General features: G+C 37.4%; 53 protein-coding genes, 1 tRNA gene and 1 other RNA gene (2 of these 55 cut by a window edge). 45 read left to right on the forward strand and 10 right to left on the reverse strand.

What is annotated here, in order from left to right:
- Nucleotides 1–135, reverse strand: the 5' portion of a protein-coding gene (gene def / locus NMG63_RS03010; protein ID WP_003773223.1) for a peptide deformylase. Its footprint begins 438 nt before the window's first position; only the first 135 of its 573 coding nucleotides appear in the window; its start codon is at nt 133–135; its stop codon lies off the left edge, out of view.
- A 175-nt stretch (nt 136–310) separates the two neighbouring features.
- Between def and NMG63_RS03015 the strand changes: the two genes are divergently transcribed.
- The 7 genes from NMG63_RS03015 to NMG63_RS03045 all read left to right on the forward strand — a co-directional run bounded on the left by NMG63_RS03015 (nt 311) and on the right by NMG63_RS03045 (nt 9,381).
- Entirely contained in the window at nt 311–1,567 is a 1,257-nt protein-coding gene (locus tag NMG63_RS03015; protein ID WP_013852756.1) for an FtsW/RodA/SpoVE family cell cycle protein, read from the forward strand.
- Nucleotides 1,567–2,112: a 16S rRNA (guanine(966)-N(2))-methyltransferase RsmD gene (rsmD, locus tag NMG63_RS03020; protein ID WP_013852757.1), complete on the forward strand. Its 546-nt coding sequence runs from the start codon at nt 1,567–1,569 to the stop codon at nt 2,110–2,112. Before NMG63_RS03015 ends, rsmD begins: the two co-directional genes overlap by 1 nt.
- A 102-nt stretch (nt 2,113–2,214) precedes the next feature.
- Nucleotides 2,215–3,246 (forward strand): heat-inducible transcriptional repressor HrcA, encoded by a 1,032-nt coding sequence (hrcA, locus tag NMG63_RS03025; RefSeq protein WP_003773226.1) that lies wholly within the window; start codon nt 2,215–2,217, stop codon nt 3,244–3,246.
- Entirely contained in the window at nt 3,230–3,802 is a 573-nt protein-coding gene (grpE, locus tag NMG63_RS03030; RefSeq protein WP_013852759.1) for a nucleotide exchange factor GrpE, read from the forward strand. The genes hrcA and grpE overlap by 17 nt, the downstream gene beginning before the upstream one ends.
- Before the next feature lie 13 nt (nt 3,803–3,815).
- Nucleotides 3,816–5,618 (forward strand): molecular chaperone DnaK, encoded by a 1,803-nt coding sequence (dnaK, locus tag NMG63_RS03035; protein WP_003773230.1) that lies wholly within the window; start codon nt 3,816–3,818, stop codon nt 5,616–5,618.
- Between the two features lie 23 nt (nt 5,619–5,641).
- Nucleotides 5,642–6,754, forward strand: coding sequence for a molecular chaperone DnaJ (gene dnaJ / locus NMG63_RS03040; RefSeq protein WP_003773231.1), 1,113 nt, complete (start codon nt 5,642–5,644; stop codon nt 6,752–6,754).
- Nucleotides 6,755–6,825: 71 nt separating this feature from the next.
- Nucleotides 6,826–9,381: an ATP-dependent Clp protease ATP-binding subunit gene (locus NMG63_RS03045; protein WP_254007436.1), complete on the forward strand. Its 2,556-nt coding sequence runs from the start codon at nt 6,826–6,828 to the stop codon at nt 9,379–9,381.
- A gap of 24 nt (nt 9,382–9,405) precedes the next feature.
- Here NMG63_RS03045 and NMG63_RS03050 read toward each other — a convergent pair whose 3' ends face one another.
- Entirely contained in the window at nt 9,406–10,056 is a 651-nt protein-coding gene (locus NMG63_RS03050) for a YoaK family protein (protein WP_013852763.1), read from the reverse strand.
- A 202-nt stretch (nt 10,057–10,258) separates the two neighbouring features.
- Here NMG63_RS03050 and NMG63_RS03055 point away from each other — a divergent pair, with 202 nt between their 5' ends.
- The 3 genes from NMG63_RS03055 (at nt 10,259) to NMG63_RS03065 (ending at nt 12,053) form a co-directional block, all read left to right on the forward strand.
- Nucleotides 10,259–10,603 carry a GNAT family N-acetyltransferase gene (locus NMG63_RS03055; RefSeq protein WP_034886507.1) on the forward strand — a complete coding sequence of 115 codons (345 nt, stop codon included), beginning with the start codon at nt 10,259–10,261 and terminating at the stop codon, nt 10,601–10,603.
- A gap of 111 nt (nt 10,604–10,714) precedes the next feature.
- Nucleotides 10,715–11,479, forward strand: coding sequence for a CPBP family intramembrane glutamic endopeptidase (locus tag NMG63_RS03060; RefSeq protein WP_003773235.1), 765 nt, complete (start codon nt 10,715–10,717; stop codon nt 11,477–11,479).
- A 4-nt stretch (nt 11,480–11,483) separates the two neighbouring features.
- Nucleotides 11,484–12,053, forward strand: a complete 570-nt coding sequence (locus tag NMG63_RS03065) for a hypothetical protein (RefSeq protein WP_003773236.1) — start codon at nt 11,484–11,486, stop codon at nt 12,051–12,053.
- On the opposite strand, the gene NMG63_RS03070 is transcribed toward NMG63_RS03065, so the two are convergent.
- From NMG63_RS03070 to NMG63_RS03085, 4 genes are all read right to left on the reverse strand, one after another.
- Entirely contained in the window at nt 12,046–12,774 is a 729-nt protein-coding gene (locus tag NMG63_RS03070) for a hypothetical protein (protein WP_013852766.1), read from the reverse strand. The two genes, NMG63_RS03065 and NMG63_RS03070, sit on opposite strands and share 8 nt — an antisense overlap.
- Nucleotides 12,775–12,871: 97 nt before the next feature.
- Nucleotides 12,872–13,069 (reverse strand): hypothetical protein, encoded by a 198-nt coding sequence (locus NMG63_RS03075; RefSeq protein ID WP_003773238.1) that lies wholly within the window; start codon nt 13,067–13,069, stop codon nt 12,872–12,874.
- 382 nt (nt 13,070–13,451) lie between these two features.
- Nucleotides 13,452–14,051: an Ltp family lipoprotein gene (locus NMG63_RS03080; protein ID WP_013852767.1), complete on the reverse strand. Its 600-nt coding sequence runs from the start codon at nt 14,049–14,051 to the stop codon at nt 13,452–13,454.
- Between the two features lie 471 nt (nt 14,052–14,522).
- Nucleotides 14,523–14,596: transfer RNA gene (locus tag NMG63_RS03085), tRNA-Trp, on the reverse strand.
- 106 nt (nt 14,597–14,702) lie between these two features.
- On the opposite strand from NMG63_RS03085, the gene pyrR reads away from it, so the two are divergent.
- From pyrR to trmD, 7 genes are all read left to right on the forward strand, one after another.
- Nucleotides 14,703–15,209 carry a bifunctional pyr operon transcriptional regulator/uracil phosphoribosyltransferase PyrR gene (gene pyrR / locus NMG63_RS03090; protein WP_003773247.1) on the forward strand — a complete coding sequence of 169 codons (507 nt, stop codon included), beginning with the start codon at nt 14,703–14,705 and terminating at the stop codon, nt 15,207–15,209.
- Nucleotides 15,210–15,305: 96 nt separating this feature from the next.
- Nucleotides 15,306–17,282, forward strand: a complete 1,977-nt coding sequence (locus NMG63_RS03095) for a glycosyltransferase (RefSeq protein ID WP_254007437.1) — start codon at nt 15,306–15,308, stop codon at nt 17,280–17,282.
- A complete protein-coding gene (locus NMG63_RS03100; protein WP_051009462.1) occupies nt 17,272–18,210 on the forward strand; it encodes a 3'-5' exoribonuclease YhaM family protein in 939 nt (312 codons plus the stop codon). The genes NMG63_RS03095 and NMG63_RS03100 overlap by 11 nt, the downstream gene beginning before the upstream one ends.
- Before the next feature lie 82 nt (nt 18,211–18,292).
- The gene (gene rpsP / locus NMG63_RS03105) at nt 18,293–18,565 is read left to right on the forward strand and encodes a 30S ribosomal protein S16 (RefSeq protein ID WP_013852818.1); all 273 of its coding nucleotides are present in this window, start codon (nt 18,293–18,295) and stop codon (nt 18,563–18,565) included.
- Between the two features lie 2 nt (nt 18,566–18,567).
- Nucleotides 18,568–18,816, forward strand: a complete 249-nt coding sequence (locus tag NMG63_RS03110; RefSeq protein WP_003773251.1) for a KH domain-containing protein — start codon at nt 18,568–18,570, stop codon at nt 18,814–18,816.
- A gap of 34 nt (nt 18,817–18,850) precedes the next feature.
- Entirely contained in the window at nt 18,851–19,348 is a 498-nt protein-coding gene (rimM, locus tag NMG63_RS03115; RefSeq protein WP_254007438.1) for a ribosome maturation factor RimM, read from the forward strand.
- Nucleotides 19,348–20,070, forward strand: coding sequence for a tRNA (guanosine(37)-N1)-methyltransferase TrmD (trmD, locus tag NMG63_RS03120; RefSeq protein ID WP_003773253.1), 723 nt, complete (start codon nt 19,348–19,350; stop codon nt 20,068–20,070). The genes rimM and trmD overlap by 1 nt, the downstream gene beginning before the upstream one ends.
- Before the next feature lie 30 nt (nt 20,071–20,100).
- Here the strand turns inward: trmD and NMG63_RS03125 are convergent, their stop codons facing one another.
- Nucleotides 20,101–21,405, reverse strand: coding sequence for a serine hydrolase (locus tag NMG63_RS03125; RefSeq protein WP_254007439.1), 1,305 nt, complete (start codon nt 21,403–21,405; stop codon nt 20,101–20,103).
- Between the two features lie 150 nt (nt 21,406–21,555).
- On the opposite strand from NMG63_RS03125, the gene NMG63_RS03130 reads away from it, so the two are divergent.
- The 10 genes from NMG63_RS03130 (at nt 21,556) to NMG63_RS03175 (ending at nt 29,391) form a co-directional block, all read left to right on the forward strand.
- Nucleotides 21,556–21,939: a hypothetical protein gene (locus tag NMG63_RS03130; RefSeq protein ID WP_254007440.1), complete on the forward strand. Its 384-nt coding sequence runs from the start codon at nt 21,556–21,558 to the stop codon at nt 21,937–21,939.
- On the forward strand, nt 21,929–23,071 hold the full coding sequence (locus NMG63_RS03135; RefSeq protein ID WP_013852821.1) for a pyridoxal phosphate-dependent aminotransferase: 1,143 nt from the start codon (nt 21,929–21,931) through the stop codon (nt 23,069–23,071). Before NMG63_RS03130 ends, NMG63_RS03135 begins: the two co-directional genes overlap by 11 nt.
- Nucleotides 23,072–23,226: 155 nt before the next feature.
- Complete coding sequence (gene rpsB / locus NMG63_RS03140) at nt 23,227–24,150, forward strand: 30S ribosomal protein S2 (RefSeq protein WP_003773257.1); 924 nt, start codon at nt 23,227–23,229, stop codon at nt 24,148–24,150.
- Between the two features lie 2 nt (nt 24,151–24,152).
- Entirely contained in the window at nt 24,153–25,037 is an 885-nt protein-coding gene (gene tsf, locus NMG63_RS03145) for a translation elongation factor Ts (protein WP_003773259.1), read from the forward strand.
- Between the two features lie 51 nt (nt 25,038–25,088).
- Nucleotides 25,089–25,802: a UMP kinase gene (gene pyrH, locus NMG63_RS03150; protein ID WP_254006299.1), complete on the forward strand. Its 714-nt coding sequence runs from the start codon at nt 25,089–25,091 to the stop codon at nt 25,800–25,802.
- 2 nt (nt 25,803–25,804) lie between these two features.
- Entirely contained in the window at nt 25,805–26,350 is a 546-nt protein-coding gene (gene frr, locus NMG63_RS03155; RefSeq protein WP_003773261.1) for a ribosome recycling factor, read from the forward strand.
- A 2-nt stretch (nt 26,351–26,352) separates the two neighbouring features.
- Entirely contained in the window at nt 26,353–27,033 is a 681-nt protein-coding gene (gene uppS / locus NMG63_RS03160) for an undecaprenyl pyrophosphate synthase (RefSeq protein ID WP_003773262.1), read from the forward strand.
- Nucleotide 27,034: 1 nt separating this feature from the next.
- The gene (locus NMG63_RS03165) at nt 27,035–27,802 is read left to right on the forward strand and encodes a phosphatidate cytidylyltransferase (protein WP_254007567.1); all 768 of its coding nucleotides are present in this window, start codon (nt 27,035–27,037) and stop codon (nt 27,800–27,802) included.
- Nucleotides 27,803–27,811: 9 nt separating this feature from the next.
- Nucleotides 27,812–28,876, forward strand: coding sequence for a M50 family metallopeptidase (locus tag NMG63_RS03170; RefSeq protein ID WP_238000176.1), 1,065 nt, complete (start codon nt 27,812–27,814; stop codon nt 28,874–28,876).
- Between the two features lie 71 nt (nt 28,877–28,947).
- Nucleotides 28,948–29,391: a hypothetical protein gene (locus NMG63_RS03175; protein WP_003773265.1), complete on the forward strand. Its 444-nt coding sequence runs from the start codon at nt 28,948–28,950 to the stop codon at nt 29,389–29,391.
- 12 nt (nt 29,392–29,403) lie between these two features.
- Here NMG63_RS03175 and trhA read toward each other — a convergent pair whose 3' ends face one another.
- A complete protein-coding gene (trhA, locus tag NMG63_RS03180) occupies nt 29,404–30,063 on the reverse strand; it encodes a PAQR family membrane homeostasis protein TrhA (RefSeq protein WP_013852825.1) in 660 nt (219 codons plus the stop codon).
- 152 nt (nt 30,064–30,215) lie between these two features.
- Here trhA and NMG63_RS03185 point away from each other — a divergent pair, with 152 nt between their 5' ends.
- The 8 genes from NMG63_RS03185 to alr all read left to right on the forward strand — a co-directional run bounded on the left by NMG63_RS03185 (nt 30,216) and on the right by alr (nt 38,693).
- On the forward strand, nt 30,216–32,012 hold the full coding sequence (locus NMG63_RS03185) for a dockerin type I domain-containing protein (protein WP_013852826.1): 1,797 nt from the start codon (nt 30,216–30,218) through the stop codon (nt 32,010–32,012).
- A 9-nt stretch (nt 32,013–32,021) separates the two neighbouring features.
- Nucleotides 32,022–33,506 (forward strand): hypothetical protein, encoded by a 1,485-nt coding sequence (locus tag NMG63_RS03190; RefSeq protein WP_238000178.1) that lies wholly within the window; start codon nt 32,022–32,024, stop codon nt 33,504–33,506.
- Nucleotides 33,507–33,645: 139 nt separating this feature from the next.
- Nucleotides 33,646–34,107, forward strand: a complete 462-nt coding sequence (locus NMG63_RS03195) for a hypothetical protein (protein ID WP_003773269.1) — start codon at nt 33,646–33,648, stop codon at nt 34,105–34,107.
- 2 nt (nt 34,108–34,109) lie between these two features.
- Nucleotides 34,110–34,616, forward strand: coding sequence for a DnaD domain-containing protein (locus NMG63_RS03200; RefSeq protein WP_003773270.1), 507 nt, complete (start codon nt 34,110–34,112; stop codon nt 34,614–34,616).
- Nucleotides 34,613–35,233 (forward strand): endonuclease III, encoded by a 621-nt coding sequence (gene nth, locus NMG63_RS03205; RefSeq protein WP_013852828.1) that lies wholly within the window; start codon nt 34,613–34,615, stop codon nt 35,231–35,233. The genes NMG63_RS03200 and nth overlap by 4 nt, the downstream gene beginning before the upstream one ends.
- On the forward strand, nt 35,230–36,552 hold the full coding sequence (locus NMG63_RS03210) for a UDP-N-acetylmuramoyl-tripeptide--D-alanyl-D-alanine ligase (protein ID WP_254006301.1): 1,323 nt from the start codon (nt 35,230–35,232) through the stop codon (nt 36,550–36,552). Before nth ends, NMG63_RS03210 begins: the two co-directional genes overlap by 4 nt.
- Entirely contained in the window at nt 36,553–37,569 is a 1,017-nt protein-coding gene (locus tag NMG63_RS03215; protein ID WP_013852830.1) for a D-alanine--D-alanine ligase family protein, read from the forward strand.
- A complete protein-coding gene (gene alr / locus NMG63_RS03220) occupies nt 37,566–38,693 on the forward strand; it encodes an alanine racemase (protein ID WP_013852831.1) in 1,128 nt (375 codons plus the stop codon). Before NMG63_RS03215 ends, alr begins: the two co-directional genes overlap by 4 nt.
- Before the next feature lie 62 nt (nt 38,694–38,755).
- On the opposite strand, the gene NMG63_RS03225 is transcribed toward alr, so the two are convergent.
- Nucleotides 38,756–41,812: a transglycosylase domain-containing protein gene (locus NMG63_RS03225; RefSeq protein WP_254006302.1), complete on the reverse strand. Its 3,057-nt coding sequence runs from the start codon at nt 41,810–41,812 to the stop codon at nt 38,756–38,758.
- Nucleotides 41,809–42,390, reverse strand: coding sequence for a Holliday junction resolvase RecU (recU, locus tag NMG63_RS03230; protein WP_123171619.1), 582 nt, complete (start codon nt 42,388–42,390; stop codon nt 41,809–41,811). The genes NMG63_RS03225 and recU overlap by 4 nt, the downstream gene beginning before the upstream one ends.
- 126 nt (nt 42,391–42,516) lie before the next feature.
- Between recU and NMG63_RS03235 the strand changes: the two genes are divergently transcribed.
- The 10 genes from NMG63_RS03235 to rspA all read left to right on the forward strand — a co-directional run.
- Nucleotides 42,517–42,831, forward strand: coding sequence for a DivIVA domain-containing protein (locus NMG63_RS03235; RefSeq protein WP_013852834.1), 315 nt, complete (start codon nt 42,517–42,519; stop codon nt 42,829–42,831).
- Nucleotides 42,832–42,846: 15 nt separating this feature from the next.
- Nucleotides 42,847–43,169, forward strand: an RNA gene (rnpB, locus tag NMG63_RS03240) — RNase P RNA component class B.
- 129 nt (nt 43,170–43,298) lie between these two features.
- The gene (locus NMG63_RS03245) at nt 43,299–44,228 is read left to right on the forward strand and encodes a helix-turn-helix domain-containing protein (RefSeq protein ID WP_254006303.1); all 930 of its coding nucleotides are present in this window, start codon (nt 43,299–43,301) and stop codon (nt 44,226–44,228) included.
- Entirely contained in the window at nt 44,228–44,821 is a 594-nt protein-coding gene (pgsA, locus tag NMG63_RS03250) for a CDP-diacylglycerol--glycerol-3-phosphate 3-phosphatidyltransferase (protein ID WP_003773281.1), read from the forward strand. The genes NMG63_RS03245 and pgsA overlap by 1 nt, the downstream gene beginning before the upstream one ends.
- 31 nt (nt 44,822–44,852) lie before the next feature.
- Nucleotides 44,853–45,878 (forward strand): recombinase RecA, encoded by a 1,026-nt coding sequence (gene recA / locus NMG63_RS03255; RefSeq protein WP_013852836.1) that lies wholly within the window; start codon nt 44,853–44,855, stop codon nt 45,876–45,878.
- Nucleotides 45,879–45,989: 111 nt separating this feature from the next.
- Entirely contained in the window at nt 45,990–47,546 is a 1,557-nt protein-coding gene (gene rny, locus NMG63_RS03260) for a ribonuclease Y (RefSeq protein WP_003773285.1), read from the forward strand.
- Nucleotides 47,546–48,310, forward strand: a complete 765-nt coding sequence (locus NMG63_RS03265; RefSeq protein WP_123171616.1) for a TIGR00282 family metallophosphoesterase — start codon at nt 47,546–47,548, stop codon at nt 48,308–48,310. The genes rny and NMG63_RS03265 overlap by 1 nt, the downstream gene beginning before the upstream one ends.
- A 143-nt stretch (nt 48,311–48,453) precedes the next feature.
- The gene (locus tag NMG63_RS03270; protein ID WP_003773289.1) at nt 48,454–50,112 is read left to right on the forward strand and encodes a ribonuclease J; all 1,659 of its coding nucleotides are present in this window, start codon (nt 48,454–48,456) and stop codon (nt 50,110–50,112) included.
- A gap of 13 nt (nt 50,113–50,125) precedes the next feature.
- Nucleotides 50,126–52,474, forward strand: coding sequence for a DNA translocase FtsK (locus tag NMG63_RS03275; RefSeq protein ID WP_254006304.1), 2,349 nt, complete (start codon nt 50,126–50,128; stop codon nt 52,472–52,474).
- Nucleotides 52,475–52,656: 182 nt separating this feature from the next.
- A protein-coding gene (gene rspA / locus NMG63_RS03280) for a sortase-dependent adhesin RspA (RefSeq protein ID WP_254006305.1) crosses the window boundary here: on the forward strand, nt 52,657–57,671 show its 5' portion. Its footprint extends 964 nt past the window's final position; the window shows 5,015 of its 5,979 coding nt (coding positions 1–5,015); it begins with the start codon at nt 52,657–52,659; the stop codon falls past the right edge of the window.

Consider the following 57,671-nt stretch of genomic DNA (forward strand, 5'->3'; position numbering starts at 1 on the left):
ATCGCGAACATATTGCAACATATTTTCAAGTGTATTACGGTCTTCTTCCGACAAAGGAAAAGACACCGGTTCGCATTTTTCACGCAGAACTGGGTTTGGATCTAGGACAATTGTGTCCATATTTATATCGTGCATTTAAAATTCCTCTATTCCATGATAAAAATAAATAATATATATGCCATATATTATAATATTTAAGTATGAATTATATGTGGGTCTATTCAAACTCTTTATGCATAGTTTATCGTATTTTTACTCTTTTTGAAAGGCTTTCGCTTATTTTTCATTATATCTATGATAGAATAAAGCCATGAAGAAAAGAAAAATATCACTTAAAATGCCCATGGGCTATAACCGCCCAATCCATGCAGCAGCATTAATATTAAATATCTTTGGGGTCCTTATGGTTATCTCAGGAAGCATGACATCCGGAAGTACGCCGAAGTCATTAGTCTTGGTTGGGGTTAAGGAGCTCGTTTTTGTGATTGTATCCTATATTATGATGGTTATGGTCGCTCGAAGATTTTCACTTAATTATTTTAGAAAAAATTATGCGAAAATATTACTTTTAATGGTTGGTATGTTGGGAATTACGCTTGTTTTTCCTGCAGTTAATGGAGCGAAAGCTTGGATTAATCTTAAAGTAATGACCATCCAACCTAGTGAGTTTGCTAAGATTTTTGGAATCCTTACGATCGCAACATTTCTTGCAGATCGTAATAAACGAACAAGTGCTAGCACATTTGATATGGTTAAAAAACCATTCTTTATTATTCTTGCGATTTTCGTATTTGTTGTGAAAGCGCAGCATGACCTTGGGTCAGCGGTTGTTATTATTGGTGTTGCATATATCTGTGTTTTAATACCATCACATGACAAACTAACACGATTACAAAAAGTAATGTTTATTCTTGCAGGTGTAGGAATCATAGGACTGATCTTTCTGGATTCTTCGTTCGGAATTAGTCTCATTGAAAAATTAAACATTCCGCCTTATATGATTGGACGATTTAAAACATCCTCGAACCCATTCTTGGATCGTTATGGAAGTGGATATCAAATCTTTAATGGAATGGTTGCGATGTTTAAAGGTGGCCTTTTTGGAATGGGTTATGGGAATAGTTTAATCAAATATGGTTATCTTCCAGAAGCTCATACGGATTTTATTCTTGCTGTAACAATTGAAGAATTGGGGATGATTGGGTTCTCGGTGATTCTAATTGGATATGGAACGATGCTATTCCAACTGGTTAAATATTCATTTAAAGTTAAAAAAGAATCCGATAAAGTTATTTTAATGGGGACTGTTGCTTATATTATGATTCACTTTATCTTTAATATAGGAGGTATTACGGCACTGATTCCTCTAACGGGAGTACCGCTTCTCTTTATTTCTAAAGGGGGATCCAGTCGTATGGCAATCATGATTGCCATTGGTCTAACACAAAATGTAATTTCCCGATATGAAATGGGTATTATTAATGTAAAACGTAAAGACCAATTACGGATTAAACAAGAAGAAACAAAACGTAAAGAAAATTTAAAACGCTTAACAGAGGTAGTGTAATGAGAGTTGTAGCAGGAAGATTTGGATCAAGACCCATCAAAACATTAAAAGGAGATACGACACGTCCTACAACGGATAAGGTTCGTGCCGCAATTTTTAATCGAATTGGACCTTTCTTTAATGAAGGGGCAATGTTGGATGTATTTGGTGGATCGGGTGCGATGGCAATTGAATCAATTAGTCGCGGTATCGAGCGCGCAGTAGTTTTTGAAAAAGATGTACGAGCTTTTAGTGTTATCCAGGATAATATAAAAACATTTGGTCTTGAATCGCGCATTCAACTCAAAAAAGGGGATTCGATGAAGTTATTGGAAACGGTATCCGGTTCCTTTGAATTTGTTTTCCTTGACCCACCTTATCGCTACGCGCAAACACTTAAAATCATAAAGTTGATAATCAAGCGTGATTTGGTCGTAGATGGTGGGTTGATAATTTGTGAGACGGATAAAAATTACGACTTACCTGATGAGATTGATGGTTATTCGTTAGATTGTGTTAAAGATTATGGAATTAGTAAAGTACGATACTACAAAAAGGACAAATAAGTCCTTTTTTATTTTTTAGCACTTAAAGGTTGACAGTGCTAAACTCGTGGTGTAGAATAATACTAGACACAAAGAATAGAGTGTTTAGGAGGCGAGATTAATATGTTGACGCCACGAAAAATAGAAATATTTAAGGCGATTGTTAAAGAGTTTATTAACACAGCTGAACCTGTGGGTTCAAAGACGTTAATCGATAAATATAACTTATCATACTCGTCTGCGACAATACGAAATGAGATGTCAGATTTAGAAAAAATAGGACTACTGGAAAAGACACATACGTCCAGTGGACGTATCCCTTCAACAAAGGGGTATCGATTCTATGTAGAACACCTTATGGATGAAGAAGAGAATTACGGTATTGAAACCGCAATTGCACAAATCTTCTCCGATCGACGACTCGGTATTGATGAAGCAATTCGTCAAAGTTGTGATATCTTATCGCAAATGACGAATCTCACTACGGTTGTATTAGGGCCCAGTGCAATGAATGAAACACTGAAAAGTGTCCAGTTAATTCCATTGAGTGAATTTAATGCAATGGCCGTGTTCGTAACAGAATCAGGGCATGCGGAGCATCGAATCTTTAATTTTGATAGTAAAGTGGATGTGAATGACCTCGAGGCGTGTACTTCAATATTAAATGAACGATTAAAAGGTACAGCACTATCGGAAGTTGTAGATAAAATGGAGAGTTTAAGACCTATCTTATCGAAACGGATCGAAAAGTATGAGGTACTCTTTGAGGCGTTTGTGGGAGCATTTGTTAAATTTGCTCAGGACGAAGTCTATTTAAGTGGTGAACGCAATATGTTATACCAGCCAGAATTCTCAAACATAGAGAAACTTCGTGAAATGATGGATATGCTCGAAAACAGTGAAATGTGGCGTAACTTATCCACAGGACAAAATCACCTAAGTCTTAAAAAAGGCGATCAAAGTGAAATTGTTTGGGTTGATGATATGGCCGTTGTATCCAGTTCGTTTAATCTACTCGATAATCATGAACATAAGTTAATGATTGTGGGACCAAGCCGAATGGAATACAGTCGCGTTGTCTCGTTAATGGATTATGTTTCGGAGATGATCGAAACGGTGTATGGGAAAGGTGGCAATGATGAGCAAGACGAATAAAACCGCTGAAGAATTCAACGAAGAAGTTCAATTAGAACAAGAAGTTGAAGCAACAGACAGCGAAGAACTTGAAACTTCAAACTCAGAGAACGAGGCTTCTGAAACAGATGAAGCAATTGATGAGAATGAAGCCTTACGAAAAGAAATTGAAACGTTAAAAAACGACTATTTTAAAATGTTAGCAGATACAGAAAACTTAAAAAAACGTCTGCAACGTGAGCATGATCAACTGCGTAAATACCGAATTCAAGGTTTTGCGGCAGATGTATTGCCTGTGTTAGATAATTTGGAGCGTGCATTAAAACAAGAGACAACGGATGAAGCGTTAAGAGAAGGTGTACAAATGATTTATGATCAATTGATGGCATCCCTTAAAGCGGAAGGTGTGGAACCGATTAATGCATTAAATCAACCTTTTGATCCAAATATTCATCAAGCGATGATGACTGAGGAAAAAGAGGGAGTAGAATCCAATATCGTGATTGAAGAATTCCAAAAAGGATATATGTTAAAAGATCGCATTCTACGTGCGAGTTTAGTAAAAGTGAGTCAATAGGAGGATATATATTATGAGTAAAGTTATTGGTATTGATTTAGGAACAACAAACTCAGCTGTTTCCGTAATGGACGGTGGAGAAGCAAAAGTAATTACAAACCCAGAAGGAAATCGTACAACACCTTCTGTTGTAAGTTTTAAAAATGGTGAACGTATTGTTGGGGATGCTGCAAAGCGTCAAGTTGTTACAAACCCTAACTCAGCAGTATCTGTTAAACGTTTAATTGGTACAGGCGAAAAAGTTACACTTGAAGGCAAAGATTATACACCAGAAGAAATCTCAGCAATGATCTTAGGTTATATGAAGAGCTATGCAGAAGATTACCTCGGTGAAAAAGTTACAAAAGCTGTAATCACAGTTCCTGCATACTTTAATGATGCACAACGTCAAGCTACAAAAGATGCTGGTAAGATTGCTGGATTAGAAGTAGAACGTATTATTAACGAACCAACTGCAGCTGCGCTTGCATTTGGAATTGATAAGACAGATAAAGAAGAAAAAGTTCTTGTATTTGACCTTGGTGGTGGTACATTTGACGTTTCGATTCTTGAATTAGCAGATGGTACTTTTGAAGTATTATCAACAGCTGGTGACAACAAATTAGGTGGAGATGATTTTGACCACATTGTTGTTGATTATTTAGTAGATATTTTCAAAAAAGAAAACGGAATTGATTTATCATCCGACAAGATGGCAATGCAACGTCTAAAAGAAGCAGCAGAAAAAGCGAAAAAAGATTTATCTTCAACTGTAAATGCTTCAATTTCATTACCATTTATCTCAGCAGGTGAAAATGGTCCATTACACTTGGAAACAACATTATCACGTGCTAAATTTGAAGAAATGACAAAGAGCCTTGTTGAACGTACAATGGTTCCAGTTCGTCAAGCATTAAAAGATGCTGGACTTACAAAAAATGATATTCATCAAGTATTACTTGTTGGTGGATCAACACGTATTCCTGCAGTTGTTGAAGCAGTTAAAAATGAATTAGGAAAAGAACCTAATAAATCTGTAAACCCTGATGAAGTTGTTGCAATGGGTGCCGCAATTCAAGGTGGTGTTATTTCTGGAGATGTTAAAGATGTATTGCTTCTTGACGTTACACCATTATCATTAGGTATTGAAACAATGGGTGGTGTGATGACTGTTCTTATTGAACGTAACACAACAATCCCTACATCAAAATCACAAGTATTCTCAACAGCAGCAGATAATCAACCTGCTGTAGACATTAACGTATTACAAGGTGAACGTCCAATGGCTAAGGATAATAAATCACTTGGTTTATTTAAATTAGATGGTATTGCACCTGCAAAACGTGGTATTCCTCAAATTGAAGTTACATTTGATATTGACGTAAATGGTATCGTAAATGTTTCGGCAATGGATAAAGGAACAAACAAAAAACAATCTATTACAATTTCAAACAGTTCAGGATTAAGTGATGAAGAAATTGAACGTATGGTTCGTGAAGCGGAAGAAAATGCTTCAGAAGATTTACGTTTAAAAGAAGAAGCAGAACTTAAAAACCGTGCAGAACAATTCATCCATCAAATCGATGAATCATTAGCAAGTGAAGATTCACCTGTGGATGATGCTCAAAAAGAAGAAGTAACAAAATTACGTGATGAATTGCAAGCAGCAATGGACAACAATGATTTTGAAACATTAAAAGAAAAACTTGAACAATTAGAACAAGCAGCTCAAGCAATGTCACAAGCAATGTATGAGCAACAAGCTGGTCAACCTGAAGCAGATGCTTCATCAAATGATGAAACTGTAGTTGACGCTGAATTTGAAGAAAAAAACTAGTTTAAAAACTTTCGGAGGTAGATATGGCAGATAAAAGAGATTTTTATGAAATACTTGGAGTAAGTAAATCTGCCACAGATGCAGAAATTAAGAAAGCCTATCGCCAATTAGCTAAAAAGTATCATCCTGACATCAACAAAGAGGATGATGCTGAAGCTAAGTTTAAAGAAGTCCAAGAAGCTTACGAAGTCCTAAGTGATTCTCAAAAACGTGCGAGCTATGATCAATACGGCCATGCAGCCTTTGATCAGGGAGCAGGCGGTTTTGGTGGCGGCTTTAGTGGTGGCTTTGATGATTTCGGAGATATCTTTAGTTCATTCTTCGGCGGCGGAGGCGGCGGTCAGCGTCGTAATCCTAATGGACCTATGAAGGGTCAAGATCGATTTATGAGTATGCGAATTGACTTTATGGAAGCTGTGTTTGGTGCAAACAAATCCGTGACTTTAAATGTAGATGAAGAATGTACATCGTGTCATGGGTCGGGTGCACACAGCAAAGATGATATCAAGACATGTTCACGTTGTGGTGGAACGGGTCAAACGGTTACGCAACAACGTACACCTTTTGGAGTTTTCCAATCTCAAGCAACATGTCCGGACTGTGGTGGTTCAGGTAAAACAATTACAAAACGCTGTGGTGAATGTCATGGTAAAGGATTTAATACAAAACGTGTCGAAGTCGATATTAAAATTCCTGCGGGAATCGTTACTGGACAACAATTACGTGTTTCCGGTAAGGGTGAACGTGGGGCAAATGGTGGACCGAACGGTGATCTCTTTATTGAGATTGTAGTCGGAACGCATAAACACTTCAGACGTGAGGGTAATGATATCCATATTAATATTCCTTTGTCGGTAATCGATGCCACATTGGGTACAGAAATTGAAGTTCCAACCGTGCATGGTGATGTTAAATTAACGATTCCAGCAGGTACACAACCCAATACTAAATTTAGACTTCGTGAAAAAGGGGTTCAAGACCTTCGTTCCGGACGTATGGGAGACCAATACGTTGAAGTTAAATTAGAAGTACCAACTAAATTATCACGTCAACAACGTGAACATTTAGAAGCGTTAAAAGAAACAGAAGTAAAAGGTGATAGTGTCTTTGACCGCTTTAAAAAAGCGTTCAAGTGACACACGTCACTTTTCTTTAAAATTTATATTAGCACTCTAAGTAGTCAATTGCTAAAACGGAGGTGAATTGCATGAACTACGAAAACTTAACTGAAAAAGCTCAAGCACCTTTAATGGAAGCTGTGAATTATGCGACACAAATGCAACACAGCGCTGTGTCGTCAGCCCACTTGATGAAGGCAATCCTGAATTCAGGTGATCTTGATTTAATATTAGAAGAAACTGGAACCAGTAAGTCTAAACTTCTTCAATCTGCCGATGAAATTTTAGATAAACTTCCAAAGGTTCAAGGTGCACAATTAACCATGGACCAAGAAATCACGAATGTTTTCGCGAAAGCACAGGCATGGTCAACCAAACAAGGCGATACATATATTTCTCTATTTGCACTTTTTTTAGGAATCTTAGAAGCTGTAAATACTTATCGAAATCAAGCGGATTACCGCGCGATTGAAACTTCAATTCTTAGTCATCGTTCCGGTAGAGTCATGGATTCACCACAAGCAGAAAATCAAATTGATGCCCTATTAAAATATGGTCGAGATCTGGTAAAAGATGTTCGTGATGGTAAAATCGATCCAATTATTGGTCGTGACGATGAGATCCGTAGAGTAATCCAAATATTATCCCGTAAAACAAAAAATAATCCAATCCTTATTGGAGAACCGGGTGTTGGTAAAACGGCGATTGCAGAGGGACTAGCATGGCGGATTATGCGTGGTGATGTCCCCTTCAGTTTAAAAAATAAACAACTCATTGAGTTGGATATGGGTTCTTTAATTGCGGGTGCAAAATACCGTGGAGAGTTTGAAGAACGTTTAAAAGCTGTTCTCGAAGAAGTAGAACAAGCAGATGGAAACATCATTCTCTTTATTGATGAAATTCATAATCTCGTAGGTGCAGGGAAAACAGAAGGTTCGATGGATGCCGCAAACTTATTAAAACCAATGTTAGCGCGTGGTGAACTCCACCTAATTGGTGCGACAACCTATAATGAATACCGACAACACATTGAAAAGGATGCTGCACTTGAGCGTCGTTTCCAACGGGTTACTGTTAATGAACCCTCTGTGGATGACACTATTTCTATATTAAGAGGTCTTAAAGATCGCTTTGAGTCTCATCATGGGGTTAAAATTTTGGATGAGTCCATTGTGGCCGCTGCGAAATTATCGGATCGATATATTACGGACCGCTTCTTGCCGGATAAAGCTATTGACTTGATTGATGAAGCGTGTGCTTCCATTCGCGTTGAGATGGAATCGATGCCAGAAGAATTGGATGAATTAACACGCAAAATACGCCAACTTGAAATTGAAGAAGCTGCCCTAAAAAAAGAAACGGATGCGAAGACGCTTGAACGTCGTGACGAGATTGTAGAAGAACTCAGCAACCTGAAAGAAAACTATCAGGATCTTTATGCTCGTTGGGAAAAAGAAAAAGCGCAAGTTGATGGCGTCAAAGATGCGAAAGAGGCATTAGAACGTGCACGCTTAGACTTTGAGAAAGCACAGAATGAAGCCCGTTATGAAGAAGCTGCGCGTCTACAATATGAAACAATTCCTGCCCTTGAACGTCAAATTCAAGAAAGTAATGAGAACGATCATGAAGGAAGTATGATACAAGAGGTTGTTGATGAAGCGTTGATCGCTGAAATTGTATCACGATGGACACAAATTGATGTTACGAAACTTGTGGCTTCTGAACGCGAAAAACTCTTGAACCTTAAACATGAATTAGGCGTTTATGTTAAGGGACAAGATCAAGCACTTCAAACTGTTACAGACGCAATCCTACGCTCTAAAGCTCAAATCCAAGATGAAAATCGACCTTTAGGTTCGTTTATGTTCTTAGGACCTACAGGGGTTGGTAAAACTGAAGTTGCTCGTGTTTTAGCCCAACAACTTTTCGATGATAAAAATCGTATTATTCGCATTGATATGAGTGAATATATGGAAAAACACAGCGTATCAAGACTCATTGGTGCCCCTCCTGGATATGTTGGCTATGAACAAGGTGGTCAATTAACTGAACAAGTTCGCCGTCATCCGTATTCAATCGTGCTTTTAGATGAAATTGAAAAAGCACACCCAGATGTGTTTAATGTGTTACTTCAAATCCTTGATGACGGACATATTACGGATAGCAAAGGGGTAAGGGTTGATTTTAAGAATACCATTATCATTATGACTTCAAATCTTGGTAGTCAGTTTGCATTTGAATCGGATCAAGCAAGTAGAGATAAACAATACATGCAGGCGGTTCAAGGACACTTCAAACCCGAGTTTATTAACCGTATTGATGAAATCATTGTCTTTAATGCCTTAAACGATGCGGTGCTTCACGATGTTGCTCGTAAGTTCATTGATGAGCTTGCAGTCCGTATTGGACGTCGTAATCTCAAGTTAAGTGTTACAGATAAGGCAATTGATCTTATTGTTGCGGAAGGTAGTGACGTAACTTATGGTGCACGTCCAATGAAACGTTTCATACAACGTGAAATTGAAACCAAGATTGCATATCTTCTCATTGAAAACGATGTGGAAGATAATAGCGTCCTTGAAATCGATGCCCAAGATCATGAATTTGAAATTCATATTCTTGAACCTCGTAAGACTTTAAATTAAAAAGAGCCAGCTATCTGGCTCTTTTTAATGTTTATGATAGAAACAAAAACTGAGATAAATGATGCACAGAAACCCAACAATCAAGCCTAAAGCTAAAGTAGAACTTATGACACAAAGCAGACAGGTAGAGGTTATAGCACCTAAGAAAAATAGGAACCACGTTAGAATCAACGTTGACACTTCATGCCAACTTGTTTCCTTACGCACAAATCGAGCGAGTGCTTCACCAATACCATAAAGCACTCCAGTCATAAATCCTTTTCCAATAGTGGCGTTATTGACTTCAACTTGTGCCTTATTTTGAATCCCCATCGCAAAACTTATGAGTGGAAAGCTCCACGATTGATATGTTGTAAATTGAAACATCAGGGCAAATACCAAACAAAGGATATCCAGTTCTAAGATTCGTTTGATGGATTGCGTGTGGTTTCCAATACAGAAAAGATTACCAATAAAAGCGCCAAAAACAAAGGTGATAAGTACGAGAACATAGCGAAGTACTTCCATCCATTCGTGATTGACTAAATGAATTCCTAAGCGTGTAGAGTTACCACTCATAAAAGAAAGAAAAACCCCACCAATAGCAAGGATTCCCAATACATCTAAGTAACCGGATATAAATGAGAAAATATATGCGAAACGACTGTTTTCATGATTAAGATCGAATGAATTCATATTGCACCTCTTTTTACTGGTTTTAGTATAGCATGCAGATCAATAAAATCGTTATTTTTTCATGAAAATGCTTGAAATAATTGACATTGAAACAAGAGCGCGTTATGGTGTTACGGTTGTGAGCGCCGTTCATAAACGCTCATTTAATTTTCATGACACATGACCATGAATACGATAAGATAGGTTTATGGAGGATGTCGTAATGATTTGTCTTGGTACACAAGCACAACTTGAAGAATTGGTATACCTTAGTATTATGTGTGAAACGGATTGTTCTTACGAACATCGACAAGCCGTAATCAAAGCACAACTAAATTCAGATCAAGATGTTTTTGTTATTAAATATGATTGTGGCTTTCCAGCGGGGTTTGCGCACTTTCAAAAAGATGCCTTTAATAAGCATCATGCACGACTTCAAATGATTTATGTCGAGGAAGCGTTTCGAGGGAATGGATACGCAACTGAAATGGTTGCGATGTGTAAGACGTTAATCGGTTGCAATGACGAGGTACGTTTATCCTCGGAGTGTGCATTTCAGGTTTCGTAAATGCACCTATGGTGCATTTTTTTTATTGCTTCAAAGGGTGCTTGTTCATGAAGGATGAATTTAGAGACGGAATTAAGGTATAATTAAAGCAAGAAATTTTGAGGAGGATGTATGTATAGAGAAGAAGCGTTAGACTACGAACCGTTAAAGCATGAGGTAGGGATTTTGGATGTAGAATCTCCATTAAAAGGAAAACGATTATTTTGGAGTGTACTTTCCATTTTTATTCTTTCCACATTTTCAGATGTATTTGTAGGTGTGTTTATAGAAATGCAAATGAGTCAGGAAATAAACATGACCGCATTTACCCCAATTGTAATGATGATTTTGACTACAGTCATTTTATTATGGATTAATTTACCATTAATTAAAGAAGCACGTACGTTTCCAAATCGATTAACAGGTTTCGAAGTATTACGTAAGGTTGGTTTCTATTTTGTAGTTATGGTCCTTGCGAATTTTATTGTAAGTCCACTAGTCGCAATGCTTATTGAATCACTTGGTGGAACAAGTCAACCCATTAATCAAGAAGCATTGATAGCGATGAAAGGGATAGGATTCCCGATGTATTTCGTCTTCGCGGTTATTGCAGGTCCAATTAAAGAAGAACTGCTATTCCGAGGATTAATTTTCCGCAAGCTTATTCATAAAAACCGCTTTGCAGCCTATGCTCTAAGTTCAATTCTGTTTGGTTTGATGCATCTCACTACAGAACTTGTGACGGGACAATGGGTGATGATGTTTAACCTCATAATTTATGCAGGAATGGGAACGTTTTTCGCATATATTTATGAAAAAACAAACAGCATCAAAGCTGCGATGTATTTACATATGATTTGGAATACATTGGGAGTCATTGCGATTTTCGCAGTCTAAATCAATGATGAAAGAGGCAATTTATATCATAAACGGCGTTACACCGAATTCGATTATAGTTCAAGAAGAAGATCGTCTGATTTGGGTTGATGAATTACCAAATCAAGGGATTACTGTGACATCTGAAACAGTACAATCTGATTTAAAATCATGGGATGTTGTTCGTCGTGCAAAAAGCATTGATTACGTCAAAGAGACACAATTGAGCACCTGGTCCGATGTTTATCAACTTTGGTACTCAACAAAATTCTTATGTCAAGAAATTGATGATGCGAAAGCGCGTGCTCTCGGTCGTGTTCTTGCGTCTCAAGAGAATAATCATTTCGAAATGGTACGGGAGCAGATCGTGGATATTCTTTATTGTGCTTCCACACCTGCACGCATTAAAGGATGGTTTCATAAAGCGATGGCTCATGAGCGTAAGCAGAATCCTAAAATCGAACTGTTTCAAACGGTAACAGAAGATGCATCCGAAGAAGGGGTGTATCAAGGGATATGTAAACTAGAGGCGTACGCTCAAGATCATCACTACTTTTTCCAGCTCGAACCATATACAAAAAGAGAAGCTATATAGCTTCTCTTTTTTTTGAAATTTGATGAATACTTCGTTTAATTTCTAATTTAATTGTCGGATGATCACATAATGTGGATTGGTCGTTTAAAATCTCAAGCGCGTGATCAAGTGGAAACACAGAAAGACATTGCATGCATTTCCATTTAATTAGAGTATTATCTGAGTAATTATTAATGAGATACTCGATGACATTTAAATGTGCTTGTGTCGCTAAGTGTGGATGTTTAGAAATAAAATAACCATAGGCATCCACAAACTCGCTTATTTGATCTTGAGACAACGAATCTAATTGATCGATCATCGTATAAAGGATGGATGCATTCATATTGCCCAGCGTCCGCGCAATAATATCACGCGGTAAAGGATAGCCGCGTTTACGTGAAACAGTTTTTGGAATGAACTGATGTTGGTTGTCTCCAATCTTTCTAAGATAGGGCATCATCGCAGCAGCGACGTCATTATTGCCACCTTCTAAAACACGACAAATTTCAAGTCGTGTATAAAGCGCTTTTTCATTCATGAGTTGCTTTAAGAGTAAATCAACAAACCAAGGTTCATAATTCCATCTTCTTGCACCGACATGGACAGCAGCGGTGCGTTCTTGTGCAGTTTTCGCATTCAGTTGCTTCACCAATGCTTCATCACTTAAATCTGCACAATGTGTCACGATATTTAAGTCGAGATAGCCTCGATGTTGGAGATCGTGTCGTATGTTTTCCATATTATCACCTAAGAGTATTATATCATTCTTAAGAAATGGTTCATGAAATTCACGCAAGATAACATAATGCTTTAATGAAATAAAAAAACGTGAAGATTCACGCTTTTTTGTTTGATTTGTTTTTTATTGATTTCTGAATTTGAATTGCATCATAGATAACGTAAACACCATAAGCAATCATAAACCAAAATACTCCTGTACTGATTATTGGTGGTAGCTTTGATAAAGATAATCCCAATATAAAAGCGATAAAACTTAAAAGCATCTTTTGATGCTTTATGATCGATTGTTTCATATTCAATTCCCCCTAATTGGATTATAACATACAAAAGACTCGAGTCCGTATGCGAACTTGAGTCTTATTTGTAACGATTGTACAGATGATAATCTATTTTTATGGAGAAAGACATGCATCGCTACATCAAAAATTATAGCAAGGTCTTACGTAACATATCTAAGAATTAGGTATTCTTAATAGATTGTTAATGAATATTAAGAAATGAAAGCACCCACTACAACAGCGGGTGCTTATTTTTGATAGATTTCTTCAAGGTTTTAACGGAGATACTTGTTTTAATTTTCATAACAAGATAATAAATTTGTATGATTCATAATAAAGAAGGGTGTATACCGGCTATAAATCTCGAAGCATCTAAGCGTTTGTGATTCAAATTCGATTAATTTGGTAAATTTTCCAGCGCGTAATTAGCTTGTTCTTCGGTGAAGTTTTCTCCATGTTCTGATACGAGTTGTTCCCAAATAGAATCACGAGACATGCTCATTCGAGATTGATAAGTTTTTGCTTTCTCCAGAGCATTTTTATTATAATCTGCTTTGATATTCTCAATGGCATATTGTGCTGCCTCTTCTGGGAAATTTTCTCCATACTCTGAGACTAATTGATCATAAACACCGCGTTCTGACATATACATTCGTTCCGCATATTGTTGTCCTTTGATCAAAGCATTTTTATACTCAATCGGTACAGATTCTTTCTCTTTAACTGGCTCAGTTTTTGTTGTTTCTTCTTTTGATTCTTCTTTTGTTTCATCCTTTATATCTTTTTGTGTTTCTTTTGTTGGTTGTGCTACGGTTTCTTTATCTTTGGTACTTTCAGGTGTAGTTGAATTCGCCATGGCAATTCCAAACAACACGATTGAAGTTATTACGATGAACAAAGGTCTTTTTTTACTTGATTTCTTAATCAATGAGATAATAAGTAGAATAATTCCCACAGTAAATCCAAGAATTCCAAGTGTACCAAATAATGCTTCCATAAATGTAATGCCTCCTTAGTTTTCAATATATTATTTTTCACTGTAATGAAAAAAGGAACTTTTTGTATTACATGCTCATAGATAACCGGTGTAATTTAAAGTAGTATTGAGTTCATGGAAAAGATAGACCATGAACCAGATGATTAAGTCAAAATAATATTTAATAAATCTCACGTGTTTTTTTTATTTATAGAAGATTGTGAGAAAAATCATCTTGAAATCCATCCCTTCTTATACTCATGATACTATAGGGTGCTTTGAGGGTCAATTGAAGTGGTTGTTACGTTTAAATGGTTTCAAATATATTTTTCTTCTTTGATTTTTAGAATAGAATCCGTAGAATAATTTTATTATTATATTATTGCTATTGAAAAAGACATAAGATTTTTATTTGGATTAATAGGCTTGTAGGCCTTTTGTAGGCTATAAAACAAGAGAAAAACCACTCGAAAGTGGTTGTATTTATATAATTGGCAGGGGTAGCAGGACTCGAACCCACATTAACGGTTTTGGAGACCGTTGCTCTACCATTGAACTATACCCCTAAAAGGCTTTGCAAGACGTTATTTAACTGACTGCCAACAAATAATACCATAGTCGTATATCAATATCAATAGGTATTTGATATAATATTTCTTGAGGTGTTAAATTATGAAAACTATAATGGATGAAAGTGCAATTAATCGTTCGCTCATTCGAATGACGCACGAAATTATTGAGAAGAATAAGGGGCTCGATAAAGTTGTATTGTTAGGAATTGAAACACGTGGTGCAACACTTGCATTTCGTATGGCAAAACTTATGTATCAATTCGAAAATATTAAAGTTCCAGTAGCATCACTTGATATCAGTTACTGGCGTGATGACGTGAAAGCATCCGATCAAGCATTCCGCTTACCAATCAGTGTTCAAGATCGTGTTGTGGTGATTGTAGATGATGTGCTCTTTAAAGGTCGTACGGTTCGTGCGGCGTTGGATGGTATTATCTATAACGGTAGACCTGAACGCGTACAGTTAGCAGTTTTGGTTGATCGTGGTCATCGTGAACTGCCAATTCGTGCAGATATTGTTGGTAAGAATATTCCAACATCACTCAATGAAACCGTAAAAGTAAAACTTCGTGAAGATGATTCAGAAGAATGTGTGGTCCTTTATTAACGAACACCCCATTTTCGGGGTGTCTTTTTTTGATATTTTCTCTAAATTAGATTATTATTAATACAGTGAATTTAAATGCCAAAGGAGGCATTCTCAATGAGAATTGGTTTATTTACAGATACTTATACACCGGATATAAATGGTGTAGTAACGTCAATAGTTACTTTAAAAAATGCGTTAGAAGCGCAAGGACATAATGTTTTTGTGATTACAAACCAACCGTCAATTTTAAGCACGACTTATGAAGATGGCGTATTACGACTTCCAGGTTTAGAATTGAAATTTTTGTATGGCTATGTTATGAGTAGTCCATTACACATTCAAGCGATGAGTGTTATTGAAGAGATGGATTTGGATGTGCTGCATGTTCATTCAGAATTTGGTGTTGGGATGTTTGCGCGACTTGTCGCGAAAAACCTACACCTACCTCTAGTTTCAACGTATCATACAACCTATGAGGACTATACTCATTATGTAAATTTATTAGGACTTAAGTCCGTTGATCAACTATCCAAAAAAGCAATTGCGAAGATGAGTCGTATGTTTACAAAACAGGCTCAAGTGATTATTTCGCCGTCGGATAAAACGAAGAAAATGTTGTTGGGTTATGATATACGTAAAGAGATTGCTGTAATCCCTACAGGATTAGATCTAACGCGGTTTGCGACCCGGAATGAAGAACGGATTCAAGAAATTCGTGTGTCATACCATTTAGGTTCGCAGCCAACATTTGTATATATTGGTCGACTTGCTAAGGAAAAGAGTATCGATGTTGTTATTGATGCTTTCGCTGCACTTTTAAAGAGGAATGTAGAAGCGAAACTCTTAATTGTTGGTGGTGGACCTTCTGATAAGGATCTTTTACATCAAGCTCAAAAAATCGGGATTCAAGATTCTGTCATTTTTGTAGGACCTGTTGATGCAAATGATGTTGTGAATTTCTATCATGTTTCAGATGCGTTTATTTCAGCCTCGTTAACAGAAACACAAGGCTTGACGTATATTGAAGCATTAGCCTGTGGCTTATGTGTGTTTGCACGTCCCGATAAACCGCTTGAGGGTATTATTGTAGATGGTGAGACGGGGTATTTATTCGAATCATCAGAAGAGTTTGCGGATAAAGCGCAACATCTTCTACAATCAGACAAAGACCTTTTAGAACAATTTAAATCCAATGCACTTCAAAAAGCATCGACCTTTGATAGTTCGAAATTTGCAGATAGTGTATTGACAGTATACCAACGTGCCATTGATACATACTTTGGACGTTATGTTGTTACGGGAATAGAACGTGTTGGAGAAGAAGTATTTATTGATTTTGAATCGAAAGATAGTGATGAACGCATGGTGATTGATCAGTATGTGTTTGATCGGAGAGGAATTGAGGTGGGTCGCGAATTGTCACGAAACGAGCTAAATGAAATTGAGGATGATCAAGCCATCTATGAAGCATACCAGTTAGCGTTATCGCGAATTGGGATTAAAGATTATACCTCATTTGAAATGTCGGAATACTTGCATAAGAAACTTGAGTTAACGCAAGAGCAAGTTGATATTGTCATTGAATTACTTAAGCGTCGTCGTTTTATTGATGATGATCGTTACTTTAGAGATAAAGTGGATTATCACCGTGAGCAAATGCGTGGGAATCAACGTATCGTTGAGGACTTGCGCAAACGTGGATTTGAAGCAGATCGTATTTTATCTGCATTAGAAGATGAAGACTATGATGACTATACTGAGCGGGGTGTTCGACGTGCTGAAACGTTTATGAAGACATTGCGTGATGGTTCAAGTCGTCAACGCGAGTCGAAATTGCGTCAGCATCTCCAACGACAAGGTTATGGTTTTGAAGTGATTAACGATATTGTGGGTCGCTTGATTAAAGATGAATTTGATGAGACCGATGAATTTGAAAGTCTTAAAAAAGTTATGGAAAAAAGCACTGCACGTTATGCTCGTAAATATGATGCGCGTGAAACACGAAATCGTGTTGTACGACATGCATTATCACGTGGTTACGATTACGATATGATTGCACGTGTTCTGGAGGAGTATGAAAATGAAGATTAAAGAATTTGAAGCCGGTCAAAAAAACACAGTACCGTTGTTGATTTCACGTTATACAAAAGGGGTAACTCAAAATGGTGCACCTTATATGTCAATTACGTTACAAGATGATACCGGTGAGATTGAAGGAAAGATATGGGATGTTAAGCCAGAACAAGAATTGTTGATTCAAGTGGGTTTAATTGGTGTGGTACATTGTGATGTTTTACAATACCGTCAAAGTTTGCAGTTGCGAATTCATAATATCGAAATTAAAGAACAATCAGAGTATGTATTAAGTGATTTCGTGAATGCGTCGAAATACGATATTGAATTTTTGAAAGAACAAATTAATGGGTTTAAAGATCAAATTGAAGATCCAATTATTAAAGAACTTGTTGAAGCATCTTTAGTGGATTGTGGTGAACAATTCTACCAATATCCTGCTGCAACACGGAATCATCATGATTTTGTTGGGGGCCTTGCAACGCATGTATTTGGGATGTGTCAACTTGCTAACAGCATTTGTGACTTGTATCCAATCTATAATCGGGATTTATTACTTGGAGGCGTTATTCTTCATGATATGGGTAAAATTGAGGAATACACGGCAGCAATGTTAAGTGAGTATAGTGCAAAAGGGAAATTGCTAGGGCATATTTCGATTGAACATTCTAATTTTGTAGAGGTAGCTACGCGTCTTGGTCATCAAGATACGGAACAAGTGTTATTATTACGTCATATGATTCTATCGCATCACGGTAAATTGGAATACGGATCACCGGTCTTACCGATGATCAAAGAAGCTGAGATGCTAACGTTTATTGATAACATTGATGCACGTACGAATATGTTTGAAAAGTTCTATGATGATCTTGAAGAGGGCGAATTTAGTACACGTATGTTTGCTCTTGATAATCGAAATTTCTATAAAGCAAAGGGTGTCAAGTAAAAACACTTGACACCACTTCCTGTTATGATATACTTAACAAGGAAATTAACAATTACGTTAAAATTATTAGGAGGCTATACACATGGCAGTTAAATTACGTTTAAGAAGAATGGGTTCAAAACAAAAACCTTCATACCGAATCGTTGCAGCAGATTCACGCGCACCTCGTGATGGACGTTTCATCGAAATCGTTGGATATTATGATCCAACAACTTCACCAGCTGAAGTTAAAGTTGATGCAGAAAAAGCACTAAAATGGTTATCAGTTGGAGCTCAACCATCAGACACAGTTCGTAGTATTCTTTCAAAAGAAGGAATCATGACTCGTTTCCACGAATCTAAATTAGCGAAATAATCATGAAACCGGTTGAAGATATTCTTTATGATTTAGTTCTTCCACTTGTGGAGGAAGAAAAGAGTTTGAGTGTCAAAAGGTTACCGAGCTTAGATGAAAATGAAATTATACTTGCGATTTATGCGGATAGCGCAGACATTGCTCGTTTAATTGGTCGACAAGGGACGATGGCACATGCGATTCGTCAAACAATGGCAATTGGTTCACGTGTCCTTGATCAACGTATTTCAATTAAATTTGAATCATATTAAGGATGTAGCAATACATCCTTTTTTTGGAGGTTATATGGAACATATTATTATTGGTATTATACAAAAACCCTTTGGTATTAAGGGTGAATTAAAAGTTGCACCTAAAACAGACTTTGTGGAAGATCGTTTTGCACCAGGTCAACGAGTTCATTTCAAATTAGGTGGTAAAACTACGGATTATGTTATCGAGTCATTCCGCCGTCATCACGGATCGATTCTGATTAAATTTGAAGGATTAAATTCGCTTAATGATGTTGAGTTTTTCCATAAAGGGGAGATATCGATTGATCGCGAATCACAACACGAACTTCCAGAAGATCAATATTATTTTATTGATTTAGAAGGTTGTACTGTGTTCTCAGAGGGTGTTGAATTGGGTGTTGTGTCTGAGATTATGGAGACACCAGCTCATCCTGTATTGCGTATTAAAGCTGAAGAACGCGATATTTTGGTGCCTTTTGTCGAACGTTTTATTCAAGATGTTGATACCAAATCAAAGCGTATTGATATTAACTGGATGGAGGGGCTCTAATGCGCGTAAGTATTTTAACCCTTTTCCCATCAATGTTTACAGGTTTTGTAGAGTCATCCATTATTAGTAAAGCAATTGAACGTGATTTGATTCAAGTTGATGTTGTAGATATGCGTGATTTTACAGAAGATAAACACAACCGTGTTGATGATTATCCTTACGGTGGTGGGGCCGGTTTGGTGTTAATGTGTCAACCGGTTATTGATGCGATTGAAGCGACTCGTACAGAAGGGTCACTTGTTATTATGCTAACCCCACAAGGGAAGACTTTGAAACAATCTTTAGCGTATGATCTAAGTAAAGAGAGTCATATAATTTTGGTTTGTGGTCATTATGAGGGCTTTGATGAACGAATTCGAAGTTATGTCGATATGGAAATGTCTATCGGTGATTATGTTCTTACGGGTGGTGAAACGGCTGCGATGGTTATTGCGGATTCTGTGATACGTCTTGTCGATGGTGTTATTACCAAAGAATCCCATGAAGATGATTCATTTAGTGATGGTTTATTAGAATATCCACATTACACACGTCCACGCTCTTATAAAGGACAAGATGTTCCTGAAGTTCTTATGAGTGGTCATCATGCGAATATTGAAACGTATCGTTTAAAAGAGTCGTTAAGAAAGACTTATCGTGTACGTCCAGATCTTTTGGAAGCGAGAAACCTTAGCCCAAAAGAAGCAAAATTACTTCAAGAAGTTGTTGAAGAGGAAAACTAAAAAAAGAACCTTTTTCGAAAGGTTCTTTTTTTAGTCTTTACGGGATCGTCGATCCAATTTTTTAAGGTAGTATTTATGGTCTCGATAATCTTTCCATTGGCGATAGATTAAATAGACAACGCCTAAAATCCCTAAGCCAACAGCAAGTATAAATCCAATGATTTTTGAAGCTTCAAAAGCTACTTTAAGATATGAAAGTTTGATAATTTCATTATTAATAACTTCTTTTTCAAGCAATTGCTTTCCTTTGTAATTGAAGCGAACTTCACCCATTTTGAAATCTTTTGGTAAGGGTGCTTCAAATTCTTTCTGACTGGAAATAAACTCAATCTTGATATCTTTAGGATCATAATCTTTCGGTAGGTAACTCATAATATCGTTTTTAAACCAAATTTCAAAATCAGTTCGTCCGTGTTTGATGGGTATGGTTTGAATTGTAGTGTTTTTATACAGTAAAGGCACATATTGGTAGTTTTCGATTACGTGTTGGTAGACAGTTCCGTGATCAATAACTTGAGTATACAGACGGTTTTCAAAGGGTGCATTGGTTGAGATGAATATATAGGACTGTGAAGCATCTTCCGCAACACTTGAAAGTGCACGCTCTGCTAGATCAGTCGTTCCGGATTTGGCACCTTTAATCATGGTATAACCCTTTTGATGTGCGACGCTAAGGGATTCGTTTGTAAGTTCGATACCATTTGGATGAGATGGTGTTGAGGACGTGAGGTAAGTCTCTGTTTTATAGATGGATTCAAATGTTGGATTTTCTAATGCGTACCTTAGAAGTAAAGCAAGATCATCAAGTGTTGTAAGGTGTTTAGGGTCATCCAGTCCACTTGTATTGACAAAGTGTGAGTTTTTCATACCAATGCGTTGGGCGAGTCGATTCATTTTAACTACAAGTTTTTCGGGATCCTGTGTAAGGTAGGATGATATTGCACGCGTTGCATCAGCACCTGAGGGTAACATGATTCCATGAAGTAAATCGTTCAGTGTTACTTGGTCACCTTCTTGAAATCCTGCTACTGAAGCGATTGGGTCTAAGCCTTCAAATACTTCGGGAGGGATTGTATAAAGTGTGTCAAGTGATGTCTCACCTAAAGCTTCAATCGCGGTAATTACGGTGAGTACCTTTGTGATGGAAGCGGGGTGGATTGATGCGTCATGATTTTTTTCGGCTAGAGTTTGACCTGTTTTAGGGTCAACGAGAATATAGTTCTGACTTTGTAAGTCTAAATCATAGATGGGAATTAGGTCATGATTTCCATCAGCTTTGATGGGTAATAACGTAGCGGTTAAGAGTAAAAATGTTAGGACAATTTTTTGTTTCATAATAATACCTCAATATAAGTTTAATTAATCATACGATAAATTAACAAGGAATGGGTAAAAAACAACTGAAATTATAAATGGCAGATGATTCATACCTTGAATTTAGAAGTTCTATGATAAAATAACACTAGAAGAGAAAAGAGGTCTATCATGAAATTATTAGTTATCGGTGATCGGGATTCTGTAAAGCAAGAACTAACCGATTTAAACCTTGATTTTGAATATTTGGATTTACGAAAAGGGTTTCCAAATGAACAATTAATGGATGTCTATGAAATTGAAAAACCTGAGTTGTGTCGTGTTGTCCGTCAAGAAATTGAAACGATCAACCCTGATAAGATTGTAGTTGTTGGTGGGTTAACCGATTATGTATGGTTGGGTACGATTGTTACACGACTATTTGGTCAGTTTAATTCTTGGAATGGTCAACGTGAGAATGCTTTTGGGAAGACTGTTCTTACGATCAATGGGAACGAAGTTCCACTTTATGCAATTTATCAAACAAGCGACTGGAGGTATGTGGATGAAGCGTAGGATTGAAGCATTAACCCTAAGTGGCATACGTCAGTTTTCGGCACGTTATCAAGGGCGTGAGGATATGGTTTTCTTAACGATTGGAGAACCCGATTTGGATACACCGGATGCTATTAAGCAAGCGGCGGTAGATTCATTGATGCGAAATGAAACGCATTATCCACCTGCCATTGGAAATTTAGATTTGCGGGATGCGATTGCGCGTCATGAATCACAATTTAACATCCGTCCTTACCAATCCGAAAATATTATTATCACAAATGGCGCAACAGAAGGTCTTACTTTAGCGATTTGGTCTGTGGTGAACGAAGGGGATGAAGTCGTGATTTTCACACCGAGTTTCCCATTGTATCAAACTCAAGTTACCCTTGCGGGAGCTAAACCTGTGTTAGTTAATACAAGTGAAACTCAATTTCAAGTAACGCCTGAGATGCTTGAGAACGTGGTGACGCCACGTACCCGTGCAATTCTTTTTGCGACTCCAAACAATCCAACCGGCGTGGTCTACGATGAAACAAGTATTCGAGCAATTCGTGATGTGTTAACAAAACGATCAGATATTTATGTTATTGTCGATGAAGTGTATCGTTCGATGCTTTATGAAGGGGATATTCCATCATTGCGTATGGATGAGCATCTTCAAGATCAAATTATTATTACTCAAAGTTTTTCAAAGTCCCATGCAATGACCGGTTGGCGTGTCGGGTATGTGATAGCGGAAGCGGAACTCATTGAGTTGATGCATCGTCTTCATCAAAATCTTGTGACCGGAATCTCAAGTTTCTCACAACCGGCATGTATTGCGGCGTTGGATGTGGACACACAGTATATGGTTGAAGCTTATGCAATTCGAAGAAGTTACGTATTAAAACGATTGGATGCAATGGGACTTCCTTATGTAAAACCAGAAGGAGCCTTTTATGTTTTTCCTTCAATTCAACACTTTGGTATGTCGTCAGAAGATTTCGCAACAAGACTTGCGGAAGAGTATGGATTGGTAACAATACCGGGCATCTATTTTGGTACAGAAGGATTTATTCGAATTTCTTACGGAAGCCCTTTAGAAGTGCTGGAAAAAGGGCTGGATCGACTGGAACGATTTATCAAAGATTTTACCATGGATAAATCGTGAAAGAACCTTGTTTAAGCAAGGACATTATGATAAAATAAACAATGGCATCAAAAGAATGCCTAATTCACACATCATGGATTCGTAGACCCCGTGCTCACGATGAGTTGTCTACTTTAGAAATGATGGAGGACTAACGGAAAGGTAGGAATTTAGTTATGTCAGTTGTGACAATGAAGAAATTATTAGAAAGCGGAGTTCATTATGGACACCAAACACGTCGTTGGAATCCAAAAATGAAACCATATATTTATGCTGCAAAGAATCGTATTTACATTATCGATTTAAATAAAACTCAAGAAAAACTTGATGAAGCATATGCAGCAATGAAAGATATCGCAGAAAAAGGCGGTAAACTTTTAATTGTAGGAACAAAGAAACAAGCTCAAACAATCGTATTAGAAGAGGCACTACGTAGTGGATCATTCTTTATCAACCAACGTTGGTTAGGTGGTACATTAACAAACTTCCGTACAATCCAAAAATCAATTCGTCGTTTAGTTGAAATTGAAGAAATGGAAAACAGCGGATCAATCAATGTTTATACTAAAAAAGAAGTATCATTATTACTTAAAGAAAAAGACCGTCTAGAAAACTTCTTAGGTGGAATTAAAGAAATGAAGAAACTTCCAGATGCATTATTTGTGGTAGACCCAATTGAAGATGCTAACGCAGTTGCTGAAGCTCGTAAATTAGGAATCCCAGTATTTGGAATCGTTGATACAAACTGTGATCCAGATGCAGTTGATTACGCAATTCCTGGTAATGATGATGCAATCCGCGCAATCCGTACAATCGTGGGATTAATGGCAGATGCAATGATCGAACCAAAAGGTGGCGTATTACAAGTTGCTTACCAAGATCAAGATGTAGAAGACATCACAATGGAAGACGTTATCGTTAATGTAGAACAACAAGCTGCTGAAAATGACCGTCGTCGTCGTCAACGTTTTGAAGAACGTCGTAAACGCGATGATCGTCGTCGTCAACAACGTTATACACGTACTGACCGTCCAACAAACAATCGTGATGAAAAAGTAGAAGCAAAAACAGAAACAAAAACAGAAAAAAGTGAGGCGTAAAGATGATTAGTGCAAAGTTAGTTAAAGAACTTCGTGATCTTACTGGAGCTGGAATGATGGACTGTAAGAAAGCTCTTGAAGCTACTGAAGGCGATATCCAAGCTTCAGTTGACTGGTTACGAGAAAAAGGTATTTCAAATGCTCAGAAGAAATCAGGTCGTATTGCTGCTGAAGGAACAACAAAGGTTACTGTTAAGGGAAACCGCGGTATTGTTATCGAAGTAAACTCAGAAACAGACTTTGTTGCTAAGAATGTTCAATTCGTAGAACTCGTTGATACATTAAGCAACGTACTTCTTGAAGCTAATCCTGCAGATTTAGATGCAGCTTTAGCAGTTGATGTTAATGGACAAACAGTATCTGACTTAGTTGTTGCTGCAACAGCTACAATCGGAGAAAAAATTACATTACGTCGATTTGCAATCGTTGAAAAATCAGATGATGAAGTATTCGGTGAATACATGCATATGGGTGGAAAAATTTCAGCATTAGCAGTTCTTAAGAACGCTGATGAAGAATTAGCAAAAGACATGGCAATGCAAATTGCTTCAATGTCACCACAATATGTGTCACAAGCTGAAATTCCTTCAGAAATCATTGATCACGAAACAAACATTCAAGTTGAAATCGTTAAAAATGACGAATCACTTTCAAACAAACCAGAACAAGTAGTTGAAGGAATCATTAAGGGACGTGTAAGCAAATCTATGCAAGACATCTCTTTAGTTGACCAAATTTTCTTTAAAGATGGTAAAGCTAAGGTTTCACAAGTACTTAAATCAGCAAATGCAAACGTTGAATCATTCATTCGTTTCGCAGTTGGTGAAGGTATTGAAAAACGCGAAGAAGATTTCGCAGCTGAAGTTGCAAAAGCAGCTCAAGTTTAATTTATGATATAAGGACACAGTCACTGTGTCCTTTTTGAAAGGACGTGCAACATGTATAAACGCGTATTGTTAAAATTAAGCGGTGAAGCTCTATCAATAGATGGAGAAATTTTTGATCCGGTCGTTCTCGATGATTTATCAGAACAAATTAAAACAATTGTCAATGATGGTGTCGAAGTTGCTATCGTTGTCGGAGGAGGAAACTTTGTTAGAGGTCGAATGGCTGAAGAATTAGGCATCGATCGCATGCAAGTTGACTACATGGGAATGTTGGGCACAGTAATTAACGCTTTAGCAATCCAAGGAGCTTTAGAACGTAACGGTGTTGAAACACGCGTTCAAACAGCGATTGATATGACTAAGGTTGCAGAACCCTTTATTCCACGTCGTGCAATCCGTCACTTAGAAAAAGGACGTGTTGTTGTATTTGGTGCGGGTACAGGATCTGCATATTTTTCAACGGATACTACTGCAGCACTTCGCGCATCAGAAATTAAAGCCGATGTAATCTTAATGGCTAAAAATGGTGTTGATGGTGTTTATAATTCTGATCCAAGAATTAATCCGGATGCCTTAAAATATGATAGTTTATCCTATATGGATGTTATTCAAGAAGAACTTGCCGTTATGGATACAACTGCAACGTCAATGTGTATGGATAACGATATTGATTTAATTGTATTTAATATGAATGAAAAAAATAATATAATAAAAGCAGTAAAAGGTGAAGCAGTAGCAACACGCGTATCTAAGGGAGGAAAATAAAGATGCAATCAATCATTAACGATGGTCGTCTTTTAATGGACGAAGTAATTGAAAACTTTGAGACACGCTTAGGTGGTTTACGTTCAGGACGTGCCAATGTGTCAATGTTATATGGAGTGTCAATTGACTATTATGGTTCAGCAACACCCATTGAACAAATTGCTCAAATTTCTGTAGTAGAAGGACGTCAATTGGTAATCAAGCCATTTGATCCATCTGCACTTAAAGAAATTGAACATACAATCAACAACGGTAACCTCGGGTTATTAGCACAAAATGATGGTACGGTAGTACGTATCAATGTGCCTCAATTAACAGAAGAAACACGTAAAGAAGTTTCAAAACAAGTAGGATCTTTAGCGGAAGATGCTAAAGTAGCTGCACGTAATGTTCGCCGTGATTTAAATGATGAAATCAAGAATCTTGAAGATCTTCCAGAAGATCAAGAGAAACGTCTTCTTGATGATGTACAAAAACTTACAGACGATATTACAAAGAAAATTGATGCGATTTCTAAAGACAAAGTTAAGGAAATCATGACAATTTAATTATGAATAGCCTAAAACATGTGGCCATCATTATGGATGGTAACGGACGTTGGGCAACAAAGCAAAAGAAAGAACGTACATTCGGTCACTACTACGGTAGTGAGAATGTACGTGATATTGCTTTGGAAGCCTTAGATTTGGGTGTTGAGGTCATTACATTGTATGCATTTTCGACTGAAAACTGGAAACGTCCTCAAAAAGAGATTGATTATCTCATGAAATTACCTGCTGTGTTTTTTGAAAAGTTCTTAAATGAATTGATGGAAAAAGGTATTCAAATCCGAACCATTGGTGATTTAACGAAAATTCCAGCACGCACGCGCAAGGTAATGGATAATGCGGTTGAACGCACAAAAGATAACAATAAACTCATTCTTAATTTCGCATTGAATTATGGCTCACGGGATGAAATCGTACGTGCTGCGCAATCAATAGTGGATGATGGAATCGAGACTGTAACGGAAACAGTTTTTGAATCGTATTTAGATACATTTGGATTACCACCTGTTGATCTTTTAATTCGCACAGGCGGCGATCGCCGACTTTCGAATTACTTATTGTGGCAATTAGCGTATGCGGAACTTCTCTTTGTAGATGTTCAATGGCCAGAGTTTGATCGTCCAATGTTTAAGTCGTGTGTAGAGGATTTCAATCAACGAAATCGTAGATTTGGAGGACTTTAGTATGAAAGAGCGCATAACCACTGCCATTGTATTAGTCGCTGTTTTTAGTGCAGCTTTATTTGCAGGGAACGGGGCTCTTTTTACTTTAATAATGGGTTTAATCCTGTTGGGAGCTTATGAAATATATCTTCTCAATAAAGAGCGTTTAAAACCGATTATAGTCCCAGTCATCATTGCATTTACCATTACAGGTGGCTTAATTCTACCTGAGTATATACCTTCATTTACAGCAGTATTGATCATGACACTCTTTGCATTGACCGTATTCTTTGACTGGTATACTTTCGATAATGTTTCGTATATGTTTATCTTAATTATGATGTTAGTGCTTGCAGTACAAGCGGTGACGGTCGTTTTAGAGTATGACAAACTTGTGTTTATTTATGTTCTCCTTGCAACCTACTTAACGGATACCTTTGCGTATTTTGGAGGAATGATGTTTGGGAAACATAAGCTGATTGAACGTATTTCGCCTAAGAAAACAATTGAGGGTGAAGTCATTGGTTATACGATGTCAGCACTTCTATCCTTTATCTTTGGATCAATGTTCATCATTAATTATGTACCACTTAACGTAATCATCGTGGGTTCACTTATTATTCCTTTTATCGGGCAAATTGGTGATTTAGCATTCAGTTCAATCAAACGTCATTTTAATGTGAAAGATTTTGGTTATATATTCCCGGGTCATGGTGGGGTGTTAGACCGTGTTGATAGTGTTATTTTTGCACTCTTAACATTTAATATTATACTTACAATCTTTATATAGGAGGTTTGCATGCAAATATTACTCAATATATTTTATTTTGTTTTAGTTATGGGATTGATTGTATTCATTCATGAATTAGGTCATCTTATGGCTGCAAAGGTTTTTGGTGTTTATTGTAACGAGTTTGCAATCGGCATGGGACCTAAAATTTTCGAATATAAAAAAGAAGGTTGGGAGACAAGTTTCTCAATTCGAGCATTACCTTTAGGAGGATTTGTGTCGATGGCAGGAGAGCCTGGTGAAGGTGATTTTGGTGTCGATCGTGAACGTACCATTGTTGGTATCAAACCTTGGAAGCGTCTTATTGTTATGCTTGCAGGTATTTTTATGAATTTAGTCTTAGCTTTTGTGATTTTCACAGGACTTTCGATGCATCTTGGTACAGTTGATGCACCAAAACCAATTGTAGCTGGGATCGCAGAAGGTTCTCCAGCAGAAAAAGCAGGATTGCGCATCAACGATGAAATTATCAAACTTACTTTTGATGATGGTAAAGTTGTGAAGCCTCATGATTTTAATCAATTGGTTACAAGCATCATGGTCTATGAAGATCACGAAGTGACTGTTACGGTGATGCGTGATGGTAATGAAGTAGATACAAAACTTAAACCAGAGTTTAATAAAGAAGAAGAACGTTATCTCATTGGTGTGCAGGCAATCAGTGGTGAACATCGTGATTTGAATTTCTTTGAATCACTTGGCATGGGATTTACGATGCTGGGCACGATAATCCAACAACTTGGTTTTGTTTTAAGTCGTCTTGTGCATGGTGTTGGTCTTAATTCTGTGGGTGGACCAATTGGTATCTATCAAGTCACATCACAGATTTCGAGCCAAGGATTTATATTCTTCTTGAGTTTGATTGCGCAATTGTCTGTGAGTTTAGCGGTGATCAATCTTGTTCCGATTCCAGTAATGGATGGTGGACGTGCACTGCTAACACTTATCGAGATGATTATTCGAAGACCGATTCCAGAAAAAATTGAAAACGGAATTATGTCAATTGGAGTTGCAATGATTATGGCACTCTTTGTATTTATCATGTTTAATGATATTCGAAAACTAATTGGCTAATCCCAAGTGTATTTAAGTTAAAAAAAGGCAATAGCCTTTTTTTATGTTATAATGGTCAAAAGGAGTATTTTATGGCGTATAAAATTGAAAAACTTTCATTAGATAAAATGTGGCTGGCTACTATGGAGATTACGGTACCTGATTATTCACGTAATCTATACCTAAAAGCAATTGATTCATTACGTAATGAATTGATTCGTCTTAATGTTGAATTAACAGAGCCAGAATATAACTATACAGTCGCATATGATTCAGAAGATCGTATCGAACTTGTTGATGTTAAGCTTTTCATTGCTGTGAAAGAACCGATTGAAGACCTTGGACCGATTAAATTTGTTCAAGAGAAACCCGATGAGTTGATACGTATTGTTGCGGATTCATTTGTGGATGTTCATACGGGAATTGCAGAATGGATGCATGAGCATGATTATGTCGCGGATGGCGATATGAGACGTGTCGTGGATGCACAACAAGAATATGTATTTGATTGCCCATACAAAAGAGCAGACGATTAATCTGCTCTTTTTTTATGCCATAAAGAATACGATTGCGACAAAGTGTGCGACGGATGCGAAATTAATAAACAAATGCCAGATAAAATGGTAATACTGTTTATCTTTCTGCATATAAAACCATGCACCAATACTATACAGAAGACCACCAAGAACGATAAGTCCTAAAAATAGTGGCGATGTATTTTTTAATAGACGGGGAATAAGTACAACGGCCGTCCAACCCATTACAAGATAAATTCCAACGGTGATTGATGGTTTCGCATTTTTAGCTAAAGCTTTATAAAGAATTCCCAGGACAACCATTAACCATTGGATTAATACAATAGCGATTCCAAAGCTGCCACCGATTGCATAGAGGGCAATGGGTGTGTAACTCCCCGCGATTGCTACAAAAATAAAACTGTGATCAAGAAATCTAAAGATATACTTATGATTTGAGCCGTATTCCATTGAATGATAAAGTGTTGATCCTAAAAACATAAAAAATAAAGAGATTACAAATACGGCTTCTCCAGTAGCGAGCAAAGCACCACCATCTTTGTATGCATGAATGGAAACATAGGGAAGGCTAATGAGGAGCGCTAGAGCCATGATTCCGTGAGAAACACAGTTTAAAATCTCTTCTTTAAAAGAAAGTTTGACCATGTGCTTCATTGAGTTTTCGTTTGTCATAATTACCTCCTAGATTTATTCTACACTATCCACATATGAACTAACAGTATATTTATGCATGTCGGTATGTGAAATATTGTTCATGATTCAGTCGTTGAATTGTGATTGTGAGGGAATTATGGTATATTTTACACTAGAGGCGGTGGGTGAATATGAAGCTTTCTCAACTTAAAAAGAGACTTTTAAAACTAATAATTTGTGCTGTTATTTTAGGAATTGTAGTTGTAAATTCAAATGCATCAATCCATGCTGACCAGAAGGGTCTGGAAGGTTTTACACAAGTACTTGATCCGGAAATAGAACAACTTCGTGACGAAGAGGACTTGGGGGAATTAGATTTGAATGAAAATCCAGAGGTCCCATCACTTGGAGGCGAGGATAATGAAACGGTAACCGTGTTAAATCAAATGCGGAGTTTTTCTGCTGGAGCACGTGCACAACGCACTGAGGGTATAATTGAACCGAATGGATCTGGGAAATCGACCATTCTCCTTTACAATAAATCAACAGGAGAAGCAGCGCGTACGTATATTTCCGATGGTGTGCTTTACAGTGGTGTCTTTCCTTTCTATAAAAAAGAAAACAATCGCTACCAAATTCAAATCGCAGGGGCAGTAGGTTGGGTTAACGCATCAAACTTTAGAGAATATAGTTTTGCGGAAGCTAAATCGATGAATATGTATAAAGTGAACAGTGATAATGAACTGGTTCACTATATCAGTCGGGGTGCAAACCAAACGAAAGCTGCAACCATTTTATTAGGACCCGCACCAAGTTATTTACGCCAAGGTGTTAACTACTATTCCGCAGATGGTCATTACTTTTATACAAATCTAAAAACCATGGTTGCGGATTTAAAACTAAATAAAAATGCAGGGGCATTGAATTCAACAAACCCATGGTATAACTACTACCAATTTTTATCCAACCGCGCAAAATCAGCTGTTACCGCTCAAGATATTAATAAATATCTAGCACGTAAAGGGTATACAGCGGCACCTTCACCAAAAGTTACAGAAGTAGAAAATTTAAAACCGAATGAGTCCTTACTCGTCGGATCGGAAAGTCATTTCATAAATGAAGGAAAGAAATATGGTATTAACCCACTCATTACATTTGGAACTGCCGTTAATGAATCGGGATGGGGTCGTAGTAATATTGCATTAAAAGATAAAAACATATTTGGGCATGAAGCTTATGACTCATCACCAGAATCCGCAACGGTCTATGAAAGTGTTGGAATGTCCATCTCAAATCATATGACTCATTTTCTGAATTGGCATTATATGGATGTTACTGAAGCGAACTACTTTGGTGGATACCTCGGAGATAAACAAAGTGGAATTAATGTTAAGTATTCATCGGATCCTTTTTGGGGTGAAAAAGCAGCAGAGTATTTCTATATTATGGATTGGTATATGGGTATGAAAGATTACAAACAATATACCATTGGTTTAGTTACATCCAGTGGATCCCCGTCGGTTTATAAAGAAGCAAATGGTAGTTCTGCTTCGATTTACAAATTAAACGTTACAGGACAACATGTATTAATTCTTGATGAGATTAAGAAGGGTTCAGAGGTGTGGTATAAAATCGCTGCGGATCCATTATTAACATCGAATCGCGATTTAATGCCTTGGGATACAACGACAAGACCTTTTAAGACACCCTATAATGAAAATCATAACTATGGGTATGTAAAGGGTAGTGAAGTGAAGACAGTTGCTGGGAAATTGCATAAAGAAACAAATATGAAACGCGGGGATGTTAATGGAGATGGAAAAATATCGCTAATTGATCTTGCGATGGTAAAAAGTCATTTATTAGGAAATTCAAAACTTAGTGGTGACAGTTTTGCAAGAGCAGATGTTAATGGTGATGGTAAGCTTTCGTTATTAGATTTAGCGATGATTAAAAGTCATTTATTAGGAAACAGTAACTTAAACTAGAGGTGAATCATGAAGAAAATTATTAAAATAGTTGTTGTGGGGCTCATGACGGTCCTCTTATTACCGTTCAATATGAATACAGTTCATGCAGCAAGTGGGAGTATTTCAGTTTCGGGTCCTTCATCACTTGCTCCCGGGGAAACAGGGTATTATACATTAACATTCAATGCGTCCGAGACTGCATATTTTTCATATAGTACGTCAGTTTCAAATGGTAGTGCCGGTGGCGCGACATCGAGTGGCGCCTATGGTAGTGGTGAAAGCAAAACGGAGAGTGCTAACATCTCAGTAACGGCTGGATCAAGTGGTACTGTGGTAATTTCAGTTTCGGGAACTGCGGCGACTACGTCAGGAAGTAATTCTGAATTTTCAATCGGAGGATCTAAAGAAGTATCGATTGTTGCACCTTCAAGTGGTGGATCTTCTTCAGGAAATGGTGGGTCTTCAGGTGGATCTTCAGGTGGATCTTCAGGCGGCTCAAACCAAGGTGGTTCCGAAGCACCGTCCAAAACACCGGAGGAACTTCAAGCTGAAGCGGAACAAGCAGAGAAAGAACGTAAAGAAGAAATTGCGAAATCGCTCTTAGTAGAATCGATTGATATCGTATCCAGTGATACGAAACTATATGGTGAAACTCTTAAAACCATTAAAATCGAAGAGGGTAAAACTGAATATGAATATACGCTTCCAAAGCGTGTTAATAAATTCCTTTTAGATGTCGCTTCAACATCAGGTGATGTAACACTCACCTATGATAAAGAGTACGAATTTAAAGAAGATGTTAAAGAACATGTTATTACGATTCGTGGTGCTCAAGAGGATGTTGTGAAAGAGTATAAACTTACTTTGAAACAAAATTTAGATGAACCTACTGTTGTTAAGATGGAGGATCAAGACGTAACGGTTTATGAAGATGAACTGCTGGATCGATACATGGATAAAATCGGATTAAAAAAAACGGAGATTAAAATTGGTGACCAAAAGATCAACGGTTTTGGTAACGACAATCTTAAAGCAATGTTAACTCTTGTAGATGGGGAAGCATCATGGCGATTATTCAACAAAGATGATGAGTTTTTAGGCGATGCGGTGATGATGCTACAATCTGAAAAAGAACCATTCTTTATCCATTCAACTACAAACGGTAGGGACCATGAAAAGGTTAACAAAGCAACTTATGTGGATCACACACTTGAATTGGATAAGAAAATCCTTGAAATTGATCCAGATTTGAAATTTAAAGAAACATATAAAGCATGGGATTTAGAAAATGAATCGCAGTTGATTTATGGAGTAAATGCCAAAGGGAAGCAAGGTTTTTATAATCTTGATACTGAAAAAAATATCGAGTGGTCTATTGTAGGCTTTGATCATGTCGATAATGCGTATGTTACTGCGACTTGGGGACTTTCTGGCGCCTTAGCAGTTGTGTCGAGCGGACTCATCGCAAGTATTTTAGAGCGTAAAGGTTTGCTTAAATTTAAGAAAAAATAACTGAAGCAATTCAGTTTTTTTTATATCATTATTCTAGAAGTCGGTCCTGATTGGTAAGAAGATTGATTTCTAGATAATTCCAGTGGAATGTCCGCCGTTTTCTTTGTAATTATGGTAAAATAATGATTGAGGTGTGAACATGAAAAATAGAGTTAAAGCATTTTCCACAAATGTATTTTTGATTTTCCTAATCGTTTTGACAATCTATATCGGCTATGTAGGATTTATTGGTGGACCTCGCCGTGCTTATGAACGTGAAGACCAATTGCATGTGGAAGCAATGATGAAATTAAAAGGATATCAAGAGGCTCGTCTATTGAGTCGTTTTTCGCTTGATCAAGTCTATTACATAACCGAAATTAAAGAAGAATCAGGATCTAAAATTGTATGGTTTAATAAGGCTTTAGATGCTTTTGGTGAACATGATATGGTCACTTATGAGCCCGTTTATGATCTGGCTGAGTCTTTGGACATTTCAAATCGTAAGATTCGCTTTGGTGTGTATGATGACAAACTTGTATACGTATTAAAAACTAAAAATAAAGAAGTATTTGTAGATGTGGATGATTTATCGGTTGTATTTGAATTGGAGGACTTTTAATTATGTGGTGGAATAAAGCTTACATTAATCGTAGGGACTGGATTTTAGAAAATTTGGGATCGATGAAATTGAGTCCAACACAAACATTAGTGTTGTTGATGATTGATTTCTTGAATCAACAAGGCGTTCCCATCACCTTAGAATTGTTGGCTGAACGTACGGCTGTAGAAAGTCATGTTGTTGATGAAACGATTCATGATTTGGTACGTCAAAACATCCTCGCAATTAAGGTATCGAAAGATGCACTTGAATTTAATCTCGATGGATTATTTCAAGATGGTGTACGTTATGAATATGTTAATGAAGGAATTTTTGAAGTGTTCGAATCGGAGTTTGGTCGACTTTTATCTCAAAATGAATTGATGACGTTGAATACATGGTTGTCAAAATATTCGGAAGCGGATATTTTAGATGGTCTACGTAATGCGGTCATTTATAAAAAAGTATCGATGCAATATATCAATGCGATTCTCGCGAATAAACAAAAAGAACGTCTGGGTTCACAATGACAGTAGCAGAAATTATCGAAATTTTAGATGCTGAGTTCCCAAATGCGAAAAGCGATTTAAATTATCGTAATCCCTTTGAATTGTTGATTGCTGTTACCTTATCGGCACAGACAACAGATGTTGCCGTCAACAAAGTTACACCTGCTCTTTTTGAAAGATATCCGACACCGTATAGTCTTTCGCAAGCAGATGTAAAAGATGTGGAATCATATTTAAAAACGATTGGATTGTATCGCAATAAGGCAAAATATATCGTGGCATGTGCGGCAATGCTTGTTGATGATTTTGAAGGTGAAGTGCCGAGAACACGTACTCAACTGATGAAATTGCCAGGAGTTGGTCGTAAAACAGCGAATGTTGTATTAGCGGAAGGTTTCAAACTGCCAGCGATTGCTGTAGATACACATGTTGAGCGTGTCGCTAAGCGATTAAAACTCGCGAAACCAAATGATACAGTTGAGGATGTTGAACGTAAGTTAATGCGTAAAATACCACGTGAAGACTGGGCAAGGGCGCATCATCTACTCTTACTATTTGGTCGTTATCACAGTACAGCACGTAATGAGCGTGATGCATTTGAATTATTAGAAGAATTAAAGGAGAAACATCAACGATGAAAGATTTAAAAACAGATATCATAGCAAATTGGGTAAAAGGTTCTGTATTGGGTTCTACACAAGTTCAAGGTGTAAAGGTTGATTCACGAGCTGTTGAAGCCGGTGATTTATTTGTGTGTCTTAAAGGGGCGCGCGTGGATGGTCATGATTATATCGAAGATGTGATCGGTAAAGGTGCAGTCGCAGTTCTAGTTGATCACAAAATCGATAACCTTGATGTATGTCAAATAATCGTTGACGATACCATGGCAGCATTACAATTGTTTGCTAAAGCATACCGTGACACACTAAATGCTACATTTATAGGAATTACAGGTAGTAATGGAAAAACGTCAACCAAAGATATACTCTTTAGTATTCTAAGTAGAGTTGGGAATTCTATTGCAACTTACAAAAATCAAAATACAGAAATTGGAACGTATCTTAACCTCTTTCGTATGAATGACGATACAGAGTTTGGTATTTTTGAAATGGGTCTTGATTATGTGGGAGATGTTGCGGTAATGGCGGAGTGTATTCGTCCGGATTCAGGCCTAGTGATGAGTTTGGCACCCGCACATATGATGAATTTTGATAGTATCGAACATATTGCTTCAGAAAAAATGAGAATTTTTGATTTTGTAACACACAAAGATTTATCCTTTTATCAGGGTGACTTTGAACAATACCGTAGTATTAGTCATGGTGAGCATACCTTTGGTTTTAATGAGGATAATGAATGGGTTGTATCGGATGTTTCTTCAAATAATCACGGAATTTCATTCAAGCTTGATGGTGTTGCGTATTCAAGCAATCTTTTAGGAAATCATCAAGCAAGTAATTGTGCCGGTGTGATTGCCTTATTGAGTAAGCTTGGTATTGATGATGCTGTGATTCGTGAGGGTTTAAATCATGTAGCATTAACGTCTCTACGAACAGAACTTGTTGAAAAGGGAAATGCTTTGGTGTTACTGGATGCCTATAAGTCCAATCCAATTAGTGCTAAGTATGCGCTCGATTTACTGGCTCATTATGAATATGATGGCGACCGTGTAGCGATTTTAAGCGACATGGTAGAGTTAGGTCCTGAGAGTCATAAGGCACATCTTGAGGTTTTAGATTGCATTCAAGATTTAAACATTAAGATGGTTCATACATTAGGGCCGGAGTTTAAGAAAGCACTATCCGATAGTAGACTGGATGCGTTACGTTTTACGAATGATGACACATTTGAGGCATTTGTAGAGCGTGTTACACCATGTTTTGATGAACATGCGATGATATTAATTAAAGGATCACGTTCGTATCAACTCGAACGATTAATGGAAGAGGTAAAGTAGATGAATAAGTTACAAGTGGCATTAGTTTTTGGCTCGATTAATAGCGAACATGATATTTCTGTTGCAAGTGCAGCCTCCGTTTTAGAACATTTTCCAAAGGAAAAATTTGATTGTGTACCCTTATACATCGGTAAAGATGGAAAATGGTATACTGGAAATTATACTTTAGATATGATGCAATCCAATAAACTGGAAGGACATCGAGAACTCTATTTACAATTCAATTATGATCGTCCGGGATTTATTTATGCAGATGATCAAAGTTTACTTCCTGTGGACGTCGCATTTTTAATGTTACATGGACGTATGGGAGAAGGTGGACAAGTCCAAGGGCTTCTTAAATGTGCAAATATCCCATTTACTGGATGTGATGTTCTATCTTCCGCATTATGTATGGATAAAGGGTTTACGCATATTATCTGTGAAGCAGCAGGAATTGATATGGCAGCTTACCAACTCATTACTCATATTAATGATATTGATTTTGAAAAAGTTGAATATCCTTGTATTGTGAAACCAAGTCGAGAAGGATCTTCATTTGGTGTGAGTTACGTACGTAATTATGATGAACTCTTAAATGCATGTTTGTTTGCTTTTGAGTTTGATTCAAGGGTTTTAATTGAAGCATACATCAAAGGAACGGAAGTCGGTCTAGGTATTCTTAAAACCGATCAAGAGCTTATTGTAAGTGAAGTGGATCAAGTGAATGTTTCAGGAGAAGTGTTTGATTTCCAAGAGAAGTACCATCCACACGCTACAGAGACATTGCCTGTTTCCACATTCCCAGAATCTGTACGCAAAGAAGTTAAACGACTGGGTGAACTTGCATTTAATGTTCTTGATTGTGCGCAGTTTTCACGTCTTGATTTCTTTGTGACTGAAGATCATCGTATCTTCTTAAACGAAGTCAATACAATTCCAGGGTTTACAAGTTCATCACGTTACCCAGGTATGTTGAATCGTGCGGGTGTAAGTTACCCTGAATTGATTACAAAAATGATTGAGGATTTACTATGATTAATAACTGTACTGTATTTGTAGATGAACAAAGAATTTTAAATAACACTTTAAAATTACGTGAGATTATCAAACCTGAGACGAAGATTATCGCGGTAATTAAAGCGAATGGATATGGTTGTGGTCTCGTAGAGGTTGCACATACCTGTGAAAAAATGAAGATTGATGTCCTTGCGGTACTTAATATCGAACAAGCGCGTGATTTAAGAAAGCACGGTATCACAACACCAATTTTACTTTTGGGTGCCACTTTAGAATCAAACTTTAAATATTTAATCGAATATGATTTAATGCAAGTTATCATTAATCACGATTATGCTTTAAAATTAAACCAATTCGGACTTGATCACGCTGTTAAAGTTAAGACACACGTGAAAGTTGATACAGGTCTTCATCGTTTGGGCATGGAAGATTATGATGAAATTAAATCTTGCTATGGCCTTGAGGGACTAGAAGTTTGTGGAATTTACAGTCATTTTGTGGAAGCGCAATCTTATGAAGGGGATGCGGTTGCGTTTTCTATGTTACAACTTGATCGTTATAAAGCAGTGATCGATAAACTTCGTCACGATGGTATTGATCCTAAAATGACGCATATTCAAAACAGTCCTTCAATTCTTAATTTTGGAGATTTAGGTTTTGATGCAGTACGCTGCGGTATGATTATGTTTGGTCTTTATCATCCTTCTCAACTTGAGATGTCTTTAAATGATGGGTATGAGCCCGTCTTATCCTTTGAATCACGCGTTTGTATGGTGCGTGAGCTTAAAAAAGGGGAATTTGTAGGTTATGGTCGAACATTCCAAGCAGAACACGACATGATGCTTGCAACGGTCTCTGCGGGCTATTGCGATGGTGTGATGAAGTCGTTGTCACTTAATGGTGGTCATGTTGTCATTAATGATACGCTATGTCCTATTGTTGGAGATATTGCGATGTCCCAATTTATGGTTGATGTCACGGGGGTTCCGTGCAACCTTGAAGATCGTGTTATTCTCTTTGGTCATGAAAAACAAACTATTTATGATTACATTGGGATCACAGGTCAATCCATCAATGAGTTGATCAGTCATATTCTTTATGACATTCCTCGCATTTACATTCATCAAATCGAATCGAAATAAAAAGAGCACCTCAATTGTTGGGGTGCTTTTTTTTGCGCACAAAAAAAGAAGGCCGAAGCCTTCTATTTAAAGTTTACAACTACTTCAGAACCTTCATGATCACTTAATCGAAAGGAACTCATGGCTACGCCATCTACAGTAAAGGAATCGATAACACCCGATGCCTTGCCTTGTGTGTCGACGGTCAGATAACCTGCATCGGCAGCCCGTTTTAGATTTGAACGGAGATAGTCACCAGAAGCGGTAATTTCTAAGTCCGTGACATTAACTCGAATGGTTGTACCAGAGTAATCTCCAGGTTTTACGCTTTTTCCAAGAATGTTTGGATCTGCGGAGACAACGGATTTATACTTGTTGCCTTCAAGAACATAGTTTCCTTGGATAAGATCACGACTAAATCCTGCCGCAACCATCTGTTCTACAAAGTCATTAAATGCGGTACCAGCTGATGGTACAGAAACACTGATTTCTTTTGCATCAACTGATGTACAGACAACATTACTCTTCTTGCCGGTACTCTTATCAAAGGTATAGTATGAACATGCTTCAATCTTACCTTTTAAGTTCTCGATTGTGACTGAGATTTCTTGGTTTGGACCTTCGGTCATGGATTCCGCGATTGGTTTTCCATCAACACGAATTTCGGATTTATAACGAACCGCTCCAAAGAGCCATGATGGATCATACAATCGTTTTCCATCCACAGTACCACCGCTAGGGTAGTTCATCGTTATGGTAGAAGGTGCAACGGTTAATTGCGATGCATCCGGATAGGTTGCCATCTTAATATCGAAATTAAATTTATTGCCTTTTTGGTTCATCATAACTTTATGATCGCTCAGTGCAGATAAGTCTTTTGGACTCGCTTCCGCAAGTTTTAAGAAATCGCGTTTGATATAACCTGTGGCAAGTAAACTTTGATCCATGCCCTCTACAGGTGCTTGATACGGGAAGGTACCCAAGATATGTTGGATATCTGCAACCGAACCTGGACGGGCAACATCATCACCTGTCCCAAAGGACTCTTCAATAAGATCGAGTAAATAACTGTTTAATTTACCTGTAAGGTTTTGTGATGCTTCATCAACACCATACTCATCAATAAAGTAAGGGTTCTTTTTATCTTTTGAATCAAAACCAGTCCATGTCGCAATACTGTATTCTGATGTTGCGGTAATCATGAGACGGTCTTTAATTGCATTTCGTGGAACACCAGTGGCATCAGCCGTTTCATTATCGTATTTATTTGTACCGGTTTTACCAAATACAGGATAGTTACGACGAACTGGTGAAATAACTGGGTTATAAGGGCTATCTACAGCATACTTCATGATTCGAGTTGTGAGCCATGCTGATGCGTCAGAGATAACAGGTGTTGCAGTGTGTGATGGAACATAAGGTTCGCGATCACTATCTAAAAATTCAATGCGTGTAATCGTATGGGGTTTAATATAATTACCATCATTGAACATAACAGCATTGGCTCCCGCTAATTCAACAGGGCTAACTGTAAATGTTCCATCACCAATAGCAAATCCTGGTCGGAAGTTATCTTCAGATACGGAACTGAATCCGAGTTTATTGAGATATTCGACCATCTTTTCATTTCCAATGGTATCAATTGTACCTTGTGTTGCTTCTAAAGCAGGTATGTTTCGTGAATCGGCAACAGCCATCATTAAAGGAACTTGTCCTAAATAGCGACCATCATAGTTACCAATTAAAATATCTGTACCACGATAATTCATTGGAGCATCCAAGAATACATGTGAGGTCGCAAGACCTTGATATTCAAATGCAGGTGCATAGGCGATATGTGGTTTCATAACGGATGCTGGTGATGAGTTTTTCGCGATGGCACGGTTATGAAGGAATGCTCCATTATAATCGAAACCACCCACAATTCCTGCAATCTCACCAGTACGGTTATTTAAGATAACCGAACCTACTTGAATTGGACGATATTCATTCTTCTCTTCATCGATAAGTGAAGGGTTTAAGTCTGTGATCTTACGGTTTTGGAAATCATCGATTCCTTTTTGAACCGTAGGGTCCATACTTGTGTAAATATTCATCGAAACTTTTCCTGGATCAAGTCCAGTAAGTTCTTGTGCTTCTTGATATGCGACGTCAATGAATGCTTGATATTCAAACATTTCACCTTCGGAAGCTGAGGACTCAACTAGTAAATCCTCTACGCGTACAGCTTTCGCAAGTTGGTACTCTTCATCGGTAATGTAGCCGTGATAATTCATTAAATAGAGTACTTCTTTAGTTCGCTCATCGGCTGCTTCGATACTATAGTAAGGGTTATTGACACTTGGTGCATTAATAACACCTGCAAGGAAGGCTGCTTCTGTAAGGTTAATTTCAGATAGACGCTTGCCGAAGTATGCTTGAGCCGATGCATCTGCTCCCATTGTGCGCGGAACACCATAGTTAATCATATTAATATAGAGTTCAAAGATCATTTTTTTACTGAGGACTTGTTCACGCTCTAATTTAGTAGAAAGATAAATTTCTTGCAGTTTTCGGTTTACACCTGTTGCTGCATCCTCATTCTCCATAAAATACTGGTTTTTGATTAGTTGCATCGTTAGCGTTGATCCACCTTGACCAAAACTAATCGATCCATGTCTTAATGAATCAAGAAGATTTGAAAGTGCTGCTTTGGTAAAGCGGGGAACATCCCAACCACCATGGACAAAGAAACGGGAATCCTCAACAGCAACAAATGCATCAATTAATGATTGAGGCACTTGATCAAATGTTGTAGGATCTGATTTCTTTGCGGCTGTATTGTAAATCGGCTCACCATTTTTATCAAAGATGGTGGATGCAGATTGTGTTAAAAAGTCATCCTTTTTAAGCACTGGAGCATTCTTCATGTTTTTAACGGTGAGTGCTCCCACGCCCGTAACGCCAAGAATTCCAATTGATACACAGACAATTAAGACCCATGCGACGATACGTTGTCGTTTAAGTTTCTTTTGTTCGGGTGTTAAGGGTTTTTTATCTTTTTTTGGTTTTACTTTTTTTTGAGAACCATTTGTATTATTTGAAGATCCACTTTTCATATGTGGAATCTCAGGTTCGTTTTTACTTTTTCTATTTGTCATAGACACTCCTTTATATAGACTCTATTAATAATGTCAAGATAATGACAAGGTATTTGATATGTACTCTCGAGCTGAAAACCGACGGTTCGAATCCACGAAAGGGGTAATGAACGGACGCTTTTTTCGCTAATATAAGGTACAAAGTCTTTTGCAAAGATCAAATACGTCTCATCAATCGTCCAAAAACGAATGATAAGAAATGCTATGGCACCATGCCGTGAAACAGCAGCAAGATGATCGAGCTGATGTTTATGAAGCGCAGCAAGTGGGAACAACGTTTTGTTCTTTGTTTCCTTTGCTTCAAAATCAAGAGCGTATCCCTTATATACACCTTGATAATCGGTTGTGGATGCCTGTCTAAAATAAGCTTCAGTGATTTTTGCTTTGTTACGTGAAGGATAGTCAACATTGACAATTTGAATCGGCGTAGGTTTTTTATGAACTACCGCCATGTCCTTCATGAGATAGTGGTCATTGGTTTTGTTGATATCTTCTTCAAGACTCATACCACGTCTACTTGTAACGCCAGTACCACTGGGTTTGTTGTAAGTTTTTTTTCCAGTTGGATATTGAATCATCTAATCACCAACAATATTATACTATAATTCACATCAAATATCATATACTAAAAATCTTCAGGGAAAGCGGAGGTTTCCTATTGAACTTCAAACGGTAATTTGTAATAATAGATGAGAGGTGAATTTATGGCACAAAAATTAACGACGCAAGCAATCCTGGATAAAGAGTTCCATGTGGACTTTAAGGGATATAATGCAGTTGAGGTTGATCAATTCCTTGATCAAGTAATGCACGACTATGAATTCTTTGAAGGCATTATCAAAGAACAAAAAGAGTTGTTAGATCGATATGAAACCACATTAGGTCAACAAAAACGCATGCTTTTAGAATATGAAGGAAGAGATCGTGTGTCTAAGGATATGCCGACTCAATTCAGTCATGTAGACATTCTAAAACGTGTTTCACGACTTGAGGAAGCGGTCTTTAATAATAAAAAATAAATCTTACTAACACGAAAGATAATCGCTGCAGTAAAATGTAGAGGAAAGTCCATGCTCGCACCACCTGAGATGGTGGTAGTGTTTGTGCTCAGTGAATCAATAAGCTGAGGTATAGAGGCATCTATAACGGCAGACCAAAATCCTAAGGGAAACTATGGATGGAGGCTATAAAAGTGCCACAGTGACGAAGTTCCTAGGGAAACCTAGGAAGTGGAACGAGGTAAACCCCATAAGCGAGAAACCCAAAATTGGTAGGGGAACTCACACTACTGAAATGAAGGTAACGTGAGACGTTTTTAAAACGTAGATAAATGATTATCGCAACAGAACATGGCTTAATGAGTGTTAATGCATTTAGGAGTAGAAATACTCCTTTTTTTAATTTGATAAATGCACACGTATTACATTGTAATAAAGTGTAATGATTGTTATAATTATTTTATATGTGTAAGGAAGGTGAGCATAACTTGGAAAAAATTGGCTTAATACTACAAGAACGCCGTAAAGAACAAGGTTACTCATTAGAAGAAATGAGTGTTAAAACGAAATTATCAACCGTACAGTTGAGTGCTATTGAAGAAGGAAATATTCAATTTTTTAAAGATGATTTATCGTATTTGAGTTACTTTGTACGATATTACGCAAATGCTTTAGGTATTGATTATAATGAATTGCGAAATGAGTTGGATGATACGATTAACGCGTATACGGATTCCATCACGGTTTCTCAGATCAAAAAGCAAGACGAAATTACAAGTAATGTCCAAAAAAAATCAAAGAAAACAAAAGTTAAAAGTAAACCCACTTCGAAAGGTCGTAAAAAGATGGATTTACAAACAATTGCAATGCTTCTATTTGCGATTGCAATTCTTGTGCTTTTATTCTTTGGTGGTTATAAATTGTTGAGTGGAAGTCTCAACGTTAAAGATCCAATTGAAGATCCAGGAAGTACAATTGTTGTGCCAAAAGAAGATCCGAAAGAGGAATCTAAAGAAGACGAGAAAAAACCTGAAACAGAAAAACCAAAAGAACCTGAAAAAGTGAAACTTGAAGTTGCGCAAAAATCGATTGAAGGATCCAGTGTTGTTTATGAAGTAAAGAACTGGGTTAAAGATGAAAAAGCAACGTTTGAATTTGAGTTCCACAATGCTTCATGGACATCCTTTACAGAAGATGGTCAACAACTTGCAAACCCTGCAGCTAAGATTTTTAATGCAGGTGAGAAAGCAAGTGTGATCTTCAATGTTGTTGAAGGGAAGTCGTTGGAAGCAACGTTTGGTTATATGAATGGAAATGAAATTAAGTTGAATGGTGAGAAAGTTGAATTGGATGCATCGATTGCAACCTTACCAGACTATGCAACAATTACCTTCAAGTTTATTGGAGGAGCTAACTAATGAATATTGCAAATAAATTAACCGTGTTTCGAATTATTTTAATACCAATCATCGTATTGGTTGAATTATTTCCTTACAGTCATTTTGGGATTACTGTTCCCTATATTAATATCGAAACCGTAATGTTATCTTATAAAAATATCGCGGTTCTTGTACTCTTTGCGGTTGCATCCTTTACAGATTTCCTGGATGGTTATCTTGCACGCAGTCGCAATATGATTACCGTCTTTGGTAAGTTCTTAGATCCAATTGCGGATAAACTTTTAGTGAATACATTATTTATAATTTTTGCTTATCAAGGAATTGTTCCTGTTGTGGCAGTATTGATTATGATTTGGCGCGATACCATTGTAGATGCAGTACGAATGTTACTTGCTCAAAAAGGAATGGTTATGGCTGCTGGGTATTTAGGTAAGGTAAAGACTGTAGCGCAAATGATTGCAATTATTTTAGTCTTGCTGAATAACCTGCCATTTGAGTTGTATCATATTCCAGTTTCATCCATTGCAGTATGGTTTGCAACATTAATGTCAGTCTTAAGTGGGGCTTCGTATGTAATTCAAAGCCGTTCATTCTTTACAGAAAGTATGTAGTCTTTGTTTAGTTTCATATATGGAGGATCGTATGGATAACGCAAAAAAAGATAAAGTTCTTGATGATGCAATAAAACAAATCGAAAAACAATTTGGTAAGGGTTCAATTATGCGCTTGGGTGATCGAGCAGCGGTTGATATTGATGCTATTAGTTCAGGGTCGTTAAGTTTAGATGCTGCACTTGGAATTGGCGGATACCCAAAAGGTCGTATTATTGAAATTTACGGCCCTGAATCAAGCGGTAAAACAACGCTCGCATTACATGCAATTGCAGAAGTGCAAAAAGCGGGTGGAAAAGCTGCATTTATCGATGCTGAAAATGCGATTGATCCTATCTATGCTCAAAACTTAGGCGTTAACATTGATGATTTAATTCTTTCACAACCCGATAGCGGTGAACAAGGATTAGAAATTGTAGATGTTTTAGTACGAAGTGGTGCGGTTGACTTGATTGTGGTTGACAGTGTTGCTGCACTTGTTCCACAAGCGGAACTTGATGGGGAAATGGGCGATGCTCAAGTTGGTTTACAAGCTCGGATGATGTCTAAAGCAATGCGTAAATTATCCGGTGGAATGAACCGAGGCGAGTGTACTGCAATTTTTATTAATCAACTTCGAGAAAAAGTAGGAATTATGTTTGGTAATCCTGAAACAACACCGGGAGGTCGTGCCTTAAAATTCTATTCTTCGGTTCGACTTGATATTCGTCGTAGTGAACAAATAAAACAAGGTACAGATATTGTGGGTAATAAAGCTAATATTAAAGTCGTAAAGAATAAAGTGGCACCGCCCTTTAGAGCAACACAAGTTGAAATTATTTACGGTAAGGGAATTAGCTATATTGGTGAAGTAATCGACTTAGGTGTTCAATACGACTTTATCAATAAGAGTGGATCATGGTATTCTTATAAAGATGAGAAAATCGGACAAGGTCGTGAAGCGGTACGAAGTTTCTTAGAAGATAATCCTAAGATAACTGAAGAAATTGCTGCGCAAATTCGCGAGATTATTCTACCGAAACGTGAAGTTTTAGAGAAAAAAGAGGAGAAAGAATGATATTATATATCATTCTTTTTTTTGTCCTTGTGGAATTCACATTAATAAAGTATTATATATGTATTAGGAAACTAATTTTTAAATATTTTTTAATAAAGAAAGAGGAATAGAATGGACAATCAACTATTATATTCCGTCTTAACTGGTATTATTGTTTTTATTTTGACAATTTTTGCGATGATTGTCGTTAATAAATTAGGTTTAAACCGTTCAAAGGAACGTGCAAATTCATTAATTAAAGATGCTGAAGATAAAGCAGAATCAATAAAAAGAGAAGCACATTTAGAAGCGAAAACTCATGCATATGAGATCAAACTAAATGCTGAAAAGGAACTTAAGGGGCAGCGTAAGGAACTCCAAGAATATGAAAATAAATTGGATCGCCGTGAAGAAAATCTAAATTTTCGCGATGCAAACTTAGTTACTAAAGATAAAGAAATGTTGAATAAGCAACGTGACTTAGAGGCTAGAACTGCCAAACTAGATAAGATGGAGCAGGAGTTTATTGAGCGCACAGAAGTTCAATTAAGAGAATTAGAACGTGTTGCACATATGCCTGCATCGGAAGCAAAAGCTGAACTTTTCGAAGTTGTCGAAAAGCAAATGGAACAAGAAGTTCTTACATACATACGTGAACAAGAAGAAATGGCTCATCAACGGGCTGAAGACATCGCAAGAAACATAATTTCTCTTGCTATTTCGCGATATGCACAAGAAGAGACTTCACAACGTACTTCATCTGTAATTACCTTACCAAGTGAGGAAATGAAAGGCCGTATTATTGGTCGTGAAGGACGTAATATCCGTGCATTTGAAAATGCTACGGGCGTTGATCTCTTAATCGACGACACACCTGAAATTATTACATTATCCTGTTTTGATCCAATTCGTCGTGAAGTTGCGCGAATGGCATTGGATACTCTTATGACTGATGGTCGAATTCAACCCGGTCGTATTGAAGAAGTTGTTGATAAAGCTCGTAAAGAACTCTATCAAGTTATTAATAAAACGGGTCAAGACACCTTATTTGATCTTGGTATTAGTAAGATGGATAAAGAAATTGTTACCATCCTTGGACGTCTTAAATATCGTTACAGCTACGGTCAAAATGCCTTAGCACACAGTATTGAAGTAGCAAATTTAGCGGGTATGATGGCTGCAGAACTTGGCTTGAATCAAAAACTTGCGAAACGTGCAGGTCTCCTTCATGACATTGGTAAAGGTCTTGATTTTGAAATCGAGGGTAGCCATGTAGATTTAGGAGTACGTTTAGCGAAGAAACATAATGAACATCCAATTGTGATTAATGCGATAGCATCACATCACGGTGATACTGAAGCAACCAGTGCGATAGCCGTACTTGTCGCAGCAGCGGATACATTAAGTGCAGCAAGACCGGGCGCACGCTTTGAGTCGTTTGAAAATTATATTCAACGTCTTGAAGAACTTGAAGCAATTGCATCGACACGTGAAGGTGTCCAACGCGCATTCGCAATTCAAGCAGGTCGTGAATTACGTGTTATGGTTGTACCAGATGAAATCGATGATCTTCAAACGGTAAAATTGGCACGCGATATTCGTCAACAAATAGAAGAAGAACTCACATATCCTGGTCAAATTAAAGTGACCGTGATTCGTGAATTACGCGCAATGGAGTTAGCTAAGTAATGAAGATATTATTTATAGGTGATATCGTAGGAGCAAGTGGTCGACAAATTGTTGTTGACCACTTACCTATGTTAAAAGAGAAATATGAAATTGACTTTACGATTGCAAATGGTGAAAACAGTGCGCATGGTAAAGGGATTACAAAGAAAATATACCATCAATTAACGGAAGCAGGCGTGGAGTGTATTACGATGGGAAACCATACATTCGCAAAACGTGAAATTATCGATGATTATGACGAATGTCCTAATCTTTTAATACCTGCTAACATTGAACCCATTGATTTTGGAAACTACTACAAAGTTTTTGATGTTAAGGGAAAACAAATATGTGTAGTAAACCTTTATGGTGAAGCATTTATGAATCGCGTTGGTGATCGTCCTTATCCTTATATGGACTGGCTTTTGGAGAATACAGAGTATGATTATTACTTTGTGGATTTCCATGGAGAGTCGACGAGTGAGAAGATGTTATTTGCTCATATTTATTCAGAAGAAATTGATGCAATGGTTGGAACCCATACACATGTTCAAACTGCAGATGAACGTATTATTGGTCAAGTGGCTTATATTACGGATGTGGGAATGTGTGGCGCTTGTGATAGTGTTATTGGACGTGACATTGATGAGTTGTATGATCGCGTAATTTTAAATGAAAATACACACTTCAAAGTGGCTAAAGGTGATGCATTCTTAAATGCTGTAGTGATTGATGTTGATGATAAGACAATGAAGTCGAAGTCAATTCAAAGAATTGCAATTTAAAGTAAGTAAAACCAAGCCTTGCTTGGTTTTTTTATTGAAGTTTCTGTGCAAACATTAGTGCTTCGTTTTTAAGTGAAGGAAATCTAGTGTATAATATAGGAAATGGTTTACATCATATTAGAAATTAATTAAAAGGAGATTTTATGGATAAAATTCGTTTTCTCGCATTAGGAGGTCTTGATGAAGATGGCAAGAATATGTCAGTCATCGAGATTAATGACGAGATTTATGTCGTGGATGCAGGTTTAAAATATCCACAAACTGATCAATTGGGCGTTGAAATTGTAATTCCCGATTTATCATATTTAAAGAAAAATAAAAAACGTGTTAAAGCTATCTTTATCACACACGGTCATGATGACGTAATGGGTGCACTCCCTTATCTTGTAAAGGAAGTAAATGCACCGGTATATGCAACACCTTTGATTGCACTGATGATTGAAGACTTGTTTAAAGAAAATAAAGTCAAGAATGCGCATATTCACAAAATTAAACGTAACAGTCGTTTTAAAATTGGTGAGCGTCGTTTTGTCGCGTTCGGTTTAACGCATTCAATTCCGGATACATTTGGGATTGCAATTGATACAGATCAAGGTTATGTTGTTCATTCAAGTGAATTTATTATTGATTTTGATGTGCGTAATCAAGGTTTTATGTGTGATGTCGCGAACATCTCTGAATTAGGGAAAAAAGGTGTTTTCTTATTAACAGCCGAGTCTGTTGCTTCGAAACGTCAAGGATTTACTTCACCAAATCATCGTATTACAAAGCGAATTGAACGTGTTTTTGAAGAGACAAATGAACGTATTCTTGTTACTTTATACGAACAAAATATTTACCGACTTATCGAAGTTATTGAGACAGCACAGAAATTTAAACGTAAAGTGTTTTTCTACGGTGAAAAGCAACGCCGTTTGATGAAGCATCTTGAACGTCTTAACTATTACCACATGCCTAAAGGTTTAGAAATTAAGCCAGAGCAGTTTAATAATGATATTAAAGATGTTGTCGTGATTGTATCCGATATTGGTCCAAGTGTGTTCAATAAAATGGGACGCATTGCGATGGGGGAAGATCAACTTGTTGAAGTGAATGAAAACGATCATGTGATTGTCGCATCTCCAGTTGTTCCTGGTACTGAAGCGGTCGCAGGTGCAATGATTAACGAATTGTATAAAGATGGCGTTAAAGTGATGTCACTCAACTATAAAGATGTTATGCCAATGCATGCATCGGTAGAAGATTTAAAAATGATGATTGCACTTCTTAAACCGAAGTATTATGTTCCGGTTAAGGGTGAATATCAAAATCTTGTAGCGAATGCGAGTGTTGCTGTTGATATGGGTATCAGTGCTGGTAATATCGTGATTTTAGACAACGGTCAAGTTGCAGAGTTTGATGAAGGACGTTTAAAAGCTACTTCAGAAATTCTGAAATTAGAAGATATGTTGATTGATGGTAAGGATCATTTAGATACATCAGGATTAGTGCTCCGTGATCGTCAAACATTGGCAACGGATGGATCAATCATTGTAGGTATGGTAATTAATAATAAAACTAAAGAAATTTTGGGCGGACCCGACGTGCAATCACGCGGTGTTATCTACCTAAAAGATGCCGATAATATTATGAAAGAAGTCGGTGTTATTCTTGAACAAACGATTTTGAAACTCGTTGAGAAGCATAAATACGATAATGTTACGGCCCGTAATGAAGCTCGTGATGTTATTGCGAAATACATTTACAAACAAACAGGAAAACGCCCGATGATTTTACCTGTTATTATCGAAATTCATATCTGATAGGGGTGATTGAGTGAGTTCTAAGGGAAAGAAAACTAAAAAAGAACAGCTTAAACAACAAGAGCTTATTAAATTTGTTGTTGAACTCTCTTTGATTGCACTTGCAATTATTGCGATGTTTGAACTGGGTGTTATTGGTCGTTTTTTAAATCAATGCATGCGTGTTTTAGTAGGTCAATATCCAATGCTTTACCATATCTTAATCATAGGTATTACCTTTTATAAAATGATTGATACTGATCATAAACATAAAACGTGGCGTTTTTGGACAGCTGTTGGACTTTTGTTTACAGCAATGATTCTTTCGGTTAATTTCTTTCTACAACCTCAAGCATCCGGTTTATCGGTGATATCCGAGTATTTTAATCGAATTCCTAAGATTTTTATGAATTCGAATGAGAACGCTTATGGTGGTGTAGTGGGAGCCGTTTTATTTGGTTTGTTATCGTATCTTGTAGATCGTGCTGGTGTATTGCTGTTTGTGATTGTCTTAATTCTAAGTGGTCTTGCTCTCTTGTTTACACCTCGAGAAATGTTGCGTAGTGCTCAAAAGAGTACGGATGCTACCAAGTCTGCATTTGAAAAACGTCGTGAACAAAAAGAAGCAAAACGACGTGATAAAGCACTTCATCAGAAACAAGTTGAATTGGATGAGAAATTAAATGATTATGCATCTGAGGCAGAGCCAACGAAAGCTGGGTTTATTTCTTTTGATCCACCTCAAAGTGGTGTCGAACCGACTTCTAAAACTCCGTTTATGACAATGGACGAACCATCCGCAACGATTCCAAGTGATGTCGCTAAATCTGATGAGAATCCGTTTGGTCTTGAAAATGCGGGTTTAGATCCGGTTTCATTATCAGATAAAACAAGTACACAAGAAGCACTTGAACACGGTGAAGATTTTAGATCCAGTTCATTTGATCATTACAAAGTTCCTTCAATTAACTTATTAGAGGCGGGACGTGGTTCGAATACCTCAAAAGCAAATGTTAGCAGTGCTAAAGATAAAGGTGACCGTTTAATTGCAGTTTTAAAACAGTTTGGTATTGATGCTGCTCTTATGGATATACATATTGGACCAGCAGTTACCAAGTTCGAACTAAAACCGGATAGTAATGTGAAAATCAGTCGCATTGCCTCAATTCAAGATAACTTAATGATGGAATTGGCAGTAAAAACATTACGTATTGAAGCACCAATTCCAGGTAAGAGTGCAGTGGGGATTGAAATTCCCAATGTGGAAATGGTTCCAGTTAAGATGAAAGATGTTGTGATGGGTTCGTCACAATTTATGGCTGAAGATAACATTAATGTTGCTTTGGGTAAAGATCTAACTGGAAAACCGATTACAGTTGCTTTAAATAAAATGCCTCATTTACTTGTGGCGGGGGCAACTGGAAGTGGTAAGTCGGTATGTATGAATACAATTATTACATCCATACTTCTTACGAAGTCACCTGAAGATTTGAAACTTCTCTTGATTGATCCCAAAAAAGTAGAATTTACACCGTATACTGAAATACCACATTTAATTGGTCCTGTTATTGATGATCCCCATAAAGCTTCAGCGGCTTTAAAGGTGGTTGTTGAGGAAATGGAACAACGTTATGATTTATTTTCAAAAGCAGGTGTACGAAATATTGGATCTTACAATGAAAAAGTTAAGGCGTTCCCAGCGGAAAACCTTTCCAAATTACCATGGATCGTTGTTATTATTGATGAGTTAGCAGATCTTATGTCTGTTGCCGGTAAAGAAGTTGAAACAAGTATTCAACGAATTACACAACTTGCACGTGCTGCAGGGATTCATCTTATTGTCGCAACACAAAGACCTTCTGTTGATGTTGTGACGGGTATTATCAAAGCAAACATTCCATCACGTATCGCTTTTGCTGTTTCAAGTGCTATTGATTCTCGAACGATTCTTGATGAAACGGGTGCTGAGAAACTGCTCGGATATGGTGATATGCTTTATGTTCCCATGGGCGAACCGCATGCGATTCGCGTTCAGGGCTGTTATGTCAGCGATGATGAAGTTAAAAAAATTGCTGACAAAGCAAGTTCGCAAGCAAAACCACGATTTGATGATTCTTTCATTAAACTTGATGGTGTTGATGGGAATCAAGGTGTCTTGGGTGTGGAAGATGATCCTCTCTATCAAGAAGCCTTGGAATATGTTGTGCGTCAAAAGAAAGCATCAACCTCTTTATTACAGCGACGGTTTAGAATTGGATATAATCGTGCCGCCAACATCGTTGATTCATTAGAACAAAATGGTGTTATTGGACCTGCTCAGGGCAGTAAACCTCGTGATGTTTATATAAAATTAGATGATATTGAACAAGAAAGCGCTCTATAGCGCTTTTTTATTTGTGTGATTATTACCCATTATTTGTCATTTACCGTTAAATTTATGGAGGTATTGTTAAGATTATGTATATTAAGAGAACAAATTGTGCGAATGTAGTGAAATTGTCTTAAAAATAGTGTATATTTATACCGTTAGTCTAAATTTTTATATTTGGATTCATGGGAGGGTATATGAAAAGAAAGCTATTTGCACTATTGATGGCTGTGGTCATGTTTGTATCGACTGGTATTCAGTTGGATGCAGATACAGCACGTGTCGCAAATCAAAACAGTCTCATAACTGATTTTAATTTCTCAAATACTAATTTAAACCATGGGTATGAAACCAGCGTTACAGTTCAATTCGCGGAAACAGGAAATCGTAAATTGAATTCTGGTGATGTTATGGAACTCCGATTACCAATGGAGCAGAAAGTAGATTCAAACGGATCTCCTTATTCCGTGGGACTCAAAGGGATCTCACAAACCATTAAACTTACGATGCCAGGGGTAGAGAATCCACTGGGTCATGTTTATGTTACTGAAGGCAATGTTCATGTTGTATTTACGGATGAAGTCAATCAACTTAATAATATTGCTGGATCTTTTACGTTTCGAGTAGAAGGATATAACAATAATACTCAAAACATTAAAGAAACCATTTACACGAATTTGGGTACAAGTTTATCTGAAAAATCAGTTCAGGTAGAAGGTGAATTCCAGGGGAGTGGTTCTTATGAAATGTTCTCAAAACTTGGCGGTATGTCTCGTGATGAGGAAGAAGTCGTGCGATGGGTTCTTCTTTTAAACGGTGAACGTGAAGGTTTTATGTCTGAAATGACAGTCCGTGATACGATCGGTGTGGGTCATGAATATATTCCCGGATCGTTAGTATTTATGGTTACAGATCATACTGGGAATCGCTATAGTGTTAGTGAACAAGAATTCCGTAATCAATTTGGAGGGGTCTGGATTAATGGTCAGTCTCTCATTGTGTCGACCCATCCAGGTAAATTACACTATGCTTCAATTGAAGTTATGTATAACACAAAAATAACGGATTTGAAGCAAGCTCAATTGGAAAATAAGGCAGTCGCAAGTTTTTATGATAACGAAGGCTACCCACAAACAATTGAAAAAGAAGTATCTGTAGAAAATCATTATGCGTCAGGATCGATTGTTGGTAATAAGCCAAAGCCTGGTGTTTTACGAATTGTGAAAGTCGTTGATGGAACTGAAACACCTGTAGCTGGTGTTACTTTTACTGTGAAAAATGATCGTGGTGCTCTCATTGAACGTGTTACTACAGATGAGTCTGGCGTGGTTAATCTTTCGCTTAAAGATGGTCGTTACACTATTGAAGAAGTTGAAGCACCTTCTTGGCTTGTGGTTGATTCAAAACCAATCACGGTAGATGTAGATCAAAATGCGGAAGTTGGTACTTTAGCCGTATTTAAAAATGAAATTAAGAAAACAAATGTTAAAGTATCCAAAAAATGGGTTGGTGGTCCTTCTCCACATCCTGTAGTTGCATTTAACTTAATGCAAACAGTTGATGGCGTTACAACCGAATCAGGTCGTATTTTAACGCTTGAAGGCGGAAAATCATCTGTTGTTTTTGAAGACCTTCCTCAAGCAACCGCTACGGGTCAAAGGATTACCTATTCTGTAGAAGAAGCAGGTTTCGCAACCGATGAGTATCAGGTTGACATCACACCAATTAATGAAAACAATGAGATTTTTGTTACGAATACATTTATTAAAGATACCGAGTTAACCGATTTTAAAGTCTTTAAAACATGGAAGGGTGGACCTTCTGCGAAACCATCTGTTTCCGTTCAACTTTATGCAAATGGTGAACTTGTTGAAGGAAGCATCCTTGAAATTCCATCCGGTCAAAGCTCTGTAACTTTTAAAGATTTACCGGCTTATAAGGGTGGTGTTGCGATTGATTATAGTATTCGTGAGGTTGACGTACCTGAAAATTATAAAGAAAACATTATAAAACCGAATCATATTGAAAATGAATACTTATTAAAAGACGTAACAATGACCAAAAAATGGGTCGGAGGGAATCCTGTTCGTCCTGAAACGAAGTATGTTTTAGTTGCGGATGGTGTTGATACACAAAATACGATAACCCTCACCCAACAAACCAGTCATACATTCAAAGATATGCCTAAGTATAATGAACAAGGCAAAGAAATTGTTTACAGCGTACGTGAAGTTGTGATTCCAGAAGGATATGATGCATCGTATAGCGACGATGGTTTAACGGTCACAAATACATTCCGTATGGAGTATGTCGATGTGACTGCAAATAAAGTTTGGGTGGATTCCTTGAACCAAGGCAATCATCCTACAGTAAGATTTCAATTGTTCCAAAGTATTGATGGCGTTTCTTCGGCAGTTAATGGGGTCTATCAAGATTTAAGTGAGGGCTCTGTCACATTCAAGAACCTTCCTAAAACAACTCAAGACGGAAAATCAATCCGTTATTTTGTACGCGAAGCGAATATTCCTAAACATTATGAGGTTCACTACAGTGCTGATGGTTTAACCGTTACCAATACTTTCAAACCGGATATGATCTCTGTAAATGTAGAGAAAATATGGAATCATGGCCCAATAGTACGTCCTGAAATTGAGATTCAACTCTACGCAAATGGAGTTCCGGTTTCAAATGGAAAACGAACTTTAAGAAATGGTCAAACGAATCTAGTTTATCGAAATCTACCAAAACAAGATCATGATGGAGATATTGTATATTCAGTTAAGGAATTAACGCAATTGGATCATTATGTAACTCGATATGAAGGATCTGGTACAGATTTGAAGATTATTAATGATTACCAAATACCGACCAAACCCATTATTGCGCGTAAAGTATGGGAAGGCGGACCGAGTCCAAGACCTACCATCTCACTTTTGCTATCAAAACGGATTGAAGGCTCCAATGAAATTCTACCGGTTCCACTTGCACCAATCGAACTTAAAGATGGTGAAACGGAGGCTCATTTTGGTGACCTTCCAATTAAAACCTTGGATGGGAAAACGATTACCTATTTCGCCAATGAGGTCGAAGTGCCGCAGGGTTATTTAGGTTTGAATTCATTTTCAGATCCTTTAACGGTTATTAATCATTTTGACGTCAAAACAGGCCCAATTTATGGTAAAAAAGTATGGCGTGGTGGACCGGAACTTAAACCGGAAATCGAGATTAAGCTTCAAGAGCGTTATGAAGGCGAAACAGATTATCGTGACAGCGGTGTTGCATCAAAAATTTTAAAAAGTGGTAGTGATACGGTACGATTTGATTCAATGCCAACCTTTGCGCTTGATGGACGTCGTATTGAATATAAACTTAAAGAAGTGAACGTACCAAATGGTTACACTCAAATTGAAAGCTTGAATAACCTTGAATTAATCAATGCTTATGATCAAGGTAATACTTCAGTTACCGCTCGAAAGATATGGGTGGGTGGACACAAGGAGACGGTTACACTACGTCTTTACCAAGCCGTAGATGGTATTGAAACATCAGTACCTAATGGGGAACGTGTTTTAAAAGAATCAGAAGAACAAGTTGTAACATTTACAGATTTACCAGAACGTACAATGGATGGGAAAACAATTACGTATTTTGTCCGTGAATCCGGAGTACCTGAAAATTATTCAGTTTCTTACAGTCCCGATCGTTTAACAGTTACCAATACCTTCCAAGAAGGAATAACACACTTAAACGTGAAAAAAATATGGCAAGGAGGTCCTGGACCTTCAGTTCCATTAGAACTTGAGCTCATTCGCAATGGTGAGTCGACGGGGATGATTCAAAGCATGATGCCTGGCGATAACGATATTGTCTTTGCGAATTTACCGAAATTTAATGAGGACAATGCGCCTTATCTTTATAGTGTTCGTGAAGTTAATGAGATTGAACATTATAGTCTTGAAAATATTTCGCATGACGGTGATACCAGTGTAACCTTAACGAATGTCTATGATTATGGTTTGCGTGATGTGATTGCGAAAAAGGTATGGACTAATGGTATTAGTCCACGTCCTGATATTGAGTTTGAACTGCGTCGTACGACATCCCCATCCGATAAAGTAGGGGAATCAACGGGTATGATTCAAACCTTACGTGATGGAGAAACAACTACCGTTTTCGAAGATTTAGAAGTGCGTGATGACGAAGGTAAAACGTATACGTATTTTGTTAAGGAATTAACGTCGGTACCCAATACGGTAACGCAATACAGTCCCGATGGCTTAACAGTTTATAATCACTACGTATCACCGACGACATCCATTCGTATTCTAAAAACATGGGTTGATGGACCTGAAGTTCGTCCTGACACCACATTCCAATTAACGCGACGCTTAAAAGGGACACACGATGAATTTAAAGATGTATTAGGTATGCAAGAACAATTACCTTCGGGTCAATCCCATCTTGATTTTGTGGATGTTCCTCAAAATGATCATCAAGGTAAACCGTATGAATACGCTGTTCGCGAAGTTTCTGTGCCCGAAAACTATACAGTTTCCGTAGCACCGATAACAGACACGAATACAATCGAGGTTACCAATACATATCATGCACCATTAAAAACGGTGAGTGCCTTTAAAGTATGGTCTGGTGGCGAAAAAGCACGGGACAATGTTGTTTTTGAGTTGTATCGTCGTGTTGAAGATAAAGCCTTTGAAGCTGTACCGAATCAAAAAGAGACACTGACACCTTCGATGGCTTCGGTATCGTTTAAAGATGTTCCTGAGTTTGATACGCAAGGACGACGTTTTGAGTATCGTGTAAAAGAAGTACAAGGACCTGAGTTCTTTGATGCTTCTTATAGCGATGATGGCTTAACGGTAACCAATACTTACAATCCAGGTGTAACGGAAGTTGCATTTAAAAAAGTATGGATTGATGGTCCCGAAACACATCCTACAATTGTAGTTGATTTATACGCGAATAACGTTAAAACAGAACATGCACTGACGCTCCAACATGGAGAACATGAAGCATCCTTTACAGACCTACCAAAACGTGATGAGGCAGGTATTGATATTGTATATACAGTACAAGAACGTGATGTTCCTGAAAATTACGATGTATCCTATCAAGGAACAACAATCACAAATACCTTTAATCAAGGCATGCGTGATGTAAGTGCGACAAAACGATGGAATGGTGGCCCAATGTC

This window comes from Erysipelothrix amsterdamensis (assembly GCF_940143175.1).
In the GTDB taxonomy this organism is placed as follows: domain Bacteria; phylum Bacillota_I; class Bacilli_A; order Erysipelotrichales; family Erysipelotrichaceae; genus Erysipelothrix; species Erysipelothrix amsterdamensis.

What these genes read in the sequence shown, in the direction of transcription:
- rny (WP_003773285.1), top strand. Translation starts at nt 45,990, where the DNA reads ATGGACAATCAACTATTATATTCCGTCTTAACTGGTATTATTGTTTTT.
- NMG63_RS03175 (WP_003773265.1), top strand. Translation starts at nt 28,948, where the DNA reads ATGGCGTATAAAATTGAAAAACTTTCATTAGATAAAATGTGGCTGGCT.
- NMG63_RS03080 (WP_013852767.1), bottom strand. Translation starts at nt 14,051, where the DNA reads ATGGAAGCATTATTTGGTACACTTGGAATTCTTGGATTTACTGTGGGA.
- NMG63_RS03225 (WP_254006302.1), bottom strand. Translation starts at nt 41,812, where the DNA reads ATGACAAATAGAAAAAGTAAAAACGAACCTGAGATTCCACATATGAAA.
- pyrR (WP_003773247.1), top strand. Translation starts at nt 14,703, where the DNA reads ATGAAAACTATAATGGATGAAAGTGCAATTAATCGTTCGCTCATTCGA.
- grpE (WP_013852759.1), top strand. Translation starts at nt 3,230, where the DNA reads ATGAGCAAGACGAATAAAACCGCTGAAGAATTCAACGAAGAAGTTCAA.
- NMG63_RS03190 (WP_238000178.1), top strand. Translation starts at nt 32,022, where the DNA reads ATGAAGAAAATTATTAAAATAGTTGTTGTGGGGCTCATGACGGTCCTC.
- hrcA (WP_003773226.1), top strand. Translation starts at nt 2,215, where the DNA reads ATGTTGACGCCACGAAAAATAGAAATATTTAAGGCGATTGTTAAAGAG.
- NMG63_RS03100 (WP_051009462.1), top strand. Translation starts at nt 17,272, where the DNA reads ATGAAGATTAAAGAATTTGAAGCCGGTCAAAAAAACACAGTACCGTTG.
- NMG63_RS03065 (WP_003773236.1), top strand. Translation starts at nt 11,484, where the DNA reads ATGATGAAAGAGGCAATTTATATCATAAACGGCGTTACACCGAATTCG.
- NMG63_RS03015 (WP_013852756.1), top strand. Translation starts at nt 311, where the DNA reads ATGAAGAAAAGAAAAATATCACTTAAAATGCCCATGGGCTATAACCGC.
- NMG63_RS03200 (WP_003773270.1), top strand. Translation starts at nt 34,110, where the DNA reads ATGTGGTGGAATAAAGCTTACATTAATCGTAGGGACTGGATTTTAGAA.
- NMG63_RS03060 (WP_003773235.1), top strand. Translation starts at nt 10,715, where the DNA reads ATGTATAGAGAAGAAGCGTTAGACTACGAACCGTTAAAGCATGAGGTA.
- recU (WP_123171619.1), bottom strand. Translation starts at nt 42,390, where the DNA reads ATGATTCAATATCCAACTGGAAAAAAAACTTACAACAAACCCAGTGGT.
- rsmD (WP_013852757.1), top strand. Translation starts at nt 1,567, where the DNA reads ATGAGAGTTGTAGCAGGAAGATTTGGATCAAGACCCATCAAAACATTA.
- NMG63_RS03185 (WP_013852826.1), top strand. Translation starts at nt 30,216, where the DNA reads ATGAAGCTTTCTCAACTTAAAAAGAGACTTTTAAAACTAATAATTTGT.
- NMG63_RS03235 (WP_013852834.1), top strand. Translation starts at nt 42,517, where the DNA reads ATGGCACAAAAATTAACGACGCAAGCAATCCTGGATAAAGAGTTCCAT.
- alr (WP_013852831.1), top strand. Translation starts at nt 37,566, where the DNA reads ATGATTAATAACTGTACTGTATTTGTAGATGAACAAAGAATTTTAAAT.
- NMG63_RS03045 (WP_254007436.1), top strand. Translation starts at nt 6,826, where the DNA reads ATGAACTACGAAAACTTAACTGAAAAAGCTCAAGCACCTTTAATGGAA.
- NMG63_RS03135 (WP_013852821.1), top strand. Translation starts at nt 21,929, where the DNA reads ATGAAGCGTAGGATTGAAGCATTAACCCTAAGTGGCATACGTCAGTTT.
- tsf (WP_003773259.1), top strand. Translation starts at nt 24,153, where the DNA reads ATGATTAGTGCAAAGTTAGTTAAAGAACTTCGTGATCTTACTGGAGCT.
- NMG63_RS03075 (WP_003773238.1), bottom strand. Translation starts at nt 13,069, where the DNA reads ATGAAACAATCGATCATAAAGCATCAAAAGATGCTTTTAAGTTTTATC.
- trmD (WP_003773253.1), top strand. Translation starts at nt 19,348, where the DNA reads ATGCGCGTAAGTATTTTAACCCTTTTCCCATCAATGTTTACAGGTTTT.
- NMG63_RS03210 (WP_254006301.1), top strand. Translation starts at nt 35,230, where the DNA reads ATGAAAGATTTAAAAACAGATATCATAGCAAATTGGGTAAAAGGTTCT.
- nth (WP_013852828.1), top strand. Translation starts at nt 34,613, where the DNA reads ATGACAGTAGCAGAAATTATCGAAATTTTAGATGCTGAGTTCCCAAAT.
- NMG63_RS03125 (WP_254007439.1), bottom strand. Translation starts at nt 21,405, where the DNA reads ATGAAACAAAAAATTGTCCTAACATTTTTACTCTTAACCGCTACGTTA.
- NMG63_RS03270 (WP_003773289.1), top strand. Translation starts at nt 48,454, where the DNA reads ATGGATAAAATTCGTTTTCTCGCATTAGGAGGTCTTGATGAAGATGGC.
- NMG63_RS03265 (WP_123171616.1), top strand. Translation starts at nt 47,546, where the DNA reads ATGAAGATATTATTTATAGGTGATATCGTAGGAGCAAGTGGTCGACAA.
- frr (WP_003773261.1), top strand. Translation starts at nt 25,805, where the DNA reads ATGCAATCAATCATTAACGATGGTCGTCTTTTAATGGACGAAGTAATT.
- rpsB (WP_003773257.1), top strand. Translation starts at nt 23,227, where the DNA reads ATGTCAGTTGTGACAATGAAGAAATTATTAGAAAGCGGAGTTCATTAT.
- dnaJ (WP_003773231.1), top strand. Translation starts at nt 5,642, where the DNA reads ATGGCAGATAAAAGAGATTTTTATGAAATACTTGGAGTAAGTAAATCT.
- NMG63_RS03215 (WP_013852830.1), top strand. Translation starts at nt 36,553, where the DNA reads ATGAATAAGTTACAAGTGGCATTAGTTTTTGGCTCGATTAATAGCGAA.
- pyrH (WP_254006299.1), top strand. Translation starts at nt 25,089, where the DNA reads ATGTATAAACGCGTATTGTTAAAATTAAGCGGTGAAGCTCTATCAATA.
- NMG63_RS03110 (WP_003773251.1), top strand. Translation starts at nt 18,568, where the DNA reads ATGAAACCGGTTGAAGATATTCTTTATGATTTAGTTCTTCCACTTGTG.
- NMG63_RS03130 (WP_254007440.1), top strand. Translation starts at nt 21,556, where the DNA reads ATGAAATTATTAGTTATCGGTGATCGGGATTCTGTAAAGCAAGAACTA.
- NMG63_RS03050 (WP_013852763.1), bottom strand. Translation starts at nt 10,056, where the DNA reads ATGAATTCATTCGATCTTAATCATGAAAACAGTCGTTTCGCATATATT.
- dnaK (WP_003773230.1), top strand. Translation starts at nt 3,816, where the DNA reads ATGAGTAAAGTTATTGGTATTGATTTAGGAACAACAAACTCAGCTGTT.
- NMG63_RS03055 (WP_034886507.1), top strand. Translation starts at nt 10,259, where the DNA reads ATGATTTGTCTTGGTACACAAGCACAACTTGAAGAATTGGTATACCTT.
- NMG63_RS03170 (WP_238000176.1), top strand. Translation starts at nt 27,812, where the DNA reads ATGCAAATATTACTCAATATATTTTATTTTGTTTTAGTTATGGGATTG.
- trhA (WP_013852825.1), bottom strand. Translation starts at nt 30,063, where the DNA reads ATGACAAACGAAAACTCAATGAAGCACATGGTCAAACTTTCTTTTAAA.
- pgsA (WP_003773281.1), top strand. Translation starts at nt 44,228, where the DNA reads ATGAATATTGCAAATAAATTAACCGTGTTTCGAATTATTTTAATACCA.
- rimM (WP_254007438.1), top strand. Translation starts at nt 18,851, where the DNA reads ATGGAACATATTATTATTGGTATTATACAAAAACCCTTTGGTATTAAG.
- NMG63_RS03195 (WP_003773269.1), top strand. Translation starts at nt 33,646, where the DNA reads ATGAAAAATAGAGTTAAAGCATTTTCCACAAATGTATTTTTGATTTTC.
- rpsP (WP_013852818.1), top strand. Translation starts at nt 18,293, where the DNA reads ATGGCAGTTAAATTACGTTTAAGAAGAATGGGTTCAAAACAAAAACCT.
- uppS (WP_003773262.1), top strand. Translation starts at nt 26,353, where the DNA reads ATGAATAGCCTAAAACATGTGGCCATCATTATGGATGGTAACGGACGT.
- NMG63_RS03070 (WP_013852766.1), bottom strand. Translation starts at nt 12,774, where the DNA reads ATGGAAAACATACGACACGATCTCCAACATCGAGGCTATCTCGACTTA.
- NMG63_RS03165 (WP_254007567.1), top strand. Translation starts at nt 27,035, where the DNA reads ATGAAAGAGCGCATAACCACTGCCATTGTATTAGTCGCTGTTTTTAGT.
- recA (WP_013852836.1), top strand. Translation starts at nt 44,853, where the DNA reads ATGGATAACGCAAAAAAAGATAAAGTTCTTGATGATGCAATAAAACAA.
- NMG63_RS03095 (WP_254007437.1), top strand. Translation starts at nt 15,306, where the DNA reads ATGAGAATTGGTTTATTTACAGATACTTATACACCGGATATAAATGGT.